The sequence below is a fragment of the Roseateles noduli genome, assembly GCF_050626985.1.
GTDB classification, from domain to species: domain Bacteria; phylum Pseudomonadota; class Gammaproteobacteria; order Burkholderiales; family Burkholderiaceae_C; genus Roseateles; species Roseateles noduli_A.
In genome coordinates this window covers 2,926,664-2,983,333 of the sequence record NZ_CP192463.1, presented here as the reverse complement: position 1 = coordinate 2,983,333, position 56,670 = coordinate 2,926,664, and the positions used below count along the sequence as shown (strand labels likewise).

Genomic DNA, 56,670 nt, shown 5'->3' with positions numbered 1-56,670 from the left:
CCTAGTTGAATTCGAGACATCAATATTTTCGCGCTCGGAAGACTGTGTGACTTGGACTCCCCCCATTTCTTCTAAGGTAATGTGCGCCGGAACCGGCGGGACTGAATATGCTTTCTCGGGGTCGCTGAAGGGATTCCAAAGCTCCGTTGAATTCCTTGTCAATGCGGCGTCGTTCGAGCTTCATGTGCTTCAGCAAGATGAGCCGGCCAAAGAGTAGTCAAGCAGCTGGTTTGCTGCGGCAGTAAAGGCGTATTGAAATGAGCATTGGATGGGCGCTGATTGCGCCGAGTTCAGTCTCTTTGACGATCGCCCGGATGCGGAGATCGTCATGGCGCTCGCCGACCTGCTTCAGGTGGCGACCGAATGGTTCCTGCCTCAGGTGAAGCAGGAGAGATTCGAAGAGATTCGCGACAACTGTGAAGGGATGGAGTTGGACGCGGTCTGGGCGCATCTGGAAGAGGAGGGCGGCTCCTACGAGGAGCGCAAACGGCTGTTCTTCCATGTCCTCAAGCGGCTTTTGGAGGAAGGGGACGTGAAGCTGGTCGTGTTGTTCACCGACACGCCACTGCCCGGCGACGTGGATCAACAAGTGATGTCCATCGTCAAGGCGCTTCCTGAAACTGAGGATGCACTGCAGCGTGGACTCTGGTTCCTTGGCACGGAGTGCCCCGGCGGCTCGGCTTGGACGCCGCGACGTGGTGATCGAGGGTGAGCGGCACTATTGCATCGGCGACAGACGCCGGCCTCTCGCGCCGCATAGACTCCCCCGATGCTCACCGTCCACCACCTCAACAACTCCCGCTCGCAGCGGGTCCTGTGGCTGCTTGAAGAACTCGGGCTCCCGTACGAGATCAAGCACTACCAGCGCGACCCGAAGACGATGCTCGCGCCGCCCGAGTTGCGCGCCGTCCACCCGCTCGGCAAGTCGCCGGTGATCAGCGACGACGGTCTGGTGATCGCCGAATCCGGCGCGATCCTGGAGTACCTCGTCGACCGCTACGGCGAGGGCCGCTTCAAGCCCGCCGTCGGCACGCCTGACGCGCTGCGCTACCGCTACTGGATGCACTACGCCGAGGGCTCGGCGATGCCGCCGCTGCTGCTCAAACTGGTCTTCGACCGCATCGAGCGCGCGCCCGTGCCGTTCTTCGTGAAGCCGATCGCCAAGGGCATCGCCGCGAAAGCCAAGGCGACCTTCGTGCAGCCGCAGATCGACAACCACATGAACTACCTGGAAGGCGAGCTCGGCAAGAGCCCGTGGTTCGCGGGGTCAGAGTTCAGCGCGGCGGACGTGCAGATGAGCTTCCCGCTCGAAGCCGCCGTGCAGCGCGGCGGCGCCGCGGCGCGCCAACCGCGTATCACCGAGTTCCTGCAGCGCATTCACGCGCGGCCCGCTTACCAGCGGGCGCTGGAACGAGGCGGTCCCTACGCGCTTGTGCCATCCAAGTGACCGGAGCTACGCGGCAGTTGCTGCGTACTCGGCGCACAGCGTGAAGCCGCCCTCGGCGTCGAACATTCCTTCTTCCCGGAGCATCTCCAGCACCTCGCGCATGTTCGCCAGCAACTCAGCGGTACTGGCGCCTTGCGTGTAGGCGCTGCGGATGGCGGGCACGCTGCCGACGAGCATCTCGCTGTGCTCGTCACCTTCGATCAAGACGGTCAGGTTCATGCAGAGCAGGATAGGACGGCGCAAAACCTTCGGCCGCGAGGGGTGACGCGCGGAACCGACACCTCGCAGTCGAGGTGTCAGCGCGCCCGCCTTCAACCCTGCTTCGCCAAGAACGCCGCCACCAACGCATTCGCATGCCCGTGGCCCATCTCGTGTTCCGTCTTCAGCAGCGCGACCAGCTCCATGTGCTTCGTCGGCCCCGCGGCCTTCAGCACGCCCATCCAGTGATCGATGGGTTGTCCGTACTTCTTCTCGATGGACGGGAAGTACGACGCGGGGCCTTTGACTTTCTCTTCGGTGCTCATGAATCGCTCCTGGTTGGCTGGTGATCGTCGGGTCAGTGCCTGACCTCATCCTCACGACGATCGATCCGCGCCGTTTTCGACACGGCCTTCCTCTTCAACTGACCAGCGACCACAGCAAGGCCGCATTCGCCCCGGTCACCAGCGCGAAGAGCCCCCAGCTCAGCACCCGCACCACCGGCCCGTTGGCGAATTCGCCCATCACCGCGCGGTCGCCCGTCAGGCGGATCAGCGGCCACATCGCGAAGGGCAGTTGCAGGCTCAGCACCACCTGGCTCGCGACCAGCAGCTGTCCGACCGCCGCCTCGCCGAACCACCACAGGCCGATGAACGCCGGCACCAGTGCCAGGAACCGCGTCGCCAGCCGGCGCTGCCAGCAGGGGATCTTCAGCCGCAGGAAGCCCTCCATCAAGACCTGACCCGCGATCGTGCCGGTGAACGTCGAGCTCTGGCCCGCCGCCAGCAGCGCCACGCCGAACAGCACCGACGCGATGGAGCCGCCCACCAGCGGATCCAGCAGGTGGTACGCGTCCTGGATCTCCGTCACCTCAGTGTGCCCGTGCGCGTGGAAGGCCGTCGCGGCCAGGATAAGGATCGCCGCGTTCACCATCAAGGCCAGCGTCAGCGACACCAGCGTGTCGATCGTCGACAGCTTGATCGCGTCGCGCTTGGCCGACGCCGTGCTCCCCACGCGCCGCGTCTGCACGATCGACGAGTGCAGGTAGAGGTTGTGCGGCATCACCGTCGCGCCCAGGATGCCGATGGCCAGCAGCAGCGCCTTCGGGTCCTGCACCGCGACGCCGTTGGGCACGAAGCCCCGCGCCACCGCCGCCCAGTCCGGCCCGATCAGGAGCAGCTGCACCGCGTAGCAGACGGCGATCGTCATCACCAGGCCGAGGATGATCGCTTCCACCTGCCGGAAGCCCCGGCCCTTCAGCCCGAGCACGATCACCGTGTCCAGCGCCGCGATGCCGACGCCCGCCAGCAGCGACATCCCGAACAGCAGGTGCAGCGCCAGCGCCGTGCCCAGCACCTCGGCCACGTCGCAGGCGACGATGGCGAGCTCGGCCATCACCCACAGCGGCAGGCGCACCGCGGGCCGGTAGCGCTCGCGGCAGGCCTGCGCCAGGTCAAGACCCGACACCAGCCCCAGCCGCAGCGACAAGGTCTGCAGCAGCATCGCCGCCAGGCTCGACGCCAGCACCACCCACAGCAGCGCATGGCCGAAGCGCGAGCCGGCCTCGATGTCCGTGGCCCAGTTGCCCGGGTCCATGTAGCCGACCGAGACCAGCAGCCCCGGCCCCGCGACGCGCAGCAACCGCTTCCACAACGCGGCGCTCTCGCGCAGATCGATCGAGCCGTGGACCTCGGAGGGGCAGAACGGGGCGGTGGCGGTGGTGGGTAGGCCGAGCATGGGGCGCATTCTCGGGCCGGAAACGACGCCGTTTCAGGTGTCAGGGCATCCTCCGAATTGCGGATGCCGCGCCGGGACGCGAAGGCCAGACTGACTGGTCATCAAGGAGTCGTCATGAGCGGAGCGGCAAGCAGTGTCTGCGCGCGATCGATGCGCCGATGGGGAGCCCCGTCGGGGCGCTGGGCGGTGGTCGGCATCGCCGCGTGTTGCTGCGGCTGCGCGCACGTCTATGTCGACGACCAGGGGCGCACGAACGTCATCGGCCTGGCGTGGGTGACGGTCACGCCACCGTCGGAATCGGCGGGGCAAGCCGTGCGGACACGGACCCTCGGCGTCGCCCTGACGCGGGCCGAGATCGAGTCCTCGCTCGCCGTCGGCTACCAGGATACGACGCTGGCCCACCTGCGCAACCACGTGCTCGTGCGGGCCGATGAACTGCGCAAGCCGGGCGAGGTCCCGCAAGGAGAGCGTCATGCTGCGTCGAAGAAGTAGTCGTCCCCACACGCGGGCGGTGCCCATCGTCTTGGCAGTGCTGCTCGCGGCCTGTGCGTCGCCGCGCGATTCGGCGATCTTCGTGACCAAGACGTCGATGTCGATCGCCGACATCGACACCACGCCCGCGTCGATCAGCATCGGTTATGACCGCGTGGAAGGCTATGCCGGCCCGCGCTTCGCGGACGGAACGGCCTATCCCGTCGCCAGCATGATCGAGACCAACGGCCAGATCGCCGATCGCAGCGTGCGACAGGTCTTCGTCGGTGGCCATGCGGCATTGATCGCCACCCGGGGCGCGGCAGGCCAGGCCGCGGCGCGCGACGCGTCGGTGGCTGCCTCGGCCCCGCTCGTCGCCGCGTCGGCGGTGCCGCCCGCCCGCGCAAGCTCCGATGCCGGCGCCGGCGCCGGCGCCGAAGACCGGCGTCGGACATTGATCTTCGCGACCGGGACCACGACGGGACTGAAGCTGGCCTTCACCGAGGGCAGCGTCGCGCCCACTTCGCTCACCATCGGTTATCGACGCAAGGAGGCCGCGATGGTGCCGGTCGACCAGGCGCATCAAAACACCTCGGTCCTCGGCAGCCTCAGCAACGCGGTCGGGGTGGCGCTGGCCGCGTCGGCTCCGGCGTCGAGCCCGACCTCCGCGGTGAAGGTCGACTTCGGCATCCAGCAGTTCTTCGCAACGGGTGAAGCGGCCGAGAACCTGGCGGCCAGGCCGAGCATCCAGGATCGGTTCAAGGACGCCGCCGAGGCCGCCGCCGGCAACGTCCAGAAATACCTCGAATCAGAGGCCGTCCAGCGGCGCCTGATCATGAAGATCGTCCTCTGCGTGGACCGGATCGACGATGCCAGGCTGGAGCGGGTCTGGACCAACGTGGAGGACCTGCCGCTCTTTCCGAAGTACGGGAATGTCGCGCAGCGCATCCGGCAGGCCGGTGGGCCCCGACAGCAGCGGCAACTCTATTACCAACACCTCGATCTGGTCGACGCCTGGGAGCCCAGGATGACCACGGCGTTGGAGTTCCACCAGGGCCTGGTCTGCCGACTGGTCCCCAACCCCTAGGAGCCGTCCGTGCCTGAGAACATCATCCCTTGTGGGCGCTGCGAGGCCGCTGCCGCCGACTTCCGAAAGGCCGGCTTCACGGTGCACGGATGCGATCCGCATCCCACCCTGGCCGGCATGTGCGTGATTCGATTCGACCCGCCGTCGAGTCAAGCGGCGACGCCATTGGTGCATGCGACCGGTCTTGCATTCGCCGCGCCGCCGACCGTGGCGAGAGCCGCCACGGCCGCCGCGGCCGCCGCACCGCCCGCCGTCTCCGGCGACATCCCGTTGACCGACACGCAGGCCCGCACCGCCAAGTCCATCGTCAACCTGTTCGAGACGGGCCATGTGCTCGGCGATTACGGCCAGGTGACCGTGTTGACGGACGATCCCGGCCGTCTGACCTACGGTCGGTCGCAGACGACGCTCATGTCCGGCAAGCTCGCGGAGCTGCTCCAGCAGTACGCAGGCAATCCCGGCGCGCGCTTCGGCGCCGCCATCAACGCCTGGCTGCCCGCCATCGCCGCGCAGGGCGAGGACCTCGACACCAACAGCCGCCTCCACAACCTGCTGCGCGCCTGCGCCGACGATCCGGTGATGCGCGAGACCCAGGATCGCTTCTTCGACATCGGGTTCTGGCAACCGGCCGTCCGCGCCGCGGCGAAGATCGGCGTGCGATCGGCGCTGGGCATCGCCGTCGTCTATGACAGCCTGGTGCACGGGTCCTGGGACAAGATCCGCAAGGACACGGACCGCGAGGTCGGCACGCTCGACCAGCTCGGCGAGCAGGCGTGGATCAGCGGCTACGTGACCACGCGCCGCAGATGGCTGGCGACGCACAGCATCACGATCCTGCGCAGCACCGTCTATCGCATGGACGCGTTCCGCCGTCTCATCGACCAGAACCAGTGGGGCCTGGCCTTGCCCCTCGTGGTGCGCGGCGCCGAGATCTCGATGACCGCGCTCAGCGGCACACCGCCCGGCTGCTACGACGGCCCGGCACCGGGCACGCGGGCGCTGTCGGTGCAGGAGCCATTGCAGCGCGGCCTCGACGCGCGCCTGCTTCAGCTGGCGCTCTCCAACCTCGGCGCCGACATCAAGGCCGACGGCGTCTTTGGCGGCGCCTCGGCGCGCTGCGTCAAGGAGACTCAGATCGCCCGCGGCCTGCCGGCCACCGGCGTGGCCGACGTCGCGCTCATCGGCGCGCTGGTGGGCTGACGACGTCGCAGGAGGGCGGGCTTCCGAGCGAGTCGGCCGAGGCGGGACCGCTATAGTCCCGCCTCCTTCGCATTCCCCGCCCTTCGTCGCGACCCATGCCCCTGGCCGACATCCGCGCGGCGATCGACGCCGAGCTGGCCGCGACGCCCGAGTTCTACGATTTCCGCGTGCTCCGCAGCACGGCCGACGGCGCGCTCTGGCGCGTGACGCTCGAGCCCGACTACGTCTACGCCGAAGGCCAGCGGCCGGGGCAGGCGTCCGCGCACACGCTGCTCGACGAGCGACTCGAAGGCGCCTCCGCCTGGTGGGGCGCGCCGACCAAGGGCGCAGCGAGCGTGCGCGCCGTCGTCGTCGAGGACGATCAACTCGTGCTGCAGAACGCGAGCGCGCCGCCGCCGGGCGAAGGCCATCTGCTGCGCATCTATCCGCCGAGATTCCTCAATGCCGTCGCCGACGCATGGCGCGACGACACCTGGGCGCGCCGCGCCGCCGACTGCTGGCCGGGGCTCTCGACGCCGCAGGTGCGCGCCGACGCGCCTTCGCTCGACGGCTCACCGTTCCGATGGCTGCGGCCGGCGCAGCGCGACGCGCTGAAGCTCGTCGGCTTCCACGACGCCTTCCTGTGGGGACCGCCCGGCACCGGCAAGACGACGACGCTCGGCGTGCTGCTCGCCGAATACCTCGACCGCCGTCCCGCGGCACGCGTGCTGCTGCTCTCGACGACCAACCATGCCGTCGACCTCGCGACGCTCGCCGTCGACAAGGCGCTGCAGAAGGGCCGTCGCGAGCCTCTGCGTCCGACAGTCCAGCGCCTCGGCTCGCGCTTCGATGCCGATGCCTACGAGGGACGTGGCCATCTGATCCCGTCGTCGGGCACACCGTCGCCACAGGTGCTGGAGCGATGCCGACTCGCCACGATGACGACGACACGCGCCGCCTTCACGCTGAAGACGCTGCGCGAGCTCTCGCCCGATGGCGAGCCGCCGTTCGACCTCGTCGTCTTCGACGAAGCCAGCCAGGTGAGCCTCGCTCACGCGCTGGCGCTGATGCCGCTGGGCCGCGCGCGGCTCTTCGCGGGCGATCCGCAGCAGCTCTCGCCGGTGCTGCGCGGCGAGGACCGCCTCGCGCGACAGTGGCTGGGACGCTCGCCGTTCGCGGCGATGCCGCGCGGCGGACAGAGCGGGCAGAGCGGACAGAGCGGGGAAAGTGGGCAAGTCGGGCAAGTCGAGCAGAGCGGCCAGGGCAGGGGACCGGTGGCGATGCTCGACGAGCAGTCCCGCATGGCCGCGCCGATCGGGGCGCTCGTCAGCGACCTCTTCTACGACGGCGCGCTGCGCGTCGCCGCAGATGCGCTGGCATCGGAGGCGTGGCACCAGGCGCGCGCCCGCGCGCTCGGCGACATCCCGGCGGACGTCCACGTGAAGGTGCATCGCATCACGCGCGAGGGCTTCTGGTCCGCGAAGGACCGCGGCCCGATCCGGCGCGAGTCCGCCGATGCCATCGCGGGCCTGATCGCGCAGGCGCTCGCCAGCGGCGACTGGGCGCCGCACGAGCTCATCGTGCTGACGCCGTTCCGCGCGCAGCGGGCGCTGATCCGGCAGCGGCTGGACGCGCTCGGCGTCGACGACGGCGTGAAGGTCAGCACCGTCCACCGCGCGCAGGGCAGCGAGGCCCCGGTCGTGTTCTTCGACCCGGCCGACGGCACGCAGCCCTTCCTGAAGACGGAGGAGGCGCGCCGGCTGCTCAACGTCGCGCTGAGCCGCGCGCAGGCGAAGGTGGTGATCTGCCTCTCGTCGGCGGACCTGACCAACGAGGTGCTCGCGCCCATCGTGCATCGGATGCGGCTGGCCGGCGATGCGCGCGAGGCCGTGCCGCTGCTAACGCTGGCGAAGGCGCCGGACTTCCCGTTCAACACGCGCGGTCTGCGCGTGGCGGCGGGCCGGCTCGTCGGCGAGGTCGACCGCATCGCGCCCGACGGGGCGCGGTTCTGGATCATCAACGAGCGCAGCGGCAACGAGGTCGTGATCGATGCCGAGTTCTGGCGCAGGAAGTAGGCGCAGGAAGTAGGCGCTGGAACGAGCCATCGCCGCTGGTCGCGAATCCTCGGCCGTCCCGACGGACGCCGGGAATGAACGCCGCAAATGCAAACGCCCCGCGGAGCGGGGCGTCGGCTCAGCGCTGCTGGAGCGCTGATGAGGACCTCGTGGTCCTGATCCAGTCTGCGATCAGACCGGCACGCGGCGCAGCATTTCCACGCCGACGTCGCCGTTGGCGACTTCGCGCAGCGCGGTCACGCCGGGCTTGTTCTTCGACTCCAGCTTGGGCGCGTGGCCTTGGCTCAGCATGCGGGCGCGGTAGGTCGCGGCAAGCACCAGCTGGAAGCGGTTCGGGATCTTGGTCAGGCAGTCTTCGACAGTGATGCGGGCCATGCTGGTTCCTGAAAGTCGGGGTTATTCGGTAACGTCGTCGATGAGGTCGAGCGCGCGGAAGACGGTCGACCGGTTACGGCGTTGGGTCGCGTATTTTAGCCGCTGCGCCTGGACAATCGACTTCAGGTCGAAAATCGCCGTCTCGAACACGGCATTGATGACCACGAAATCGAAGTGTTTCGCCTGCGCGACCTCTTCGCGCGCGGTCTTCATCCGCTTGGCGATCACCTCGTCGGCCGTGTCGCCGCGGCGGATCAGGCGCTGCTTCAGCTCCTCCCAGCTCGGCGGCAGGATGAAGATCAGCACCGCGTGCGGGAACAGCTGCTTGATCTGCAGCGCGCCCTGGTAATCGATCTCCAGCACGACGTCGTCGCCATGCGCGAGCCGCGCCTCGATCGCCGCGCGCGAGGTGCCGTACAGGTTGTCGTGGACATGCGCCCATTCGAAGAACTCGCCGCGGTCGATCATCCCGCGGAACTCGTCCACCGTGACGAACAGGTATTCGCGGCCGTGCTGCTCCTGTCCTCGAGGATCGCGCGAGGTGTGGGAGACGGAGACGCTCAGCTTGGCGTCCAGCTCCAGCAGCGCCTTCACGAGGCTGGATTTGCCCGCGCCGCTCGGCGCGGCGACGACGAAGAGATTGCCCGGATATTCCATGCCCCGATTTTAGGGGGCTTCCGCAGCGTTCCACGCGCGCTCGCGGTCTTCCTCGGCTTGCGCAGCCTCAGCGGCTTCAGCGGGCGCCGGCCACCAGCCAGGCCTGCCAGCGACGCGCCACCTCAGGCTCGACGCCGTCGGCGCGCTGGGGATCCAGATCGCCCAGCCGGTCGGTCAAGACCTGCCACGCGGGCTTGCCGCGCGACTGCTGCAGCACGTCGCGCACGACCAGTGCCGCCCTCGTCCGGGTCGGCGCGTCGGCGGCGCCCAGCAGCGGCGTCACCAGGGGCAGAGCGGCTTCCCCGCGTTGGATCAGCATGAACACGGCGACCGTGTAGGGACCGTGCAGCTCGTCCGGCAGGTCGTTGATCGTGTGAGCCAGCGCCTGCGCCGCGCGCGGATCGTTCAGGCGGGCCAGGCCTTGCGCGCCGCGCCCCCGCACCAGCGGGTCGGCATCGGCGAGCAGTCCCGCCAGCGCCTCGGCCGATCCGGGATCGGCGATCTCGGCCAGCGCCTGGGCGATCTGCGCACGCGTCGTTGCGCAGGCCTGCGGCAAGGCGGCCACGAGCGCGGCCGTGGCCGCCGTCCCTTGACCCACCAGCCCAGCGAGCGCCAGTGCCCGTGCGTTCGGATCAGCCGCGTCCAGCTGGGTCACCAGGTCGTGCGGCGGGGTGCGGTGCGAGGGCTGGGTCATGTCAGGGTCCCGCAGGGGCCGGCACGGGCACCGGGGCGGCGCCCGGCGGTGCGGTGTCGGTGAAGGTGAGCAGCACCCGCCGGTTCATCTGCCGGTTGGCGTCGCGCGACTGGTCGGCGCCGACGGCCGGATTGCCGCCCTGGTCGCCGGTGCCGGCATCGGCGGTCGCCGCCGTGGAGGCGCCGTGGGTGATGACGATGCCGTCGATGCGCGCCGCATCGATGCCGCGCGCGAGCAGGCCGGCCTCGACCGACGCCGCGCGTCGCCCGGACAGGTCCACGTTGTACTGGCTGGCCCCGCCGACCTGGTCGGCGAAACCCTCCAGCGACACATGCACCGTGGGATTGCGGGTCATGTACGCGAGGAACGCGTCGATCTTGCCGGCCTCGGCGGGCGTGAGCACGTCGCTGTCGAAGTCGAAGTAGAAGGTCACCGGCTCGTGCACGTAGAAATCACGGTGGCGCTCGAGCGCTTCGTCGAAGGTCGCGGACGTCCCCCCGACGGCGACCGCCCGTTCGTTCTGGACGACGCCGGCGCGGACCTGGAAGCCCCAGTTCAGCGAGCCGTAGACGACGCCGGTGTCCTCGCTGCGGGCCACGGTCTCGAAGGAGAAGTCCCGGTTGTTGGGACCGGTCGTGCCCGGCGCATCGAACATCTGGGCCGAGCGGATGTCGGCCGGATCGCTCGAACGCTTGAAGCCGGTCTGCTGCGCGCCGCCGCCCGGTCCGAAGGGATAGTTCGGCGACAGCGCGCTGCCCGGGGCCGCGGCCGCGCCGCCGCCGAAGGGCTGGTGGAGCGCGTCGATGAAGAAGCCGCCCTCGACGCCGCGTGTCGTGTCCTCCTGCGTGCGCAGTCCGGGATCGCCGAGCGCGCCGCGCGGCGCCTGCAGCGCGCCCATCGTGGCGATGGCGACGTCGGCGCCGGCATCGGTGTCGCTGACGACCTGGACCAGGGAGATGACGTTGGAGTTCGGCGCGTCCACGTCCGGGATGAAGCGGATGGTGCCGCTCATGCCGCTGGGCGTGGGCGGGGTGTTGGTGACGCCTTGCTGGGTCGCCATGCCGATCTCGAAGCCGCCCAGCGGCACGGGCATGCTCTGCATCAGGTCGCGCTGGATCAGCGGCGGACCGCCGCGCGCGCTGATGCCTCCGGTGACGCCCGCGCCGGTCGCGCCGCCGCCCTGCTGCACGGTGTGCGTCAGCTCGTGCGCCATCAGGTCGCGGTCCTGCGGGCCGTGGCCGGCACCGAAGTAGATGTCGCCGCCCAGCGTGAAGGCGCGCGAGCCGAGGTCGCGGTTCAGCGAGGCGGCCTGGCTGCCGCTGTGCAGGCGCACGTGGCCGAGGTCCATGCCGAAGTGGGGTTCCATTGCGGCGCGCGTGGCCGTGTCCAGCGGCCGGCCGTCCGAGGGGAGGGCGGACAGGGCGGGCGCGGAGGTGCCGCGAGGGGCCGCGGCGGGAGCAGGAGCAAGAGAAGCAGCGGAAGAAGCCGCGGGAGCAGCGGACTGGCGCACGCGATCGGCCATGCGATCGGCCTCGCGCTCGAAGCTGTCGCGTGGCCGGCCCAGGGCGACGGTGCCGCCCGGCACGGGGCGGACGGCCGCCTGCTGCAGGAAGCGCGGCGTGCCGGCCTTCGGGGATCGGCGGCCGCCGGCCGGTTCGCCGCCGCGGCGCGCGGCGGCGCCGGCGGCATGGGTCTTGTAGGTCATGGCTCCTCCTGTTGCGAGCTCGCGCGCCGGCGCCGCCACCACGACACGAGCGCCACCGCGACCAGCGCGAGGTAGGCCCAGCCGAGCCACGGCACCAGCCCTTGCGAGATCCACGCCGGCACCGGCCGGTCGCGCCCGGTCCACCAGCCGGCGAGCGCGATCGCCACGATCACGGCGATCGCGAACACCCAGCGCGCCACCGGCGTCAGCAGGCGGAACAGGTCGACGCGGCGGCGGGGCGGGTGTTCAGGCATGAAGGTCCTCGGTCCGTGGGCAGGGGCAGGTCAGAAGGCATGCGAAAGGCGGAAGAACTCCGACGTAGGCTCGACGGCGCCGAGGTTGACGTCCGGAACGCCGGGGCGAGGCCGGATGTTGAAGCGCGGTTGCAGGCGGTAGGTGCTCGTGGGTGGCAGTGTCGTGCCGTGCGGGATGGCGGCGCGGCTGGCTTCCACGATCCCGCCGTTGCGCGCCAGCAGCGGATACCCTGCGAGCTGGTTCTCGGTGAATGGTGCGCTTGCGCTGAGCTTGGAGTCAAACGCGATCAGGCGACCGTCGATACGGCTGTTACCGAGGTTGTCGGCGATGAAGAAGAAGTCCGCCGGTTGCTTGTTGTCCAGCAGGGGGCGGATGCGCACCTGGCGCGAGACCCGGTCGAAGTTCTCGGCAAGGAACTCGTTGCCCAAGTGCTCCGCCGTTCGGCCATAGGAGCCGCTGCCTTCGACCGCGCTCGCGCGCGCGCTCCAGCCCGGATCGTCCCGGCGCAGGCGCGAGGCCCCCATTTCCTCGCGCCCGGCGATCTCGGGCGAGGCGGTCGCTTCGCGGTGCATGGAGAGCACGTCGTCCGCCGCGCCGCCGCCGGACAGGTCCGGACCGGCGCGCAGGCGGGCGACCACGTCGCGCTCGTTGGCCGCGCCCTTGAACAGCGCCTGGCGCTGTTCCGGCGTGTGGAATCCGAATTCGTCGAGCACCTCGTCCATCGTCTTGCCCTCCGCGGAGACGCGGGCGGCGAAGGCATCCCGCACGCCCTGCTCCGCCGGGGTGAAGCAGTCCGGGCACGGGATCGGCAAGGCGCCATTCGAGCGTCGCACGCAGCCGCCGCCCGGCAGCTCGACGATCTCGTGCTCGCCCAGCGTGGCACGCTGGTTCGGCGGCTGGCCTTCGACGAGATTCGGGTGATCGTCCACGAAGGCCACTTCGTTGGCCGCCTCGCGCGGCGTGATCTGGTCGCTCTCCATCCGCGAGCTGCGCGACACCGATGCGTCCCGCTCCGCGCCGGTCGCGGGCGGCGTGTCCTCGACGCGCGCGCGGCTCTCGGACGCGGAGGGCATGGCCTCGTCGGAGGCGGCGGGAACAGCGTCGTCCGCGGCCGAGGGAACCGCGTCGTCCGCGGCGGCCGGAACCGGCTCGTCGACGGCGCCCGGCGCATGGACGTCGTCCGCGGCACCGGCCACGCGCGCCTCGCCCGCCAGCGCGCCGCCGGGTGCGCGCGCCTCGGCCCACACCGCGGCGCGAGCCTCGGCCGACGCGTTGCGGGCCATGCCGAGGTTGGCGATGTCGTCGCCGACGATGAAGCTGCGCGAGAAGCGGCTGCCGAAGTACTCGCGCGTGCCGGACCAAGCGCCGCGCACACCGCGCCCGACGCTGCCCGGCAGACCGCGCACGCCGCGCGCCACGGCGCCCGGCAGGGCCCGCGCACCGCGCGCCACCGCGCCGGGCAGGGCCCGTGCGCCGCGCGCCACGGCCCCGGGCAGCGCGCGCGCGCCCCGCGCGACGGCTCCCGGCAGGGCGCGCACGCCGCGGCCAGCCGCGCCGAGGCCACGCCCGACCGCACGTCCCGCCGCCACGGTGCCGCGCGCGATGCCGCGCCCCGCGGCCACGGTGCCGCGACCGATGGCCCGGCCGGTCGCGACAGCGCCGCGACCGATGGCCCGCCCCGTCGCCAGCGCCCCGCGCCCGATCGCGCCCGGCGCCGCCTGCGCGCCGCGCGCCAGGGCGCGTGGCAAGGCGCGCACGCCGCGGGCCGCCGCGGCCGGCAGCGCGCGCAGGCCGCGTCCCGCCGCGCCGAGTGCCGCCCGTCCGCCAACACCGGCCCGCGCGCCCATCTGCGCGGCGTAGCGCACGCCGCCGCCTGCGGCGCGGATCTCCGACGCCGCCGCCCGGCCGCCGAGCTGTCCCGCCTTGGCCATGCCCATCTGCATCAGCACGTTGCCGGCGTCGCTGACGTTCTCCGTCATCTGGTCGGCCTCGGACTGCAGCTCCGCCGCGGTCTGCGCGCAGGCCGCGTCGATGAGGTTCTTGATGAACACCAGCGCCTGCAGCACCAGCGCCACCTTGCCCACGGCGATGGTCCAGCCGCCGACCGTCGTGAGCACCGTGGTGCAGAACGCGATCACCGGGCCGGTCACCGGCGCCGCCGTCCCGAAGGACAGGATGGTGATCGCCGTCATGATCGCGATGATCACGCCCGCCAGTGCCGTGATCGAGCCCAGCACGATCGTCAGGCCGGTGGCGATGTCGGCCGCCGACTTCAGCAGGTTGCCCAGCGGATCGCGCCGCCACTGCTCCGCGCTGAGGAGGTTGGCGCCGCCGGACAGCATCATCCCCAGCCCGCTGACCACGCCCATCATTGGCCCGCGCGGGTCGATCAGGCCCAGCGCGAGGTGGCCGAAACCGGGCCACTGGATGTTGCCCACCGAGCCGAACAGGTTGCGGCCGGTCTGCCGCAGCGCCCAGCCCATGCGGTCGGTCGCGGTCATGGCGGCAAAGCCGCCCTCGGTCTGGCTCTCGATGTCCGCGATCTGCGCGGCGCGGCGCTCGGCGGCGGCCTGCTGCGCCTGCTGGCGCGCCTCCTCGTTGGGCGGCTCCACGCCGGTCAGCCAGGCGGGCAGGGCGCCCGACACCGCGCCGGCCGCGTCGACGCGCTCGCGTTCCGGCGCCGCAGGCGCGGCCGGTGCCGCAGCGGCGATGGGACCGACGTCCGCTGCGCCGCCGGAGGCATCGGCACCACCGTCGCTACTCCCCTCGGCCGCCATCGCGCCGGCATCGCCGGCGTCGCTCGCATCAGCTCCCGCGCCGGCATTGCCTTGCGGCGACAGCGCGTCCGGTCCGGCGCTCGCGTCGGCCTCCGGGGCCGCGCCCGTGCCTGTGCCTGTGGAATCGGAAGCGCCGCTTGCGCCGCCGTCCGGCGAGCCGTCCGCGGCGCTGCCGCCGCCCGCTGCCGCCTGCGGCGGCGGGGCGGGGGGCGGTGGCGGCGTCTCCACGTCACCGCTGTCCGCGGGCGTGCGTTGCACCAGTTGGTCACCGCCGTCGACCGACCCCGCATCCGCCGGCTCGACTTCCGCTCCCGTTCCAGCGCCCGCTTCCGTTGCCGCTTCGGTTTGCGCTGCCATCGCCGCCGGTGGCTCGGCCCCGGTGGCCTGCGCCGCATCGTCGGCGGCAACGGTCTCGTCCGCGGTCGCCGCGGGCGCGTCGCCGGCCGCCTCTTCGCCAAGGGCTTCCTCGCCATAGAGTTCGACGACCTTCTCGCGGGTCCACGGTTCCGGCGCCGGGACCGCCGCCATGTTGGCGGCGTAGTCGCCCTGCACCGTCTGCAGGCGCGATTCGAGCTCGTTCGAGGTCTCCGCCAGCGCCGCGCCGCGGTCGTCGATCGCGGCGGCCTGGCCGGTGTGCTCGTCGGGCGCGCTCGCCAGCGACTCCATCTCGCCGCGCGCCGCGCCCGTCTGCTCGCCCATCGTGCCGAGCTTGTCGCTGGTGGCCGCCAGCGTCTGGTCCATGCCCTCCAGCCGGCTCTGCGTGACCGCGTTCTGCTGCTGCGCCTGCGCGGCGTCCTGACCCAGCGTGCCGGCCTTGGCACGCGTCTGCGTGACGGCGTCGTCGGTCGTGCCGATGTCGCTGCCGGCCTGGTTCATCGCGCCGCCCTGTTCGCGCGCGTTGGCCGCGGCCTCGGCGTCGTCGGGCGTGTTGGCGGCGTTCTCGGCCGCGAGACCGGAGGCCTCGCTGGCCATCGGTCCGGATTCGGCCTTGCCTTCGTCCGCCTTGGACTCGAAGTTCGGCGCCTCGGCCGCGACCGTCGCGGCCTTCTCCTGCGACACGCCCAGTCCCTGCCGCGCCTGACCGAGCAGCTCCTGCCGGAAGGCCAGGTGCTCGCGCGACTTCGAGACGCCCATCTCGGCCTGCATGACGCCGCCGCGCACCAGCGCCAGATTGCCGCGCAGGGTGGTGGCGTTGCGCCGTTCCTCGGTGGCGAAGGAGCGGATGCGGCCGCTCTGCTCGCGCAGGCTCTGCGCCTGTGCCGCGAGGCCGGCGACCTGCTCGTCGGCGGCGGGATCGGCGGGCAACGGCCCACCGCCCGCATCGGTGGGCGCGCTGACCGCGGCCGGCACGGTCACCGGCATCTCCGGTGCCGGCATCGCGGTCCCCGCCGCGGTCCCGAAGGCGGCCTGCGCCTGTCCCGCACCGCCGTCCGCGAGACCGCCCGCGGCGCCCTTGCCGCCGCCTTTCCCGCCGGCCGCGGGCGGTCCGTCCGCCTCCACCAGCGGATCGGCGGGGGCGTCCGCTGCCTGCTCCGTCTGGGCGGCGGCCTCCTCGACCTTCGGTGTTTCCTGCGCCGGCCGGTCCACCGACGGCTTGGCCTGAGGCTCCAGCTTGCCGCGTTCCTGCGCCAGTTCGCCGCGGTCCACGCCGCCGGCAGCGCTGCGCGCCGTGTGCGCACGCGCCGCCGCGTCACCGGTCGGCTGCTCGTCCTCGTGGCCCTCGCTGGCCGCGCTGATCTTCCCCTGCATCCGCGACAGCACGCCGCCGCCGTCCTCCGGATGGCGGTAGTCGGCGGGCGCGCGCTGCACCGCCTCCGGACGGGCGCGGCCGCTGCCCTGCTGCATCACGTGCGCGACCTCGTGCGCCATCAGCGGCAGGTCGTCCGCGCGCTGCTGCGGACCGAGCCAGATGTGCTCGCCGTGGGTGAAGGCCTTCGCGTTCAGCGCTTTCGCCATGCCGTCGGCGGCGGGGCCGGCGTGCACTCGCACGTCGCCGAGGTCCGCGCCGAGCGAGGACTCCAGCCGCGTGCGCACGCCCGCCTGCAGCGGGCTGCCGGCGTCGGGCGCGTGCGGCAGTGCCGCGGCGCCTGGCGCTTCGCCCGCCGTGTCTGCCCCGCTGTCCGTGCCGCTGCGTTGCACGAGCGCGTCGTCGAGCGACGTGTCTGCTTCGGCGGCGCATTCCGCGCAGAGCCTCTGGACGACGGGCGTCTCACCTGAGACGGTGAATGCGCCGGGTGCACCCGATGCACCCGATGCACCTGATGCACCTGATGCACCTGATGCACCTGATGCGCCGGCAGCCCCGGACGCAGCGGGAAGTCCGGGCACGTTCACCGCTTGGTTGCGCACCACCGCGTCGGCGACGGCATCGGCCTCGCGCTCGAACGGATCGTCCTGCCGGCCGATCGTGAGCTTGGGCTGGACGCCGCAGCCCGGACCGGACGCGCCGTGGCGGGCGAGGAAGCGCGGCAGGCCGGCGGCCGCCGACTCGCCCTCCGCGCAATCGCAGTGCGAGGTGCCGCGATGACCGGCCGACGTCGGCGCGACGGCCTTGGCCCGGGCCTGAGGCGCCGCCGTGTTCATGGACCCTCCGGCGCGGCCCCGTCGGACGCGAGCGCCCGCAGCGCGGCGGGCAGCGGCTTGCCGAGCTTGCCGTACTCCGCGACGAGCGCCGGCAGCAGATCCGCCGCGCCGACCGGCCCGCCGTGCGTGCGCGCCGCGGCGGCCAGCACCACGTTGCGGACATGGCCGCCGGCCAGCTCGCACCCGGCGGCCAGCTGGTTCACCGTGCCGCCGTCGAGCCGGTGCCCGTCGCCGAGATGCGCCAGCCACAACGCGCGGCGCTCCGTGGGCCCGGGCGGCGGGAACTCGACGATCACGTCCAGCCGCCGCGTGAAGGCCGATTCGAAACGCGCGCGGCTGTTGCTCGTGAGCACGGCGATGCCCGCATAGGACTCGATCCGCGAGAGCAGGTAGTTGGTCTGCGCGTTGGCGAAGCGGTCGTTGGAATCCTTCACGTCGGTGCGTTTGCCGAAGAGCGAATCGGCCTCGTCGAACATCAGCACTACCTCGGCGTGTTCGGCGCGGGCGAACAGCTGGGCGAGGTTCTTCTCGGTCTCGCCGATGTACTTGCTGGTCACCGAGGCCAGGTCGACGCGGTACAGCGGCAGGCCCAGCCGCGTCGCGAGCCAGCCGACGGCCAGCGACTTGCCGGTGCCCGACGGCCCGACGAATAGCCCCCGCACCCCGGTGCGGAAGCGCGCGCGCATCGCCGGACCGAGGCCCCGGGCGGCGGTGTCGCGCGCCAGGCATCGGTCGGCGAAGGCGTCGAGCTCGGCGCGCAGCGGCGCGGGCAGGACCAGCGCCTCGTCCGGCACGGGGTCGTCGAGCAGTTCGGCCAGTGCGCCGAGATCGCCCGCGCTGCCGCCTCGCGCGGCCTGCACGACGTGGGCGGGGGTGACGGTCTCGGCGCCGGCGGACTGCGCCTCGAAGCGCGCCGCGCGGCCGAGCTCCGCGATGCGGCCCGCCGCGTGGCAGTGCCGGTGTCCCAGCGCCTGGGCGAAGCCGGCATCGCCCAGCGCGTCGAGCCAGAGCGCGGTGCGTTCTTCCGCCGGCGGAATCGGGACGGACCAGCCGGGGGCGGTGTCGCCGTTGAACTCGATGCTGCCGTCCGGACCGGCGGCGACGAGCAGCGGCCCGTGCCAGCCGGGGATCGCGGCCACGCGGCGGCGTTCGCCGGGGGCGAGTTCGAGGCTCACGACCGGGACCGCCGCGGCGAGCCAGAGCCACGGGCCGAGGCCTTCGGGCACGTCGCCCTCGATGAACACGGCGCGGGCGCGCAACTGGCGGGCGACCTCGGCGGCGGCGGCCTGCGCTTCCTTCGGATGACCGCTGCGCACGACGAGCACCGCGCTCGCGCCGCGGCCCAGCGCCTGCGCCCGCGAGCGGGCGGCGTCCTGCAGGCTGGGCGGCAGCGGCGTGTCGTCCACGCGGCCGATGCGCAGGCCCGGCCATTGCAAGGCCGGCGGATCGGACAGCGCGAACACGATCGGCTGCGGCACGGTGAGCGTGGCCTCGGGCAGGGCGCGGTGATCGTCGTCGATGTGCAGCAGGCCGCTGCGCCGCGCCACGCCGGTGGCGAGTGCCGGGAAGGGGTAGGGCTCGCCGAGCGCGGCGGCCACCTGTGCGGCCAGGCCCACCGTCGGCCGGGCGCCGCCGACGGGCGCCTGTAGCCAGGCGAGGACACGCGCGGCCATCGCGTCTGTCTCGGCCGCGCGGGCGATGGCGACGGCCACCTCTTCGGCGAGCGTCAGCTGCAGCGTGGCGGACAGCGCGACCAGCCGGCGGTCGGCCGGCGGGGGCGCGGCGCGCCAGCGCGACAGCCAGGCGGCGACGTCCAGCGCGCCGATGTCGACACGCGCGGCGCACTCGGCCAGCCAGGCGGCTTCGGCGCCCGCACCGCTCGCGGCGTTCCCGGCAGGAGCCGCGGCCCCCGCCGCCGGGCTGTACTCGTGCGTCGGCGCCAGCAGCGCGAAGGCCAGGTCGGCGAGCGTGGCCGCAGCGGCGTTGGCAGTGGGAGCGGACAGCGAGGCGGCGTCGGCCGTCGGCGGACGCAGATCGGGACGCAGCGGTGCGTTCATGCCGAGTGCTCCCCGCCGAAGTGGAACGCCACCACGCGCCCGAACCACGGCAGCCAGCCGGGATCGATGTCGAGCCCGAGCCTTCGCAATCGGAGCTCGCAGTCGCCGAGCGGGAAATGCAGGTCCACGTGCGTGGCCGTGGCGCACACGTGTCCGCGGCGCCGGACGAGTCGCACCAGTCCGATCCGCCCGGCGCGGTGCAGCCAGCGGCGCGCGTCGGCCAGAAGGATCGCCGCCTCGCCTTGCCCTTCTGCTTCGGTCGCTGTCGCGGCCACCGCCGACACTGCCGCCGCAGTCGCAGTCGCAGTTGTCGCCTGCGCCTGCGCCTGCGCCTGCGCCTGCGCCGGTAGGCGGGCCCTCGTCGTTGCATCGACGTCGCGGGGCATTGCGAGCTGCCACATCGGATCATCCCGCGGCGCGTGCGAGCGCTGGAGCGCCAGGTGGAGCACCGCCGCCACGAGGCGGCAAGCCGACTCGTCGTCCGGCGCGCGTCTCGGCACGCCGAGGTGCGCCAGCACGGGGAGCAGGAACAGCAGCCCGCCGCATCTCGTCGGCTGCAGCCACGGCCACGCGCCCGATCGCAGCGGGTCGATGGTGGCGCGCGTACTGCCCGGGCCGTCGGCGTCGTCCTCGGCAAGCGCGTGCGAACGGGACCGTGTCTGGCGATGCGCATCGTTCGACGTCGATGGCGACGCGCGGGGAGTCTCCGACTGCAGCGCCGGATCGGCACGATCGACGGCACCGTTCAGGGAGGTGGCGTCGTCATCGTGGTGGTCGAGTGCCCGGAGGCGCTGATTCCAGAGCGAGCCCGCGCTGGTCGGGCTGGGTCGGAGCTCGGCACTCGACGGCCGGGACGCTCCTTCGCGACTGCTGGTCGCCGCAGCAGTGGCGCCGGCGGCCTCCAGAAGCCGGTGCAGCCAGCGCGGCACGAGCGCCGCATCGTCCGCACCCGTCGTGGGGGAACGAGTCGCCGACGCCGTCGACGAGGACGAGGGATTCGCGCGCGATCCCATCGCGCCTGCGGCCTCGTTCAACGTATCGCTCGACGTTTCGTTCGAGGCCATCCGCGCGGAGCGGGACGACGCGCCGGCGGACGCAAGACCTGGCACCCGCGCCAGACCGGCGAGGTCCAGCAGGCGATGGCCCTCTGCCTCGTCGAAGCACGCGGCCACGCGCGCGGCACCGACACCCCGCACGAGCGCCGCCGCCCACTGCGGCAGGGCCACGCGGCCCTCGGGCGTGCGAGCGATCGCAAGCGCGATCCGCGCGAGGTTGTGCCGCACCGTCAGCTTCGCATCGAACTCCGGCACCGCAAGCGGCCAGTACCACGCGTCGGCACGTCGGCCCCGCAGCAACCGCGACGCCAACTGCGTCCGCGCCTCCAGCACACCGGCGAAGACGACGCAGTCCGCCTGGTCCGCGGCGCTGTTGTCGACGTCCGTCGTCGCGCCCATGGCATCGCCCGACGCCGTCACCCACTGTCGCGAGACGGCGGCCGTCTTCTGCTCGATCAACCGCGACAGCACCTGCGACGTCGCGCGTGCCGTCACGGACCCCAGCGCCAGCTTCCTCACGACGATCAGCCGCCCACCGTCGTCGCCCAGACTGGCGCAGCGCAGCGCGTCCTCCAGCGTCGGCATGATCCGGCGCACCGCCGCCTCGCCGGGCGCACGCAGCCGCAGGTGACGGACGATGCGTTCAGGCGCGGCCATGCGATCACCTCGCCTTGAACAGCGTCCGTTTCGCCGCCCCCGCCGACAGGCTGACCATCGCCGTCGTGTCGAAGTGCACCCGCACGTCGTCGCCCAGGTCGACCTTGGCGGACACCGTGTGGATCACGCGCGCCGCGACTTCCTGCTGCCCGAGGTCCTCCACCGTCGCCCGTGCCACCAGCGTGTCGCCGCGGTACATCAGCGCCTGCATGCCCACGCGCAGCTTGGTCGTGTCCAGCACCGTCAGCGGGATGCGCGTGCCCGGGATCACGCCCGGCGTGGGCCGCGCCATCCGGCCTTGCACGATGCGGTCCACCGGCGCGTGGCTGGCCAGCAGCAGCGCCATGCGCACCACGTCGTCGACCAGCGCCACCGCCTGCGGCTGGCCGGGCTCGATCTGCGCGAACAGCCAGTCCACGTAGGACTGCATCCGCCGCCGGTCGAGGTAGGCGATCTCGCCCCAGCGCGGCAGGCTGGCGAGGTTGCGCAGGTTGGGCGCGGCGTCGAACTCCGACAGCATCTCCGCCCATTGCAGCCGGATCACCGGCAGCACGCCACTGAACTCCGCATGCAGGCAGGCGGTGACGGCGCGGATGCGGTCCAGCTCCGCCGCCGCCTCGCGCGCCACGTCGGCGCGGCCGTGGCCGCCTTCGGCGAGGTCACCGAAACTCACGACCTGCTCGGCCTGCTGCCGCACGCCCTGCCAGGTCGCGACCTTCAGCAGGCCGAGGTCCAGCGTGCGCAGCGTCGCAATGCGCGGCGCCAGTGCATCGGCCTGGCGCGTCGCGACCTGCACGATGCCGGCCGCGACCTTGGTGCTGGCCGCGATCGTCCGCACCGCCAGCATCGGCGCCGCGAGCCCGGCCACCGCGCGGGCCTGCGCGCTGCCGACCAGCCGCACCAGGTGATCGACCTTGTCCAGCCGGTGCAGCAGCGTCGGCGCGCGCACGAACCAGCTGGCCGGCGCCTCGCGCACCACGCGCAGCATGTCCAGCAGCTCGTCGGGCGCGTCGGGATGCTCGCGCAGGCAGGCCGGCACGGCCGGATCGACCAGCCCCGGATCGACCGCGCGCGTCGGCGCGGACAGCAGGTTGTCGGCCTCGCGCGGCCGGATGAAGGCGATGAACGTCACCTCCTCCGCCAGCACCTTGGCGCGGCGCGTGTTGATGCCCGCGACACGCTCCGTCTCCTCGGCGAGCAGCGCGCGAGCGACGCTGACATCGTGCCGCGCTTCGGCCAGCGCATCGCCGACCTGGGACAGCCGCGCCGTCATCGTGTCGATCTCGCCGCGCAGCGATTCCAGCGCGCTGTCGCAGCGGTTGAGCGCATCGCGGTACACCGTCAGCCGCGCCTCCAGCTGGCGCAGGACCGCGATGGTGATGTCGGACAGGCTCACCGCCTGCGTGAACAGCGTGGCCTCGTCCAGCGCGGCGTCGGATCCCGTCGGCGGCTTGGCCAGCGCGGCCTGCAGCGTCGGGTTGTTGCGGAAGTCCGTCAGCGGCCGCTGCTGCGCGTTCGTGTTGGCCAGGAAGGGATCGTTCGCGAGGCCCGGGATCTGGAAGTCCTGGAACAGCGCGGGCAACTCGCCGCTGTCCTCGGCGGCGAAGGACTCCAGCAGCCCGAGCAACGACATCACCGTGCGCTGCCGGTTGGCCAGCGCGTAGTTGCGCGCCTCGGGCGAGGGCGGGTTCTTCAGCCGCTCGGCGATCGCCGTGGTGCGGATCTCCGACAGCCCCACCACCGGATTGGCATAGATGATCGGCGGCGGCGCCTTGGGCGGCTTGATCAGCACGGCCTCGACCTGCGCGCGCGCATCGATGCGGGCGTTGAGCTGGGCGTTGGCCTGCGACTTCAGTGACGCGTTGGCCTGGGCATTGATCTGAGCGTTGGCCTGCGCATTGAAGTTGGCGTTGGCATTGAGGTCGGCTCGGAGGCCGGCATTGAGCCCGGCGCTCGACTGCGCCATCGTGGCCACGCGATCGTTGGCCGCCGCGTTGATCGCGGCCGCGGTCGCCGCCGCGGTGGCGCTGAAGCCCGCCGCCGCCGCGATGCCCGCTGTGCCCTTGGGCACGCCGGCGGGCGCCGGCGCGGTCGCCGTGGCCTTGACCTTGCCGATGTACTCCTGGATCTGCTGCTGCACGACCAGCGCGCTTTCGCTGGTGGCCAGCGCCGCCAGCGTCGGCGAGACGGCCAGCCGGCCCGCGTCGCTGGCGCTCATCGTCAGCTGGCGGATGCGGTGCATGTCGACCTGCATGTGCGCGAAGCCGAAGTCGGTGATGTCGTCCGCGCGGTCGATGCGCCGGCGCAGGTAGTCGGCGAAACCCTCCAGCCCGCGCAGCAGCAGCTGCGACTGCTCGTGGCCGGACAGCCGCTGGATCAGCGGATCGGCGACCAGCTCCGTGTAGACGCGCACGGTGCCGATGCGCGAGGACGGCGTCGGCGTCAGCACGCCGAGGTTGTGCTGCGGCTGCAGCGCCGCGTTGAGCAGGGGGTTGTAGAGCGGCACGGTGGTCGGCCGCGGATCGTCGCTGACCTGCTTGGGCCACATCAGCTCCGGTGCCGCGCCGGCCGCGGCCGGCCTGCGCCGCAGGTCGCTGAAGGCCAGCGTGCCGTCGAAGGCCATGACGACGATGCCGAACACCGACATCCGCGCGCCGCCTTCGCCGACGACGTTGCTGTCGGGGATCGCCAGCGGCAGTTCCACCCAGCTGCCCGAGCGCGGCAGGGCGCCGCCGCGCACCGTCATCGCCTGCAGCGTCTCGAGGCCGGGCAGCGCCTTGCGCAGCTCGGCGAAGCGGTTCTCGCCCCAGTAGGCGAACTTGATCTGGATGCTGGACGTCGGCGTGTTGTCCGCCCGCAGGCCGCGGCCGTAGACGCCGATCCACAGCGAGCGCGGCGGATTCAGCTCGTCCAGGTAGAGCCAGGTCGTGACCGTGTCGGCGGCGCCCTTCTCGATGACCGTGATCGGCGAGCCGTCCTTGTTCATCAGCGTGTGGCCGCGCCAGCCCGACGCCGGCGGATAGGCGAGGTTGAAACCGCTGGTCGGCACCGCCAGCGCCGACGCCGATCCCGCGCCGGGATTGAAGATGTCGCCGCCGTCCTGCGACTGCAGCTGCGGCAGGCTGGGCACGACGCCGTCGTGCGGCTCGAACGGCGTCCACAGGTCGTTGGCGGTGAGCAGGTCCCAGGGCTCCTCGCCCTGGACGCGGGCGCCCGGCGGCAGGAAGTTGCAGAACCACTTGCGCCACACCTGCGGCGTGCGCGCGCCGGTCAGACCGTAGGCCGCGCGGCCGTCGAAGAGCGCGAAGGCCATGCCGTCGAGGTTCTTCGCCGCCAGGCCCAGCGCGGACGCAGGCACGGTTAGCATCACCCACTGGCCGGGCGTCGGCAGGTCGCCGGCGCGGAAGTGCGCGGCCGATCCGACCGGTGAGCCCCAGCCGATCAGGTCCTCGCCCCAGTAGGCGCGGTGCTCCCAGTTGCCGTCGGTGTGCCACTGCAGCATCAGCGTGCGCGGCGGGTGGTCGGGATCCAGGCAGACCCAGCAGAACAGCGACTCGCCGGTCTGGACCGCGAAGGGCGGATTGGCCCCGTCGAAGAAGTGCTGATGCAGACCGGCGCGCAGGTCGCTGCGATGGCCGCCGCCGGGTGGGGGCTCGCCCCAGGGGCTAAGCGACTCGGTCTCGACCGCGTCGGGATCGCTCTTGAACGGCGGCACGACCGGCGACTTGCCGTCGAGCGCGTGCGACAGCATCGCCGCCTTGTTGCGCAGCCCCTGGCGCAGGCCCAGCGTGCGGGCGCGACGCAGCAGGTTCTCGTCGAGCGTCTGCTGGAACAGCGGATCGACGATCTCCTTGTGCAGCAGGCGCGGCTCCCATGAGCCCAGCGGCACCGGCACGAGCAGTCGCACCGCCTCGGGCGCCGCGATCGAGAGCGGCGCCAGCGACGCGCTCGCGCGCACGGCCAGGTCGAGCTGCTCCACCGGCACCGGCACGGCGTCAAGGTCGAAGCCGACGGGGAAGAAGCCGCTCTTGAGCGTCGCCGGATCGAAGGCGTTGCGCGGCAGCAGGCCCACCGGCGGCAGGAAGCGGCCGAAGGCGTCGTTGAGCGTCTCGGGCAGCGGTGCGGGCTCGCCGGCGGCGGCGACCTGCTCGGCCAGCTGCTCGATGCGCGCCTGCCACAGCGCCGGCTTGCGGGCGCCGGCGATCAGCGCGCCGTCCGTGTACGCGAGGCGCGAATCGCGGCCATTGCCGCCGCGCCGCACGACGCTTGCCCGGTCCAGCCACAGCGGTTCGCGCGTCACGCTGTCGAGCGCGACGAGCGCGATCGGCAGGCCGAATTCCTCCCAGGGCAAGACCTGGCCCTCCGGCAAGGCGTCCTCGGCCTGGAACACCGTCCACGCGAGCGCGTTGCGCAGCTGCACGGCTGGCACCGCGGGCAGTCCGCGCCATTCGCCGGGCCACACGTACCAGAGCAGCCGCGCGCCGTCGCCCAGCCGCCAGTCCTCGAAGGCGGCGGCATCGCCGTAGGTGCCTTCGTCGCAGGCGCTGCGCTCGCAGGGATCCATCGGGTCGGCGCTGGAGCGGTCGCCCGTCACCGGCTGCAGCACCAGCACGCCGATCGGCGGCAAGGTCGCCAGCGAGGCGGCTTCCAGCGCGCCCAGCGCGGCGCCGATCTTGCGCGCGCGCAGCGTCGAGGGTGCGCCTTCCGTGCCCGGCTCGACGCCGCTGCCGTCGACGAAGAAGCCCGGCGGCGCGACCACCGGCACATCGGCCAGCACGCAGCGCAGCGGCTGGTTCAGCACCAGATCCTCGCCGCTGCAGGCCAGGCCGAGGCCGCGGGTGATCTGCAGTTCCACCGCGTGGAAGCCGGTCGGCGCCGGCGGCACGGGCGCGGGGGCGGGCGGCGGCGGCGGCGGGATCACCGGACCGGCCTGGACCTCGAGCCCGCTGACGATGCCGGCGGTCCAGTCCTGGCCGCGCGTGGCCAGATGGCCGGCCTGCCAGGCCTGCCATTGCGTCAGCGCGCCCGCGGTGAGGGCGCGACCGGGGAAGACGTGGGGACGTCGGCGCCAGTCGCCGGCGGCCTCGATCGCACTGCCGGGCGACAGCCCGACGACGCGCTCACCGGCCAGCGGATCGCGGATGGGAGTGGTGCTCACGATGGGTCTCCTCGGAGCCTGGGATCAGGATTGCGGCGGGCGCCTGGTCGCGGCGGTCTTCTTTGCCGCGACCTTCTTGGCGGGTGTCTTCTTCGCTGCTGCTGCTGCCGAGGCCGTCGCCGCCGTCGCCGTCTTCGCAGCGGTGGTCTTCGCCGCCGACGGCTTTGTGGCGGTCGAAGCACTGGAAGCTGGCACGGATGCTGTCGACGCGGTGGCCGACCGCTTGGCTGCTGGCCTTCCCGTCGACGTCGTCGGTGCCCTCGCTGCGGGGCCGGCCTTCGAGGCGGGATCGACCACGACCGGCTCCGGTCCCGGCGTTGGCGCTGGCGCTGGCGTTGCCGGCGCGCCTGGAACGCGCGTGAGACGGGCGCTCAGCTGATCGAGCTTCGTGCCCTCGGCGCTGCTGGCGGCGGTGTCGAGCTTGCGCCAGTTGTCGTTGCTCGCCAGGCTGACCAGCGCGGTGCGGGTGACGGCGTCGCCGGCATGGCGTTCGAGCTTCTCGAGGCCGTTCCCGACGGCACCGTCGGAGAGCTCCGCGCCGACCTGCAGCACGCGGGCATGGTCCAGCCCGGGGTCGCGGCCCGCCTCGCGTTCCCCGGCGGGCTTCGCGTTGAGCGCGCCGAGCGCCGCGGCGGTGAGCGCAGGCGAAGCGGCGATGCGCGGCGAGGCCAGCAGCGACATCACGCTCGACGCGGCCCGTGCGCTCGACGCGGCCAGCACCTTGTCGAGCGCGGGCGTCAGACCGAGTTCCGCGATGCGCGCGGTGATCGCGCGTTCGACGACGACGTCCGAGCCGCCCGCGACCGCGATCGGCTTGCCGACCAGGTCGTCGCGGTAGGCGAGGTTGCGCCGCCGCACGAACCACAGCGAGTCGAGCTTCGCAAGCCGCGCCCATTCGGCATCGGACGGGTTGGAGACATCGACCGGACGCAGCGGCAGCGGAATGCGCAGGCGGGTCAGGATCTCCAGCGGCTTGCGTTGCGCGACGAGGTTGGGCGCGGCCGGCTTGAGGGGCCGCGACACGGTCGTGAGCTTCGCGCGCACGGCGGCGAAGTCGGCGCGCGGCACCGGCGCGAGCACCAGCACCGCCGTCAGGTCCAGCGCCGCCTGCGGCGCGAGGAAGTCGATCGGCGGCAGCGCGAGCGCCTCCTCGACCAGCGCCGGCAGCTCGTCCTCGGGAATGATGGAGAAGTCGACGTCGACTTCCGACGGGAAGTAGCGCTGCGTGAAGTCGGCCGTGTCGATGATGCCAGCCGGCAGCGGGCCGGCCGGCGGCAGCGCGGGGAACTGCGTGGCCGCCGGGAAGCTGCGGCCGTGGAACTGCGCGACGACGTCGGCGAGATGGTTCTGGTGCTGCATCAGGTGCGCGAGCCGCAGCCCACGTGGCGCGAAGCCCAGGCCGGGCAGGTCGCCGCGGTCGGCGCCGAGCTCGCGCCGCACCATGGCCTCGTCGATCCAGACCAGCGAGTTGGACTGCAGCGCGAGCATCGCGACCGGCAGCACGTTGGCCGACCAGCCGGGCGCGCCCGGCTGCGTGAAGATGGTCCGCGCCGCCGTGCCGCGGCGCGCGTCGAGCGCATCGGCCGCACCGTCGTCCTGCCAGGGGACGAGCACGACGGCCGTGGCCTCGATCACGTCGCCGTCCTCGACGGTGCGCGCGCCGGTGAGCGTCGTCGGATAGGCGCCGATCGGATTGGCGGTGAACTCCACCGGCCGCAGGCCCAGCACGAACAGCCCGGTGCGGCTGCGCAGCGGCGCCACCGGCAGCCGCGACAGGCCGAAGCGCGCCGACAGCTGCTCCGTCTGCGGGATGTCGGCCAGGTCGATCGTCAATTCGCGCGGCAGCAGCACCAGCTCGCCGGCGCCGGTCAGGCCCTCGCCGGCGGCGATGCGCACCGTCTGCGGCGTCGCGCCTTCGGACACCGACAGCCCGTGCGCGACGCCGCTGCCGGCGGCGCGGCCCAGGTCGGACTCGCGCGTCAGGAAGTACTGCTGGTCGCGGATCAGGTCGCGCGCGGCCAGGAAGCGCCCGTCGAAGTAGCGCGGGCGCTGGCGCCGCGGATCCTCGACCAGCACGCCGCGGTTGCGCAGCGTCGGTGCCTCGACGGGATCGATGCGCTCGCGGGCGGCGCCGAGGGTGAGGTTGATCGCCATGTCGGTCTCCTGAAAAGCTCGGTGCGGCTCGTGCTGCTGTCGGTGGCTCGTTGCGGCGGAGTCGGATGCGGGGCTGGGGCGGCTGGTGGCTGGTGGCTGCGGGGGTCAGGCGTTGCTACAGCCCCGCCCACTGCGCGAAGAGCGCGGAGGGCGGGAGGAAGCGCCGTCCCCAGTTGTCCACCAGCGGCGCCGCCGCGAGGCGCGCGGGCGGCGTCGCGTTGTCGACAGGGATGAAGACGCGGGCGAGGAACACCGCGCTCGGGTCCAGGTTGCGCGGCTGCTCGGGTGACGGCTCCAGCCCGCCGTCGCCGCCCGCATGACCGCTGCCGGCCCAGCCGTGCAGCACCGCGTCCTGCAGCGCGTCGCGACGCGCCTCGGGGGCCGCGTCCGGATCGCCCGCGACCGGATCGGCCGGCGGCAGCGGCAGACCGCTGTAGGCATCGTCGAGCCCGATGCGCGGGATCATCAACAGCTCGTAGGCATCACGCAGCCGCGAGATCGACACCGCATTGAGCGCATCGAACGGACCCTGCGCGAAGCTCGGCGTCAGCCCGCGCGCGCAGGCCGCGAAGCGCAGGAACACGTCGGCGACGACCGCCAGCGCCGGCAGCGCGACGCCCGACGCGATCATGCGCGGCGAGGCAAAGCGCGCGAGATCCGTGTACGCCGCCTGCGTCAGCGCGCTGCCGGGCACGTTGCCGGTGGGCGTGCCGTCGCCGATGACGGCCAGGCGCTGCGCGTCGTACCAGCGCGGCAGGCGCAGGCAGGCATCGCGTGGCAGCTCGACCAGGCGGCCGAGCCGGTCCACGGCGACGCCGGGCAACACGCTGATCTCCTCGACCTGCGTGGGCGACTCCGGCAGGTGCCGCACCTCCAGGCCCGCCAGCGTGCCCGGCCCGGCCACGAAGGCCAGCGCGCGCGCGAGGCGGCCGCGGTGATAGGTCTGCTCGTCGCTGAAGTCCTGCGCGTCCAGCAGCATGCCGGTGGCGTAGGCGAGGCGGTCCGCGCGCGGCTGCGCCACCAGCGGATCGGCGTTGGTCGCCTGGATGCTCATGAGGGTCTCCTCGACGTGCGTGGGGACGGAGGTCGTTTCGGTTGCGCCGGCTTCTTCGCTTCCGCGGGCTTCGGCGGCTCGGCGGGCTCCGCCGACGCTTCTGGCGTCATCGGCCCGGTCGGATGCTTCGGCCCTGCCGGCGTCGTCGGCGCCGCAGGGATCACCGGCGGCGCGGGCCTGACCGGCTGCGCGGGTCGGGCGGGCAGCGAGGGCCGCATCGGTTCAAGCGGCGGCACCGGGGACGCCGGTTCAAGCGGCAGCCTCGGATCGGCGGGCCGCAGCGGCGGCGCGATCGGAGGCGCGATGGGGGGCGAGATCGGCGGCAACACCACGCGCGACTGCGTCACCTGCACGACGACCTCGTCGGCCGCGCGGCTGGGCAGCCCGGCCGCGTTGACGACGGACAGGCGGAAGCGGTGCGCGCCGACGGCCAGGCCCGCGTCGACCTCGACCGTCGCGGTCTCCGTCGTCACGGGCTTGCCGGGTGCGAACGTCGCCATCGCGCCGCTCCGGTCAGGTCACCGGACCCAGGTAGGTCCAGACGTACTTGACGACCTTGCCGCCGCCGACGTCGAAGGACGCGGAGCCGTCCAGCTCGAAGCTCTTGCCGAAGGACGCGATGCGCGGCCCCCGGATCACCGCGGTCGGCGCGTCCTGGTCGGCGACGATGATGGTCACCTCGTCGGGCTTGGACGCATTGCCGGCGTCGTCGACGACGACGAGCCGGAAGGTCTGCCGGCCGATCGCCAGCGGCTTGTCGGGGTTGACGGTGACCTCGATGGTCGGGACGTCGGTGCTGATGTCGGTGCCGGGAATGAATTCGGCCATGGCCACTCTCCTGCGGGGTCAAACATCCGTCGGCGGCAACAGGCGCCAGCGGTACTCGGTGATCTGTCGGCCCGAGGCCGCGCGCGAACCGCGGGCGTCGAGCATGAAACTGGCGCCGGGCGCGGCCACGGCGTCGAGGCCCGCATCGGCCTCCGGCGGCGGCGCGCTGACCGGCGGCGCGCCGGACAGCCGGGGATCGAGCACGGCGGCGCCGATCAGGTAGTCGCCCAGGCCCAGGCCGCTGCGCTCGACCTGCACCGGCCGTGGCAGCCGCGGCGGACCGAGGTAGGTGTCCACGCCGACCAGCGCGGCGATGCCCACCATCAGCGGCCAGGTCGCGGACACGACGCGCATCTCCACATGCGCCGGCGCCTCGAGTTGCGCGATGCGCCGGATCAGCGCGAGGTCCTGCGGCGCCACCGACTGGTGCACCAGCACCGTCGCGCGGAAGGCGAGGCGGGCGTCGAAGTCGATCGCGGCCTGGTTCTCGGCGGCGGCGGTGGCGCTGGTGACGTCGGCGTCGGCGTTGAACAGCGCCATCAGCTCTACGCGCTCGCGATCGCCGATGACCAGCGTGTCGCCGACGACCGAGTTGCCGCTGACCTGCAGGCCGGGCAGCAGCGGATCGTGTTCGTCGCTCAGGTCCACGCCGAGCAGCGTGGCCAGGATGCGCCGCAGCCGGAAGTCCTCGATGACCAGCACCTCGCCGCCGCGTACCGCGCCGTCGGTGGCGATGTCGAGCGCCAGCCGCAGGCCCAGACGCGTGCCATGCCAGCGCGCGAGGTCGGGCGCCGCGCGCAGCCAGTCGCGCCGGCGCGCGGCCGGCAGCGCGGGATCGAAGGCGACGCCGATCCAACTGCCCAGCCAGTCGAGCTGCGCATCGGCGACGACGTTCGGATCGGTGAGCAGATGGGCGGCGGCGACCTGGTCCTCGAGGCGCGTGAGCACGCCCTCGAAGCTGGCCAGCATCCGCGCGTTGAAGTCGGCCGGCGTGGCGCGCGGGCGGTAGACCGCGATGGCATCGGGCTCCCGCCGGAGCCGCCAGGCGCGGCTGGCGTCGCTCAGCAGCCAGGCGTCGCCGGCGTGTTCGACCTCGACCGCCGCGCGGTCGCCGAGCGTCACCTGCTCCAGCCGCAGCCGGGCGCGCAACGCGTCGTCGGGCGCGCCGCCGGCATCGAGGGCCGCGGCGAAGCTCGTGTCGATCTGGCCGACGCGCTCGCCCGGCGCCTGCGCGGCGGCGCCGAACAGCGATTCGCGGTAGAGCCGCGGCAGGTAGCGGTCGGCGTAGGAGAAGCGGCTGCCCCACACGCGCAGCGCGGCGATCTCCGGCGTGGCGCGCGTGTCGCCGTGCAGCACCAGCCGCAGCCACAGGTAGCGGCCGGACAGCGTGCGCACGCGTTGGCGCGCGTTCTGCACCAGCACCGAGAACAGGCCGCGCACGCCGGCCTCTCGCTCGCCGCCGAGCAGGCCGGGGTGATGCGGCAGCTCGCTGGGCGTGGGTTCCCACACCGCGAGCGGCACCTGCGGCGCGCGCATCGCGTCGTCGAGCTGGGGGATGTCCGCCCCGAAGCCGTGCGGATGCCAGGCGAGCCGGTCGTCGTCGGCCGGCGGCACGGGACCCTCGGTGGCGGCGAGCCAGGCGACGAAACCGGTGTGGGCGGGCAGGGCGGCTTCGGCGAAGAGACGGTGCCAGACCGTGCCGCCGTCGCCGCTGTCGATCATGCGGGCGACGAGGCCCGAGGGTCCGTCGGCGTAGTGGCGCGCCTCGCCGCGTCGCGCGAGCTGCCGCAGCGACAGCGCATGCAGCGGCTCCGCGCTGGCCGCGCCGGCCGGATAGTGCGGCGGCTGCGCCGCGCCGTTGGCGAAGGGGCCTTCGACGGCGTCGGTGGCCAGCGGGTAGACATCGCCCAGCGGCATCAGCTCGCGGAATGGCGCCACGGCAGCGCCGCCCGAGCCCCCGCCCGATCCGCCTGATCCGCCGGCCCCACCAGCTGCGGCGGCTGCACTGGCGCCTGCGGGACCCAGGTCGAAGGCCGGCGCGTCGCGACGGCCGGGCACGCGCACCGCGACGCGGTCCGGCGCGAGCCACGCGACCGCATACGCATAGGTCGCGCCCAGCAGCGTCTGCGGCGGAGCGAATCGGCGTTCGTCGGACCACCAGCGGCGGACGCGCGCGGTGCCGATGCCGCCGGTCCAGCTCAGCAATGCGAGCGCGCCGTCCGGCCCTCCGGCGATGGCGACGGGCGTCTCGGCGACGTCGAGCGGTGTCGAGCCGATCAACGCGAGCCGCGGCGCGCAGGCGTTCTCGGGGGCGGGCCTGAACACGCGCGGGTCGTAGTCGTCGGGCTGCGGCGTCTCCGTGCGCATCGGCCGGCCGGTGAGCCGGGCGATGCGACCGGTCGAGCGCTCCAGCGCCCACACGCCGCCGTCGGCCGCGGGCGCGAGCCGCCAGGGAGCAAAGCCCGCGAGCGACACGTTCACGTCGTTCCAGCGACCGCGCAGGTCGTGCATGCGAACCGCCGGCGTCGCGGCATTCGGCAAGGCGAGGTAGAGCACGCCGTCCGGCGCGGCGCAGAGGTCGGTGGGCGTGTCGTCCAGCACCAGCAGCGTGGCCTCATCGGGCAGCACGCTCTTGACGAGCACGCTGGTCGTCGCCGCGTCCCAGCGGGCGACGCACTCGAGCGCGTCGATCGCGCGCGGCACGCGCTCCAGCGCCGATTGCGCGGCGGCGAAGGCATCGGCGGGCGACATCGCCGGCACCAGCGTGCGTTCGGACGCGAGCCGCAGCCGCCGGCAGCCGCCGTCCCACACCGCATGCTGCACGGCGGGGAAATGCGCGGCGTCGCCGAGCAGCCAGAAGCGCAGGCCGTTGGCGTCCATCAGCACAGCTCCGGCACGACCGGCACCGCGACGGCGTCGGCCTCGGCGAAGGGGTTGGGCAACGCGCGCAGGTCGGTCGGCGCGGCGCTGCCTTCGATGGCGACCACCGACAGCAGCTCGGGCAATTGCCATGGCTGCAGCGCAAGGATCTGCGCGCCGTCGGCGGCAATGGCGGGCAGCGGCTGCCACTCGGTGCCCGCCTGCCGGAACAGGCGCAGGCCGCGCAGCTCGTCGACGCCCGGCACGCGCGAGACCTCGACTTCCAGTTCGCGGCTGCGCACCGCGCGGCCGAGCGTCCAGCCCTGGCCGTCGAGGCCGCCCGGCGCCAGCGGCCACAGCAGGCGGCGCAGCGACTCGCGCACTTCCAGCAGCACCTGGTCCCGCGCATAGCCGTCGCGGATCGCGACCGCGACGGACACGCCCACGGCCACGTAGTCGCAGCCGATCACGTAGAGCTCGGTCGCCAGCGGCGTGCGCACCGAGAGGTAGGCATGCAGGCGCTCGATGAAGGGACGATCGGGCCGCGGGTTCGGCGCGGGCGCGAGCGGCGCGGCCGGCAGCGCCAGCACGCTGACGACGCCCGGCACGTGGAAGCGCCGGCCGCGCGGCTTGAAGCGCGGCAGCACCTCGACCCGGCCGACGTCGACCGCGGGCGCTTCCAGCGCGAGGCGGCGATAGTCCTCCTCCGTGACCGCGCGGTCGCGGTGGCGCAGGCGCGCGGGGATGCGGCGCTCGGCAACGGCCAGCGTCTCCGCGTCTTCGCCGCCGGTCAGCGCGAGCGGCTGCAGCACCTTGATCGGCGGCGCGGGCTGGCCGTCGATGCGGCGCGCGTTCAGCTCGGCCAGCGACTCGGGCGGCAGGTTGCCCGCGCGTCCGCCGCCGAAGCGACCCAGCGCCAGCCGCACGCGCATGCCGGACTCCGGCACCTTGCCGCGCATCCCGTCGCCCAGGCGCAGCGTGCCGGCCTCGGCGTCGAGCTCGTAGGCCGTCGCGTCGCGCGCGACGTCGGGGTCGGCGCTGAGCGCGCCCAGATCATCGACCCGCGTCCACGGCTGGTAGCCGCGGCCGGGCGCTTCCACTTCGATCTGCAAGCTCGTCGGATCGACGGCGCTCATCGGCAGCGGGAACTGCTGATCGGCCGCGCCGGTCGACACGCCGAGCACGCGGCCGGTCACCGTGGCGCGCTGGTCGATCTCGATCGCATTCACCCCGATCCACGCGAGCGGCAGATGCTGGACCGAGGAGGCCGCCTGGAAGGACGCGCCCGCCGCCGTGGCCGCAGCCCCCGCCGCCGCCGATGCGGTCGACATCGCGAAAGCCGCGGACGCCGCGACGCCGACCGAGGTCGCGGAGGCCGCGGACCTTGCAAACGCCGAAGGCGCCGCGGCATTCGCGGAAGGCCCCGGCTGCGGGCGCAACCTCAGCCACGCCACGAGCCGGTCGGCGCGCTCCGGATCGTCGAGCCGCGGCGGCGCGTCGCCGACGCCGGCCTGCGGATTCAATCCGACGTCGTTCTTCGGCGCCCAGATCTGGCGCTCGTCGGGCATCTGCAGGCGCAGCGTGCCGGCGCGCGACAGGCCTTTGCTGGTGTCGGTGCCGGGCTGCACCGGCAGCGTCAGGTAGTCGGTGTCGAAGTCGGTCCGGCCGCGGGTCGTGATTTCCCACAGCACCGGGACCGGCGTCGGCGCGGTGACGTCCTCGAACAGCGCCGGGGCTTTCAGGGCCGGCACTACGCCCATCGACAGCAGCGGCGGCAGCGCCGCGTCGCCGCCGCCGAGCGCGGACTTCACCGCCTCGTTGACGGCCTCCTGCTGGTCGGCCTGCGGCGCCTTGGGCGCGAGCAGCGCGATCCACAGCGCGCGGTCGGCGCTCTGCGCGAAGACGTCGACGCCGTCCGGCACCGCGCGGCCCTGCGCGAACACGGGCGTCGTCTCATAGGCCTTCAACGTTCCGCTGAGCCGATGGATGCGAGCCAATCCCTGCAGCACGTCGCTGCGCCGCGCGGTCTCCGTGCTGCTGAGACGGCGCTTGATGTAGGCCTCGCCAGTGATGGGCAGGACGGTCGTCTCGGACAGCGTCTCGAAGGGCATCGGCGCCTTCAGCGTGCCGCCCGGCGCCAGCGTGTGGGCGCCGCGTTCGGTGTCCTTCGCGAAGGACAGGCTCACGATGCCGCGCGCCGGCAATGCGGGCTTCAGGCCCAGGCCCAGCAGCTTGAGGAAGACCAGCCGCTGGCGCTCGGGGATCAGGTTGGCGCGGTACAGCAGCGCGTCGCCCAGCCACGCGAACAGCTCGATCAGCGTGCGGCCGGGGTCGCCCAGGCGCGGATTGGTCCACTCCGGCGTGTGGGCCGGGATGCGCGCGAGCAGCTCCTCCACCAGATCGTCGAAGCGGCGGTCGTCGAGCGAGGGGGGCAGGATAGCCATGGCGTCAGCCCTCCAGGTCCACGGTGACGTTCATCGCGCCGGGCTCGCCGGTGCGCGCGAGGCGGTAGGCGATCTCGACGCGCACCTGGCCGGGCGCGCCCGGCACCTCCCACACCTCGACCGCGTCGAGCAGGATGCGGCGCTCCCAGCGCGCGAGCGAATCCCGCACCAGGTCGCGCATCTCGCGCCGCGTCGCGATCGTGTTGGGCTGGTGCAGCAGACGGTCCAGGCCGCCGCCGAACTCGGGCCGCATCAGCTGTTCGCCGGGGCGGGTGCTGAGGATCAGGCGCAGCCCGTCGCGCACGCTGCGCGCCAGGTCGGGCCAGGCCAGGCCGCCGTCGTCGCCCGGGAGCGGCAGCAGCGGCCAGCCGATGAGTGCGGAGGTCATCGCGTCACTCCTGCGGCGGGATCTTGGGGAACGGCAGGCAGATCTTCATCGCGAAGAGCCAGCCGAAGAACAGGTTGAACAGCGAGAGGAAGATGTTCAACACGAGGAAGGCGCAGATCGTGATGATCGGGATGTTGAAGCCGCAGATCCACGTCAGCGCCGGGTTCATGGGCGGCGGCTTCTTGCCGTCGATGAGGTCCTTGGCCGAGCCCATCAGCAGGCTCTGCAGCGACGGCGGCACCACGAAGGCCACGTTGGGCTTGAGCGCGGCCAGCAGCTGCTTGTCGGCCGGATCGGGCAGGGCGATCTGCACCGGCGGCGCGCCCGCGCCCTCGTACCAGGCGGCGATCACGAAGGGTTCGCTCGGCGCGCTCCAGACGACGCGGGCCGGGCAGGGACCGTCGGCCTTCAGCCGCACGAAGGCGCGCAGCTGATAACGCGCGTCGGGTTCGTCGAAGCGGCCGGTCTTGGCCTTCATCGCGGCGAAGCGCGCGCGCATCGCGGCGTGCATGGCGCCCAGCAGTTGCTGCGTCTGGCCGGCGCTCATCGCGGGCCAGGTCTCGGGCATCTCCACCGTGCCGGAGACATTGCCCTGCGCCAGGATCAGCGTGTGGGCCTTCGTCAGGAACTCATCGGCGCGCACGGTGCGCTGCGGCCATTCGCCGTTGCGGCGCACCAGCGGCAGCTGCAGCGGATGCAGCGCCTGCAGGATCGCCGTGCCCGCGGGACCGAACGCGTCGAACTCGCCCGCGAGTTGCCTCAGCATCAGCACGAAGCGGACGAGGTTGCTGTTGGCGCCGGGTTGCTCGCTTTCTTCCAGCCAGCCGCGGCTGACCGATTGGCCGACCTTGGGCAGCGTCATCGACTCGCCGCGCAGCGCCTGCACCAGATGCCCCCGGAAGGCCGATGACGACGGACCGAAGTCGAAGCCCGTGGCCGCGCCGAAGCTGGCGTCCGTCTCGCTGATCTCGCCACTGACGGTCGGCACCAGGCCGTAGTACAGCGTCTGGCCGGCCTCGGCGCAGACGTCCGGCGGAGCGAGGTACAGCGGGATCGTCTGTTCCTCCAGCGCGGTGTCGGGCCGCTCGCGCGAGAACGCGACGAGCTGGCGATCGATGTCGGCCACGCCGGTGAGGTCGCGCTGCGCGCGTTGCGCCGGCGCGGGGTCGGCATCCGCGCCGCCGACGCGCGACATCGGCACCCAGCCGCGGATGCGGCCGTTGGACTTCATCCAGCCCTCCGGCTGTCCGCCGGCACCGAGCCGCCGCAGCACCAGGCCCGCGGATTCGATCCTGGCGGGGTCGACGCGCGGCTCGCCGGGCATGTCGCACCAGGCTTCGACGAGCGCGAGGTGGAACTGCCGCTGGATCGGCTGGAAGAGCTTGAGCGTGCCGTTCTTGTTGGTGGCCCGTGCGCGCAGGTCGCGCAGCCGCGTGAGTCCGTTCGCGCCGTTCGCTCCGTTCGAGCTGTTCAAGCCGCCCGCACTGCGCAGATCGTCCAGCGTGGCCGGGATGAAGTCGTCGTCGCTGCGTTGCAGCAGCCACGGCTGCAGGCTGCGGGCCAGGCCGCGCGGCGCGCTGACGACGACAGGATGGTGCGGGTGGTTCATGGTCCGTTCCCTCACCAGACGTTGCCGGCGCCCGGCGTGTAGCTGGCACTGATGACGGCGTTGGTCTGCAGCACGGCGCACTTCACGATGCCGGAGAAGTCCGACATCGCCGCGTCCACCTTCACCATGCCGGCCGTGACGTTGACCTGGCTGGCCTGCACCGTGACCTTGGCGGCGGCCTGGACCGTGATGCCGGAGGTCTCCAGCTTGATGCTGTTGCCGTTGCTGTCTTCGAGCGTCACCGTGCCCGGCCCGTCCTTGAGCGTGAGGCTGCAGCCGCCGGGCGTCTCCAGCGTCAGCGTCTCCTGGCCGCTCTGGTCGTCGAGCGTGACGACGATGCCGTTCTTCGACTTGATGCGCTTGTAGCGGTTGAGGCCGCCGCTCTCGATGTCGGCCGGCGCGGCGGCGCTGCCGTTCCACAGGCCGCCGAGCACCAGCGGGTGGCGCGGGTCGCCTTGCGCGAAGACCACCAGCACCTCGTCGTCCACGTCGGGCACGAAGAAGGTGCCGCGGTCGTCGCCCGCGAAGGGCGCGACCACGCGCGCCCACATCGCGGCGTCCTGGCCGGTGGTGTCGTCGAACGCGAGCAGCCGCACCTGCACGCGGTTCAGCCGCTCGGGATCGTCGATCGAGCTGACCTTGGCCAGTTGGGCGCCCGCGGCCCAGGGCAGCGGGACGCCGAAGGGCAGGGGGGAGGGCAGGTCGCGTTGCATGACGGGGTCTCGTGTGGCCGTGGGTGGTGTCTGGTGTATGGCTGCTGGCTGCTGGCTGCTGGCTGCTGGCGTGTTGCGTGTTGCGTGCGGCTTCAGGTCCCGAGGAAGGCGCACTCGGCGCTGAACTCGGTGCGGTAGCCCTGCTTCATGTCGAAGAGGTGGCAGGCGCGCACCACGTAGTAGGTGTTGTCGAACTGCGGCGAGACGCCGGCCAGCCGCACGCAGGCGCCGACGCGCAGTTGCGCGTTGCCCTCGGCCACGCCCTCGGCGCGGACGAAGCGGCGCGCGCGCTGGTCGAGCGCCGCCTCGGCGACCGCGCGCGCCTCGTCGGTGCTGTAGACCGCGGGGGCGGCAAGATGTTCGTTGCGGTCGCCGAAGACCTCGCTCGCCCAGGCGACGCCGGTGCGGCCCTGTCCGGGGCCGGCGTTGGCCACCGCGCTCGCTTCGCCTTTCACCGCGGAGCCGTCCTTCGCGTTCCATCCGGCCACGCTCACGGCGGTGGGCTGGTCGGCAAGGTCGGCGGTGAGGCGCACGCGGGCGAGCTGGCTGTAGAGCGTCAGGTCGATCGTGCCGCGCTGCACGTCCTTGCGCGGCGAGACCTGCAGCGCTGTACCGACGACCTGCAGGTCCGCGTCGAAGCGCGCGAGCAGCCGGCGCAGGAAGCCGAGGTCGGTCTCGTCCAGCTGCGCCCAGGTGCCCTGCGGCGCGGTGAGGCCGGTCACGGACGGCGTCAGGCCGAGATCGCCCGCGATCGCGTTCACCACGTCCGCCGGCGTCATGTCGGTGAAGACCTTGCTGCGGCGCGCGCGGCGCGCGGCGGTCAGGCCGTCCTCGGCAAGCACGACCAGCTCCGGCGGCGCGCCGTAGTTGCAGACCATCTCCAGCGCGCTGACCTTGCCCTTGAAGATCTCGCGCGGCGTGGCTTCGTCGCCGGCATAGACGCCGAGCTCGGCGCCGAGCTTCAGCGATGAGCCGCTGTTGAACGCGAGCTCGGCACGACCGTCGCCCGTCGCGACCCAGTTGGTGACGTGCAGCTCCAGCGCGCTCATGCCGCCTTCGCGTTCCTCCATCTTCATCGCCGTCATCAGCGTCGACAGGCGTTCGTCCGCCTGCCCGGCGATGCGCAGCGTGGGGCGGGCGCTGAAGATGGCGGAACGGCTGACGCTGGTTTCGGGCATGACGGACGTTCGGTGGAGGAGGACGCGTTGTCGGCGGTCGTGGTGAGAGGCGTGGTCGGGGCGCGGTCGGGGCGTGGTCGGAGAGCGCGGTCAGAGGTCGCAGAGGCGCGCGGCGCGCTCGGCCTTCAGCCGCAGCGCCTGCTCGATCTGCTCGCCGATGTCGGGCGCGGCGTCCGCGGCGGGGGCTTGCGCGCCGGTGCCGCGTTCCTGCGGGTCGCGCTCGATGTCGGCGGTGACTTCCTCGAAGGTGATGGGCATGGCGGATCAACTCCCGAAACGGATGCGGCCGTGCAGGTCCGCGTGCGCGCCGACATCGGCGCTGAGGCTGCCGCCGGCCTGCGCCACGGCGCGACCGCCGGGGCTGAAGCTGGCGGATCCGGCCACCCGCGGCGCGGGCAGCAGGGCGGCGCGGGCGTCGAGGACATCGACGTTGATGCTGGGCGGCGAGAGGCGCAGGTCGGCGAAGGCGGGGCCCGCGGTGGCCGTCAGCGCGGCGCCGACGTTGAAGCCGCCGTGGGCGGACACGCCACCGCCGATGGACGCGCCACCGCCGATGGACGCGCCGGCGCCCGCCGAGGCGCCGACGCCGATGCCGACACCGGCCCCGGCGCTGACGCCGCCACTGATACCGATCCCGCCGCTGACGCCGGCGCCGATGCCTCCGCTGATGCCGGCACCGATGCCACCACCGATCCCGCCACTGATGCCGGCGCCGATGCCCCCACCGATGCCGGCGCCGCCGCCGATACCGATGCCGGCACCGGCGCTCGCGCCGACCGAGAAGTCCGCCGCCGCCGACAGCGAGATGCTGCCGCCCACCGACAGCCCGGCCTCCGCGCCGAAGCGCAGGCTGGCCGCGCCGTTGGCTCCGGCGATGGCCCGGGCCGCGCGCGGATCGCCGAGCGCGTTGGCGACGTCGGCCGCGCCGGCGCCCGGTGCCGCGCTGACGGGCTCGGGCTGCGCGTTGCGGTCGACCGCCGGGGCGGGGTTCCTGCTGCTCTGGAACTCGACCTCCTGGCTCCCCAGCGTCAGGTTGATGCTGGAGCGCAGCGGCACGCCTTCGGGCGAGAAGAAGTCCAGCGTCTCCTTGAACTGCTCGACCACGCCCTTGAAGGCGTAGGTGCCCCATCCGAATTCGACCTTGGGCGCGAACTTCTTCGAGCCATCCTTGGCCGGCTCCAGCAGCCCGGCGATGTTGGCCGTGACGTCGCGCACCGACGCGCCGGTCTCGGTGGTGTCGAAGATCAGCGTCATCGTCAGCTTGGCGCTGCTCTTCTTGACGAACTGGCGCGCGCCGTTGTTGCCGTTGCGGTCGTCGAACTCATTGCTGATCGTGTATTCGAGCGACGCCGGGTTGAACTGCACGTCGAACGCGGGCCCGCCGGCGCCGGTTCCTTCCAGCACCTTGAACGTGGCCGAGGCCACCGTCGGAGCGTCGGGCAGCCAGGGCATCACGCGCCTCCCGCATCGAGCAGGCGCAGGCCTTCGTGCGCCAGGTGCAGTTCCTCGATGCCGATGTCGCTGCCCTTGGCGTTGAGGTCGGCGGCCTTGAACTTCACCGGCAGGCAGCGGTCCAGTCCCCAGGTCAGCACGGTCTGGCCTTGCGTGTCCTGCACGGCGATCTCGGCGGCCAGGCGGTAGGCGTAGCCGCCGCCGCCCACGGTCTGGAACCAGCGGAACAGGTCGCGGCTGCGCGTGAAGCCGCGCTTGAGCACGACCGTCGCGAAGCTCACGGTGCCCGCGCGCTGCGTGGCGCCGTAGTTGGCGCCGCCGGCCTTGATGAGCTTGGGCTCCATCGTGGCTTCCAGGCCCGTGCAGTCCGAGAACGCGCCGCCGCAGACCTCGACGGGGCCGCTGCCGGTGCCGACCCGCTTGAAGGTGACCTCGAAGCGGAAGACGTGCAGGCCAATGAAGAGGTCGTCGGCGCTCATGCGGCCTCCCGTTGAGTGACGGTGGCGGCGACCGAGCCGGCCGCCTGGCCGAGCTGGAGCACGACGGTGATGCGCTCGATCGACATCGCCGGGCGCACGCGCACGTAGGCGACAAGCCGGCCGGCGTCGAGGTCGCTCTGTGTCATCGTCGTGCGGTCGCACAGCACTTCGAAGGCCTCTGACATCGCGCCGCCGTTGAACGCGCCTTCGCGCCAGAAGCCGGCGAGCAGGTCCTCCAGCGTGCCGCGCAGATGGGCCCAGAGCTTCGGGCCGTTGGGCTCGAACACGGCGCCGTCGCCGGCGCGCCGCGCGGCGCGCAGGAGGGTGCCGATCAGCCGGCTTGCGCCGCCGAAGCGCCAGGGGTCCATCGCGGACGTCGTCACGTCGGATTGCAGCGCCCAGCCGTCCGCGCCCGGCGCGAAGAGGCACACGCGCTGCGCGAGCCGGCCGGCCGGGCTGTCGTCGCCCAGGCCCCAGGCGGGCATCGGCTCCGCGCCGCCGAGGTCGCGCAGCAGCGGCACCGAGGCGTCGCCGGCCACGGATCGGAAGGTGCCGTTCGCGATCGCACCCTGTGCGATCAGGCCGGCGAGCACGCCGTCCGCCGGCTCCAGACCTTGCGGCAGGTCGGTGCGCGCGGCGCGCGTGCGCAGCCAAGGCCAGGCGAGCTGGGAGAGCGCTTCGGCAGGGCGGCCTTGCGGCGTGTCTTCGTCGAAGGCGCTGCGCAGGATCTGCGTCTGTTCCAGCCAGGTGCGCGGATCGGCCTGCGCATGCAGGCCCTTGGCGGCGAGGCTGCCCGCGAGCGGCAAGGGCAGCGCGGCCAGCAGCATCGCCGCGCGCTGGCGGCGGTCGAGAAAGTCCCGCGTGTCGCGGATCGCCTGGCGCCAGCGCGTGTAGCCGGCATCGTCGAGCCGCGGCGCGGGGATGCGGAGCAGCGAGGTGTCCCGCGGCTCCGGCGCTTCCACGTCGCACGGCGCGAAGCCCTCCGGCTGCGGCGCGGACGGCCGGTCCGGATCGGGCGGCGGCGGCACGGTGGCGACGGCGTCGGGCAGGTCGGGCAGCAGCAGCAGGCTGTCGTCCGGCAGGCCGTAGAGGTGCTGCACGCCTTGCCAGGTGGCGGGGTCGTGCGGCGCGAAGGGCGCGGATGTCGAGACCATGCCGGGCAGCAGCAGCGCCAGGCGGGCGGCGCGCTGCGTGGCGCGCTGGGCGGCGTCCTCGAGGTAGGGCCAGGGATCTCCGACGCGGATGACGATCGCGCGCTTGCCGCCGCGTGCGAAGAAGCTGCGCACCGCGGCGCCCAGGTAGGTGGCGCAGCGGCGCGGCGTTGCCTCGGCCAGCGTGATCGGGTCGAGCGGATCGAGGGGGTCAGGTGTTGCCGGCACGTCGACCGGTCGTTCGTCCCACGCGTAGAAGCGGTCGAACAGATGCCAGCTGTCCAGCACGAGCGGGAGGTTGAGCAGGGCCTCGACCTGCGCCGCCGGACGTGCCCACGGACCCGTCACCCAGCCGCCCGCATCCAGCTGCGTGCGCAGCGCGTCGGGCAGCGGGCGCCCCGCGCGGCGGCCGACGAAACCCACGAAGCAGGCAACGTCGGCGCGCTGCGCATCAGGCGGCGCGGCCGGGGCGGCGGGTTCGAAGACGAGGCTCATGAGCGCGCTCTTGCTCCCTCTCCCGCTTGCGGGAGAGGGCAGGGGTGAGGGCCAGCGGCCGTGGCAGTACGGCAGATCACACCGTCAACTCCAGCGCTTCGGCCGACAGCACGACTTCCTCGATCGCCACGTCCCCGCCGCCCTTGCCGGCCAGCGTCGGTCCCGTGTACTTCATCGGGATCACGCCGCGCAGCACCCAGGACTGGACGGGCTTCTGCGCCTCGTCGAGCAGCGTGACGGTGACGCTCTTCTGCGCGGCGGGGCCCTTGACACGGGCCTCGCCGATCCAGTCGAACAGGGCCTTGGAGTTGAGGATGCCGCGCTTGAGCGTGACGTCCGAGACCTTGTGCACGCCGGCGACCTTGCGGACGTGGTTCTCCTTGTCGTTGCCGAAGCGGTACTCGGCCACGGTGAGCTCGGTGCCCAGCCCGGAGACGTCCGAGAAGCCGCCGAAGACCTCGCCGCCGTCGAAGTTGACGAGGAAGTTGAAGGCGCCGTAGGGCGTGGTGCGGTTGGCCATGGTGGGGTGCTCCTAAGCGACAGGGCCTTTGAGAGGGGTCGTGCTTGTCGTGCGCGTTGTGCGTGTTGTGCGTGTCGGGCGGGGCATGCGGCCCGGGCCGGACATCGTCGTCATGCCGCGTCGGCCGTCTTCTGGCCGATGCGGAAGATGACGAACTCGGCCGGCTTGATGAGGGCCACGCCGATCAGGCAGACCAGGCGGCCGTTGTCGAGGTCGTTCTGGGTCATCGTGCTGCGGTCGCAGCGCACGAAGAAGGCCTGCTCCACCGTGCTGCCCAGCAGCGCGCCGTTGCGCCATTCGTTGTAGAGGAAGTCCGAGATGGTCTGGCGCACGTTGGCCCAGAGCCGTTCGCCGTTGGGCTCGAAGACGGCCCACTGCGTGCCGCGGTCGATGCTGGACTCGAGGTAGTTGAAGTAGCGCCGGTCGGAGACGTACTTCCACTCCGGATCGCTGGAGACCAGCCGCGCGCCCCAGACGCGGTAGCCGCGCCCGCTGAGGTAGCGCAGGCAGTTCACGCCCAGCGGATTGAGCAGCTCCTGCTGCGCGAAGTTGACGTCGGACTCGAAGCGCAGCGCGCCGGTGACGACCTCGTTGGCCGGCGCCTTGTAGACGCCGCGCTGGATGTCGTTGCGCGCGTAGATGCCGGTGACGAAACCCGACGGCGGCAGTGCGATCTCCTTGGGGATGTCGTCGCGGCCCGGACGGGAGAGCGGGTTGGCGACGACGACCCAGGGGTAGTAGAGCGCGGCGTACTTGGAGTCGACGCGACCGCGCGCGACGCGCATGTCGCCGGGTGTCTGCGCGGGCGCGCTGTCCAGCACCGCGATGCGGTAGGCGCGGCGGCGCTCGGCATGCGCGATCAGCGCGTTCTGCACGGCCTGCGCCTCGGCGTAGGCGCTGCTGCCGGGCGCGGCGACGATGGAGACGTCCTCGACGCCGGACAGGATCGCGAGCGCCGCGGCGTAGCTGCCGGGCGTGGTCTCGGCGCCGAGCGTCGGCGCGACGCCGTCGCTGCCCGCTTCGCTGCCGACGCCCGATCCCAGCGCGAGCACGCGGCGGCCGTCGGCGTCGCCGGGCACGAGCGGCAGGGCGCGGATCGCGGCGATCAGCTCGAAGCCGTCGACCGCGTCGCCGATGTCGGCCCAGACCGTGTTGATGAGCGCCTCCGCGCGGCTGGCCGGCGTCCTCGCCAGCACCGCGCCGAGCCAGCGCGGATGCGCGCGCGCCACGCCGATGTCTTCCCAGGTCTGCGCGCCGCCGTCGGCGTCGATCACGTCCAGCGCCAACGTCACGAGGGTGGCCGTGGCGCCCGCGCCGCCGGGCACGTCATCCGGCCCGAGGCCCGCCAGCGACAGCGCGGCGGCTGCGGAGTCGACCCAGGTGGCGCCGCTGCCGGTGTAGAGCGTCTCGGTGCCGCCGTTCGGGGTCACCGCAAGGATGCTGCCCGCCGGCGCCGTGCCCATGGTGCGCAGCGTCGCGGGGCGGCGCGACTCGCGGAACAGCACCCGGCCGTTGTAGGCCGCGCCGGGGAAGCGCGCGCGGATGAAGGCGCCTTCGGCCGGCGTGCCGCCGGGGTCGCGCAGCCGTCCCGCTGCGGTGCCGGCGGCGTTGAAGGTGCGCACGACGTAGAGCCGCGAGCCGCCGTTGTCGAAGTAGGCCCGCACCGCGTGCGCCACGAAGTTCAGGCGCCGCCGCGCGTCGGTGACGTCGCTCAGCCCGAGGTTCTCGAGGCTGCCGTAGACGTGCTCGAAATCGGTGAGGCTGGTCACCATCTCCGGCACGCCGTCGACGGGGCCGCGTCGCGTCGGACCGACGAAGGCGGTGGTGCTGGTGCCCACGCCCTCGATGGACTTGGCGCGGAAGCTGGTCTCTTCGACGTAGACGCCGGGTGCCAGGTATTCGGGCATGGCCTATCTCCTTTGCCTGAAGGCGCATCCGCGGACCGTGCCGCGGTGGGAATCGCCGTGACGAACAACTCGCGGGGCCTTCAGGAAGTCCTTCATGGCAGTGCGAGGGGAAGGGAAAACGACTGAGAACGCCCCGCCGCCAGCGCCACGTCCAGCGTGGCGTTGGGCAGCGCGGCGGCGCGGGATTCGAGGTCGTCCGGATCGACGAGCGGCAGGACCGCCGGCGCACGGCCGGCACGCACCTGGGCCGCCGGCGTGCGGGTGCCGGCCGCGCCGGGGGCGGGGTCGAAGCACCATTCGACGCGGGCGGCCAGCTCGGTGACCACGACCTCGTCCGGATCGTCGGACCAGGTCGTCACCGGCACGCCGGGCACCGGCAGCAGCGCTTCGCCGCGCCAGTCGGTGAGGGCACGCGCCAGCACGTTGCCGCCGGCGCGCACGAGCAGCAGGGCGCCGCCGAGCGCGTCGAGGCTGCCGGTCTCGTGCACGCTCAGGCGCAGCACCGACCAGTTCATGCCCGTGGGCGCGATGGCGGACGGGTACAGGGGCAACTCGACCGGGCGGAACAGGGACTCGGGCGACGCGGCATTCGCGGGCTGCGGATCTCGCGGCAGCGCGAGCGCGGCGCGGCGCGGCAGATAGCGGCCGGCGGGGTCGGTGACGGTCACGGACAGCGTGACGTCGCCGACGGTCGGCGTGCCGGGCGCGTTGTCGAAGGCGGCCTCGTGCGCCGCGAGCGTGAGGGGCGCCTCGGCGCGCACGATCACGTACAGCCCGCTGCGATTGCGCCGCACCGTCGCGCCGGCGATGCGCACGTCCAGGGGCGTGGCGACCTGCACGCGCGTGGCCGCGTCGATGCAGCGCAGCGCGCCCAGCACGCGCGTGTCGATGCGTTCCAGCTCACGGATCAGCAGCGTCATGGCGCGGCTCCAGGCGCGCCCGGCGACGCATTCCCCGCGGGCACGGCGGTGCCGTAGCCGAAGCGCGTGGCGACGACCGGTCCGGCGTCGAGGATCCTGTCCGGATCGAGGCGCACGCGGCGCGCGATGTAGGAGACCGACAGCCGGTACGCCGGCTCCAGCGCGTCCCAGATGCGCATCATGTCCTCGGTGGACAGTTCGGACGGGATGATCTGGATCACCTCGTCGGGCCCCCAGCCGGCTTCCGGCGACAACGCGGAGGCGTCGAGGATCGGGTGCTCGTAGAGCTGCCGCATCGCCCAGGCGAAGGGCAGCAGCTCGTCCTGCGGGTTGCTGGCCCAGGCGCTGAGGAGGAAGTGCAGGTCCAGTCCGAGCGGCGCCTGCTGCTCGCCGGACATGCGGTCGGGGCGGTGCTGGCGCAGATGCTCGTTGACCGTCACGCGGTACAGGTACAGGGAGAGCCGCGTCGTGTCCTCCTGCGGACCCGCGAGTTCCCCGGACGACAGCAGGACGACGTCGCACTCCGGCATCGCCGACCCGCCGGCGTCGGCCGGGTAGGTGTTGCGCAGGTAGGTCACGATCGAGTGGCCGACCGAGTGGATCGCCTGGATGTTGGCCATGCGCCTGAAGTCCTCTGGGTGCCTCGGGATTGACTGGGAATGCGTGTCGGCGGACGTCGCCAGGTCAGGGGCCGGCCGACCGCGGCGCGCGGAAGATCGCGCGCCCGTCGGGCAGCGTGGCGCGTTCGATGCGGCCGTCGCGCAGCAGCGCCTCCAGCGCCTGCCGCACGTCGGCCAGCGGAACGTCCACGCCCATCGGGCCCAACCACCATTGCGCGATGCCCTGCTCGGTGTCGGCGGCGAGCGGATGGCGGGCGAGGTGGGCCAGGATGGCCGACTCCGCTCGCCGTCTTCTCGTGCCTGCGTCTTCGCACAACGGCGTCTCCAGCAACGTTGTGATCCCTCAATGCGAGGAACGTGCCAGGTGTTGCGGGGAGGTGCCGACGACAGTTGTCAGAGGAGAGGCGGGCGGAAGAGGCCGCCGAGTGGGTGATCGCGGACCCGCCTGTCGCGACCCGCTGGGTCCGCCGCGCCCCAGGGGATCAGGTGCCGCCGGTCGGACCCGCTGCGGAAGAAGAACAGCATCGCGGCGTAGGTCATCGCCTGCGTGATGATCGCGGCGAAGCCGCCGCGAGGTGCGCGGCGGCGTGGACGTCCGGGGGCGGGATCAGTTCGGGGAGTCGAACGCGCCGCGTTCGAGCCCGTGCTTCTTCAGCAGCTTGCCCAGCGCGCGGCGTTCCTTGCCGGCGAGGCGGGCGGCGTGTGTCACGTTGCCGTGAGCCGAATGCATCAGCTGTTCGAGGTAGCTGCGCTCGAAGTGCAGCATGGCCTCGTCGCGCGCATCGTTGAAGGCGCGGAGGTCGCCGGCGGACGCGCGGCCGTCCCCTGAAGCGCCGGTGCGTGAGGCGCCGGCGGGGACGATGGCACCGCCCGCGGCGACCGTGCCCGTTGCGCTCGCTGCGCTCGTGGCACACGGGCGCAGATCGAGCTCCTCGCCGTCCGAGAGCAGCAGCGCGCGCTGCACGCGGTTGTCGAGCTCGCGCACGTTGCCGGGCCACGCGTAACGCGCGATCCAGTCGACGCAGCCGGGCGCGAGCGCGCGCGGCGGCAGCGCGTGCTGCCGCGCATGTCTCGCGATGAAGTGCTCCGCCAGCACGCGCGCATCGCCGGGCCGGTCGCGCAGCGGCGGCATCTCCAGCAGCAGCACGTTGAGGCGGAAGGCCAGGTCGTCGCGGAAGGCGCCGGTTTCCAGCAGCTCGTGCAGGCGCGGACTGGCCGCGGCGACAACGCGCACGTCGCCGCTGCATTCGCGCGTGCCGCCGACCGGGCGGTAGCGGTAGTCCTGCAGGAAGCGCAGCAGCGACACCTGCGCGCGCAGCGGCAGCGAGTCGAGTTCGTCCAGGAACAGCGTGCCGCCCTCGGCCGCCGCGATGAGGCCGCTGCGCGCCTGGCGGGCGTCGGTGAAGGCGCCGCGCTCGCAGCCGAAGAGCTCGCTCTCGATCAGCGTTTCCGGCACGGCGCCGCAGTTCAGCGGCACGAAGGGCGCGTCGCGCCGCTCCGACTGGTAATGGATCGCGCGCGCGGCCAGTTCCTTGCCGGTGCCGGTCTCGCCGACGATCAGCACGGGCGCGTCGTAACGCGCCATGCGCTCGATCAGCGTCAGCGCCTGCAGGAAGGCCGGCGCGCGGCCGACGAGCTGGGGCGAGCGCTCGCTCAGCATGGGGGCGCTCCCGTCATTCGACCTGCCTGCGATCGTCGCTTGGCCATGTTCCTCCCCTTGGTCCTCATCGCTGGGCGCTGGTGCCGCAGTTCTAGTCGCCAAGCTAGGCCACCGCTCCGGAGAGGTCAATTGCGGAACTGGGGGGATCGCCAGGTAACAGCCGGTCCTGACGAGGAGGAAGATCGCGGCATGGTCCCCTTCACCCGCGACCCCGTCTGCATGCCCCGGTCCGGCGAATCGCCGACGGAGCGCTTCGCGCGGGCGCTGCCGCTGGCCGGGACGCCGGGGAAGGCGTACGTCGAACGACGCGGCATTCCGCTGGCCGTCGCGGATGCGGCGGGTCTGCGCTTCGATCCGGACTGGGCGGGACGACCCGCGGTGCTCGTGGCCCTGCATGACCACGCGGGCCTGATGGTGTCGGTCCACGGTCGTTATCTCGACACGCAACGCGGGCAGGACAAGATGCTGACGATCGGTCCGGGCGGCGGTGTCGTGGCGATCGGGGACGGCTGGCGCGGCGAGCCGTTGATCCTCGTCGAGGGCGTCTTCGACGCGCTGTCGCTGGCGGTCTGCGGTTGCAGTGGCGTGGCCACGATCGGACGCTGGGCGCCATGGCTGCCGGAGGTCTGCGCTGATCGGCTGGCCTGGCTGGGATTCGACGGCAACCGGCCGGGGGAACGCGAGGCGGCCGCGTATGCGCGGCGTCTGCCGCGCGTGAGGCGTCTGCCGCCGCCCGCGCGCTGCAAGGACTGGAACACGGCCTTGTGCAAGCGGGGTCGCGCCGACGTGGCGCGCTGGCTTCGCGAACACCTGCGCAGCGTCGATACTGCGGCCTCATGATCGACAAGAACCGCACCGAGATCTACGTCAGCACCGATGTCGAGGTCGACGGCCCGATCCCCGGCCCGCATTCGATGCTGAGCTTCGGCTCGGCCGCGTACCTCGCGGACAAGACGCTGGTGGCGACCTTCTCGGCGAACCTGGAGACGCTGCCCGACGCCGCCGGTCATCCCGACACGATGGCGTGGTGGGCGCAGCATCCGGATGCCTGGGAGGCCTCGCGCGTCGACCCGCGTGCGCCGCAGGCCGCGATGGTCGACTACGTCGACTGGTTGGAGGCGCTGCCCGGACAGCCCGTGTTCGTCGGCTATCCGGCGTCCTTCGACTTCATGTTCGTCTACTGGTACCTGATCCGCTTCGCCGGGCGCAGCCCGTTCAGCTTCTCGGCGCTCGACGTCAAGACGATGGCCATGGTGATGCTGCGCCGCGACTACCGCCGCAGCACCAAGAGCGCGATGCCCAAGCGCTGGTTCGACGATCTGCCGCATTCCCACGTCGCGCTTGACGACGCGATCGAGCAGGGCGCACTCTTCTGCAACATGCTCGCGGAGAGTCGGCAGCGCTGAAACGCGCAAGCGCGAAGGTGCATCAATGCATCAACGCGCCAGCGCTTCCATGCACCGGCGCATCGGCGCCGACCTCGCGGGCCAGGGAGACATCACCATGGAACCGCGGCTGCCGGCGACGATGTGCTTTCGCGTGACGCGCTACTGCAATGCGCGCTGCGGCTTCTGCCTGGCGCCGCCGGACGGTGTGCATCCCGACGTCGGATTGCTGAAGCAGCGGGTGGACTGGCTCGTCGCCCACGGCATGCGGACCGTCCACTTCTGCGGCGGGGAGCCGACGATCCATCCTGGACTCGCGGAATTGCTCGTCCACGCGCGGGCCGGCGGCTGCGCGACACGACTCACGACCAACGGCATCGCGCTGCCGGACAGGCTGCTGGCCGCGCTGCGCGCGACGGGCACCACGGTGAAGCTGAGCCTGCATGGCGATCAGGCGCATCACGATGCGATCGTCGGGCGGCCGGCCTTCGATCTGGCGACGGCGCATCTGCGCGAGATGCTCGTCGCGCGCGTGCCGACCACCGTCCAGACAACCATCGTCGCCGGTGGCGAATGGGTGCTCGACTGGATGGCGGAGCATTGCCTCCAGCTCGGCGTGCGACGACTGAGCATCCTGCCGTTCATCCCGCGCGGCAGCGGCGCGCAGACCGAGGATCGCTACGGCCTGACCACGGCGCAGCGCACGCAGTTGCGCGAGCGCGTGCGGCGCAAGCGGCTGGCGCTGCTGGGGCGGCTCGATGTGCGCTGGCTCGACTTCGCGTCGCAGGCGCTGCCGGTCGTGGAAGCCGACGGCCGCGTGGTGCTGGAGCGGGCGAGCGAGGCGCTGGATACGGTGATCGCCGTGATGCCAGGGCCTGTGGTGCTGAGGAAGAGGGTGGCCGTCGCATGACGGCCACGCCGCTCACTCGATGTTCTGCACCTGTTCCTTCATCTGCTCGATCGCGACCTTCATCTCGACCGAGATGTTGGTCAGCTCGATGGCCGCGGCCTTCGAGCCCAGCGTGTTGGCCTCGCGGTGCAGTTCCTGCATCAGGAAGTCCAGCCGCTTGCCGACCTCGCCGCCCTTCTTGAGCAGGCGCTCGATCTCGTCCAGGTGCGAGCGCAGCCGCGTGAGCTCCTCGGCCACGTCGATGCGCAGCGCGTAGGCGGCCGCCTCGTTGACGGCGCGCTCCTGCAGGGTCTGCTCGGAGATCGTCTGCGTGGCGCTGGTGGCGCTCAGCGCCTCCTGCCAGCGTTCCAGGAAACGCTCGCGCTGACGTTGCACCGCGGCCGGGATCAGCGGCTCGGCTTGTGTGGCGAGGTCCCGCAAAGTGGCGACGCGCTGCTTGAGCATCGTGACCAGTTTGGCGCCTTCGCGCTCACGCGCCTCGAGGAATCCCTGGATGCAGTGACGCGCGGCGTCGAGCACCGTCTCGTCGTTCGCCGAGACGCCCGTCGCGCCGGTCTTGCACCAGTTCAAGGCTTCCTGGACGCTCAGTCCCTGCGCTTTCGGCAGCCAGGATTGCACCTGCGATTCCAGCCGCGAAAGCCGGTTGAGCTGCTCTGGCTGCGGGTTCGGCCAGGAATTGTCGGTGTCTCGATGGGTGTTGATCCTCAGTTCGATCTTGCCTCGCTTGACGCTGCCCGAGACAAGCTCGCGCAGGGCCGGCTCGAGCGAGCGCAGCTCGTCGGGCATGCGAAAGCTCAGGTCGAGGAAGCGTCCGTTCACCGAGCGCGCCTCCACCGTGACCGCAGGTTGGGTGGCCGGGCTAGGGGTTTCGCCGGAGTTCGCGGGTTGTGCCGTGGCGCTGGCATAACCGGTCATGCTGTAAACTGGCATCAGCTATCGGTAGAACAATCGAACCGCGATTATGTCAAAGCCGAAACCGGCGCCCTTGCCCGCAGGCACGGTGGTGGGGGGCTATCAGATCATCAAGAAATTGGCTGCGGGTGGATTCGGCGTGGTTTATCTCGCCGAAGACCCCGACCATCACTTGGTCGCTCTGAAGGAATACCTCCCCTCGTCCCTTGCAGAACGATCTCCCGGAGAACTCACGCCTCGCGTGAAACCGGAGAAGCAGCCCCTATACCGCCTGGGGTTGCGCAGCTTTTTCGAGGAAGGTCGTTCCCTCGCGCAGATTTCGCATCCGAGCGTCGTCTCGGTGCTGAATTTCCTGCGCGAGAACGAGACCGTCTATATGGTCATGAATTACCTGCAAGGCGATACCTTGCAGGATTTCATCGTGACCGCGCGCGATTTGAAGCGTGACAAGGTGTTCCGGGAATCGACCATCCGGTCGCTTTTCGACGAAATCCTCAAGGGCCTGCGCATCGTGCACCAGCACAAGATGCTGCACCTGGACATCAAGCCGGCCAATATCTTCATCACCAACGACAACAAGGCGGTGCTGCTCGATTTCGGCGCGGCGCGCGAGGTGCTGTCCAAGGAAGGCAACTTCATCCGGCCGATGTACACGCCCGGCTTCGCCGCGCCCGAGATGTACAGACGCGACGGCTCGCTGGGCCCGTGGACCGACATCTACGCGATCGGCGCCTGCATCTACGCCTGCATGCAGGGCTATCCGCCCAACGACGCGCCGCAGCGGCTGGAGAAGGACCGCCTGGGGCTGTCGCTCTCGCGCCTGCGCAACGTGTATTCCGACAACCTGCTCGAAGTGACCGAGTGGTGCATGTCGCTCGATCCGCTGACCCGTCCGCAGAGCGTCTTCGCGCTGCAGAAGGAGCTCTCGCGTGAGACCGAGCGCCGCTACACCAAGCTCAGCTTCAGTGAGCGCCTCAAGCTGCAGCTGGAGAACCTGAAGACCGGGGCGAAGGCGTGAAGTTCTCCGTCTACCAGGTGAGCCGCCGTGGCGGCCGGGAGAAGAACGAGGATCGCATGGGGTATTGCTATACCCGTGAGGCCGGTCTCTTCGCGCTGGCCGACGGCATGGGCGGCCATCCGGACGGCGAGGTCGCCGCCCATCTGGCGCTCCAGAACGTCGCGGCGCTGTTCCAGCGCGACGCGCAGCCGGTGATCAAGGAGCCGTCGCAGTTCCTGGAGACGGCCGTGCTGCTCGCGCACCAGCAGCTGCTGACCTACGCGCAGCAGCGCGGCATGAACGACACGCCGCGCACGACCATCGTCGTCGGGCTGATGCAACAGGGTCAGATCTGGTGGGCGCACTGCGGTGACTCCCGCATGTACCTGCTGCGCGAGACCGAGCTGATCGCCCGCACGCGGGACCACTCCTACAGCGAGCTGCAGGAGGCGCTGGGCCGCCACGCGACCGGCGCCGAGCGCTTCAACCGCCACGTGCTGTTCACGTGTCTCGGCAGCCCCGGCAAGCCGATGATCGACGTCAACGGCCCGGTGCTGCTGCAGAACGGCGACCGCATGCTGCTGTGCTCGGACGGGCTGTGGAGCTCGGTCAGCGACGTGGACATCCTGCGCCACATGTCCGACAGCCGCTCGGTCGGCGACGCGGTGCCGGAGCTCGTCGAGCAGGCGCTGCGCCAGGCCGGCGCGCGCAGCGACAATGTGACGGCCCTGGCCGTGGAGTGGGAAGGCGAGGGCGACGCCCCGGACTCGATCTCCACGCAGGACCTGGACCAGGAAGGCTTCGCCTCCACGATCCATGGGGCGACCCAGGACGTGCAGCTCGACGAAGCCGAGATCGACTCCGCCGTGCGCGAGATCCAGGACGCGATCCGCAAGGCCGGCAAGAAGCCCCACTGAAGGCACCAAAGGATTTCCTCATGAGCAGCAACGCCAGCCGCCCGCAAGGGCGAGCGGCGGACGCCTTGCGTCCGGTCCGCATCACCCGCCACTACACCCGCCACGCCGAAGGCGCGGTGCTGATCGAGTTCGGCGACACCAAGGTGCTGTGCACCGCCTCCGTCGAAGAGAAGGTGCCGCCGCACAAGCGCGGCAGCGGCGAGGGCTGGGTCACCGCCGAATACGGCATGCTGCCCCGCGCCACGCACACCCGCAGCGACCGCGAGGCCGCGCGCGGCAAGCAGACCGGACGTACGCAGGAGATCCAGCGCCTGATCGGTCGCGCGCTGCGCGCGGTGTTCGACCTGTCCAAGCTCGGCGAGCGCACGATCCAGATCGACTGCGACGTGCTGCAGGCCGACGGCGGCACGCGCACCGCGGCGATCACCGGCGCCTACGTGGCCGCGCATGACGCGGTGAGCTGGCTGATCGCGCAGGGCAAGATCACCGCGTCGCCGCTGAAGGATGCGGTCGCCGCGATCTCGGTCGGCATCCTGGACGGCCAGGCGCTGCTGGACCTCGAGTACGTCGAGGACTCCGCCTGCGACACCGACATGAACGTGGTCATGACCGGTGCGGGACACTTCGTCGAGCTGCAGGGCACGGCCGAAGGCGTCGCGTTCACGCGCGCCGAGGTCGACGTGCTGCTGAACCTCGCCGAGAAGGGCATCCGCGAGCTGCTCGTCGCGCAGCGCGAGGCGCTCGGCCTGAAGTGATTTTCCAGGGAGCTCCGCCGGCGACCCTCGCGGGCGGAGGCCCGATGAATCCCCAGTAATCTCCGTCGATTGGAGCAAGCGATGAAGTTGGTCCTGGCCTCCAACAATGCGAAGAAGCTGAAGGAACTGCAGGCGCTGTTCGAGCCGCTGGGCATCGAACTCGTGACGCAAGGCAGTCTCGGCATTCCGGAGGCGGAAGAGCCTTTCCACACCTTCGTCGAGAACGGCCTGACCAAGGCCCGTCATGCGGCGAAGGCCAGCGGCCTGCCGGCGCTGGCGGACGACTCGGGTCTGGCGGTCGACGCGCTCGGCGGCATGCCGGGCGTGCTGTCGGCGCGTTATGCGACGCTGTTCGGCCGCGAGAAGAGCGACGCCGAAAACAACCGTGTGCTGCTCGAGAAGCTCGATGGCATCGAGGATCGGCGCGCCCGCTTCGTCTGCGCGCTGGTCGCGGTGCGTTCGGCCGACGACCCGGAACCGCTGATCGCGATGGGCCGCTGGCACGGCGAGATCCTGCATGCGCTGGAAGGCGAGGGCGGCTTCGGCTATGACCCGCTGCTGTTCATTCCCGAACTCGGGAAGAGCGTCGCGGCGCTGGGCGCCGAGGTGAAGAACCGATTGAGCCATCGCGCGCTCGCGTCGCAAGACCTGCTGCGCCAGATGCGCGAGAGCTGGCACCTTGGCTGACATCATCCGCATGATGCGGCCCGGCACGCTGACGCTGTCGGCGCTGCCGCCGCTGTCGCTATACGTGCATCTGCCGTGGTGCATCCGCAAGTGCCCGTACTGCGACTTCAACTCGCATGAATACCGCGACGGGCGCGAGCTCGACGTGGAGACCGCGCGCCAGTACCTCGCCGCGCTGCGTTCGGACCTGGAAGCGGCGCTGCCGCTGATCTGGGGCCGCTCCGTCGTGTCGATCTTCATCGGCGGCGGCACGCCCAGCCTGTTCGCTCCGGAGCAGATCGCCGAGCTGATCTCCGACCTGCGCGCGCGACTGCCGCTGGAGCCGGGCTGCGAGATCACGATGGAAGCCAATCCCGGCACCTTCGAGAAGGACCGCTTCGCCGGCTTCGCGCAGGCGGGCGTGACGCGGCTGTCGATCGGCGTGCAGAGCTTCGACGACGCGAAGCTGCACGCGCTCGGGCGCATCCACAGCGGCACGCAGGCGCGCGCGGCGATCGAGGAGGCGGCCCGTGCCTTCGGCACCTTCAACATCGATTTGATGTACGCGCTGCCGGGGCAGACGCTGGCGGAACTCGACCAGGACCTGGACATCGCGCTGGCGTTCGATCCGCCGCACCTGTCGGTCTATCACCTGACGATCGAGCCCAACACGCGCTTTGCGAACTCGCCGCCGGAACACCTGCCGGATCCCGACCTGGCCAGCGACATGCTGGACCTGATCACCGCGCGCACCGGCGCGAAGGGCATGTCGCGCTACGAGGTCTCGGCCTATGCGCGCGATGGCCATCGCTGCACGCACAACACCAACTACTGGCAGTTCGGCGACTACCTCGGCATCGGTGCCGGCGCGCACACGAAGCTCAGCTTCGCGCATCGGCTGCTGCGGCAGGTCCGCTGGCGCGATCCCGCCACCTTCATGCAGAAGGCGGCCGAGGGGCAGGCCGTGTCCAACGAGAACGAGGTCGCCCGCAACGAGCTGCCCTTCGAGTTCATGCTGAACGCGCTGCGCCTGCGCGAGGGCGTGACGCTGCAGAGCTTCCTCGAGCGCACCGGCCTGCCGCCGTCGGCGATCGCCAAGGCGATGGCGCAGGGGCGCGCGAAGGGCTTGCTCGATCCCGATCCGGCCGTGATCCGCGCGACACCGCGCGGTTTCGACTTCCTCAGCGATCTGCAGGAACTGTTTCTGGCATCGTGACCTTGCCGGTGGCCGGGCCCGTGACACGGCCGGTCGCCAGGCAGGTCATCGACCCGTCCAGCGCCGCGCGCGACTGCGCGGTCTCCTCGTGCAGCCAGTCGATGAAGGCGCGCACGGCAGGTTCCTCGCGCGACTGCGGCGCGTAGACGATGTGATACCGCTGCGGCTCCTTGAGCATCGCCTGCCGCGGCGCGACGCGGACGAGACGGCCGTCGAGCAGTGCATCCGCCGCCAGCAATTCGCGCGTCAGGCCGACGCCCATGCCTTGCTCGGCCGCCTGCAGCAGGATGCCGAAGTCGTTGAAGATGGCGACG

At 72.1% G+C, this 56,670-nt stretch carries 48 protein-coding genes (1 of these 48 running past the window's edge); 14 read left to right on the top strand and 34 right to left on the bottom strand.

The window, feature by feature from the left end; genetic code table 11:
* Nucleotides 1-268 precede the first annotated feature (268 nt).
* Entirely contained in the window at nt 269-712 is a 444-nt protein-coding gene (locus ACQ4L4_RS13160; RefSeq protein WP_431104645.1) for a hypothetical protein, read from the top strand.
* 57 nt (nt 713-769) lie between these two features.
* Nucleotides 770-1,447 carry a glutathione S-transferase family protein gene (locus ACQ4L4_RS13155; protein WP_067275203.1) on the top strand — a complete coding sequence of 226 codons (678 nt, stop codon included), beginning with the start codon at nt 770-772 and terminating at the stop codon, nt 1,445-1,447.
* A gap of 6 nt (nt 1,448-1,453) precedes the next feature.
* On the opposite strand, the gene ACQ4L4_RS13150 is transcribed toward ACQ4L4_RS13155, so the two are convergent.
* The 3 genes from ACQ4L4_RS13150 to ACQ4L4_RS13140 all read right to left on the bottom strand — a co-directional run bounded on the left by ACQ4L4_RS13150 (nt 1,454) and on the right by ACQ4L4_RS13140 (nt 3,382).
* Nucleotides 1,454-1,666, bottom strand: coding sequence for a type II toxin-antitoxin system HicB family antitoxin (locus ACQ4L4_RS13150; protein WP_431104644.1), 213 nt, complete (start codon nt 1,664-1,666; stop codon nt 1,454-1,456).
* A 92-nt stretch (nt 1,667-1,758) separates the two neighbouring features.
* Nucleotides 1,759-1,971, bottom strand: coding sequence for a DUF4287 domain-containing protein (locus ACQ4L4_RS13145; RefSeq protein ID WP_431104643.1), 213 nt, complete (start codon nt 1,969-1,971; stop codon nt 1,759-1,761).
* Nucleotides 1,972-2,065: 94 nt separating this feature from the next.
* Nucleotides 2,066-3,382 carry an Nramp family divalent metal transporter gene (locus tag ACQ4L4_RS13140; protein ID WP_431104642.1) on the bottom strand — a complete coding sequence of 439 codons (1,317 nt, stop codon included), beginning with the start codon at nt 3,380-3,382 and terminating at the stop codon, nt 2,066-2,068.
* Nucleotides 3,383-3,496: 114 nt separating this feature from the next.
* Here ACQ4L4_RS13140 and ACQ4L4_RS13135 point away from each other — a divergent pair, with 114 nt between their 5' ends.
* The 4 genes from ACQ4L4_RS13135 (at nt 3,497) to ACQ4L4_RS13120 (ending at nt 8,194) form a co-directional block, all read left to right on the top strand.
* A complete protein-coding gene (locus ACQ4L4_RS13135; RefSeq protein ID WP_431104641.1) occupies nt 3,497-3,874 on the top strand; it encodes a hypothetical protein in 378 nt (125 codons plus the stop codon).
* 37 nt (nt 3,875-3,911) lie between these two features.
* Nucleotides 3,912-4,940 (top strand): hypothetical protein, encoded by a 1,029-nt coding sequence (locus tag ACQ4L4_RS13130; protein ID WP_431104640.1) that lies wholly within the window; start codon nt 3,912-3,914, stop codon nt 4,938-4,940.
* A 9-nt stretch (nt 4,941-4,949) separates the two neighbouring features.
* Nucleotides 4,950-6,140: a chitosanase gene (locus ACQ4L4_RS13125; RefSeq protein WP_431104639.1), complete on the top strand. Its 1,191-nt coding sequence runs from the start codon at nt 4,950-4,952 to the stop codon at nt 6,138-6,140.
* A gap of 95 nt (nt 6,141-6,235) precedes the next feature.
* Nucleotides 6,236-8,194, top strand: a complete 1,959-nt coding sequence (locus ACQ4L4_RS13120; RefSeq protein ID WP_431104638.1) for a DEAD/DEAH box helicase — start codon at nt 6,236-6,238, stop codon at nt 8,192-8,194.
* A gap of 171 nt (nt 8,195-8,365) precedes the next feature.
* Here ACQ4L4_RS13120 and rpoZ read toward each other — a convergent pair whose 3' ends face one another.
* The 29 genes from rpoZ to ACQ4L4_RS12975 all read right to left on the bottom strand — a co-directional run bounded on the left by rpoZ (nt 8,366) and on the right by ACQ4L4_RS12975 (nt 48,598).
* On the bottom strand, nt 8,366-8,569 hold the full coding sequence (gene rpoZ, locus ACQ4L4_RS13115; protein ID WP_058936171.1) for a DNA-directed RNA polymerase subunit omega: 204 nt from the start codon (nt 8,567-8,569) through the stop codon (nt 8,366-8,368).
* 21 nt (nt 8,570-8,590) lie between these two features.
* A complete protein-coding gene (gene gmk, locus ACQ4L4_RS13110) occupies nt 8,591-9,226 on the bottom strand; it encodes a guanylate kinase (RefSeq protein ID WP_431104637.1) in 636 nt (211 codons plus the stop codon).
* 76 nt (nt 9,227-9,302) lie between these two features.
* Nucleotides 9,303-9,920, bottom strand: a complete 618-nt coding sequence (locus ACQ4L4_RS13105) for a HEAT repeat domain-containing protein (RefSeq protein ID WP_431104636.1) — start codon at nt 9,918-9,920, stop codon at nt 9,303-9,305.
* 1 nt (nt 9,921) lies between these two features.
* Entirely contained in the window at nt 9,922-11,625 is a 1,704-nt protein-coding gene (locus ACQ4L4_RS13100; RefSeq protein ID WP_431104635.1) for an eCIS core domain-containing protein, read from the bottom strand.
* The gene (locus ACQ4L4_RS13095; protein ID WP_431104634.1) at nt 11,622-11,879 is read right to left on the bottom strand and encodes a hypothetical protein; all 258 of its coding nucleotides are present in this window, start codon (nt 11,877-11,879) and stop codon (nt 11,622-11,624) included. The genes ACQ4L4_RS13100 and ACQ4L4_RS13095 overlap by 4 nt, the downstream gene beginning before the upstream one ends.
* Before the next feature lie 30 nt (nt 11,880-11,909).
* Complete coding sequence (locus ACQ4L4_RS13090; RefSeq protein WP_431104633.1) at nt 11,910-17,240, bottom strand: eCIS core domain-containing protein; 5,331 nt, start codon at nt 17,238-17,240, stop codon at nt 11,910-11,912.
* Nucleotides 17,237-19,297 (bottom strand): ATP-binding protein, encoded by a 2,061-nt coding sequence (locus ACQ4L4_RS13085; RefSeq protein ID WP_431104632.1) that lies wholly within the window; start codon nt 19,295-19,297, stop codon nt 17,237-17,239. Before ACQ4L4_RS13085 ends, ACQ4L4_RS13090 begins: the two co-directional genes overlap by 4 nt.
* The gene (locus ACQ4L4_RS13080) at nt 19,294-21,009 is read right to left on the bottom strand and encodes a hypothetical protein (protein WP_431104631.1); all 1,716 of its coding nucleotides are present in this window, start codon (nt 21,007-21,009) and stop codon (nt 19,294-19,296) included. The genes ACQ4L4_RS13085 and ACQ4L4_RS13080 overlap by 4 nt, the downstream gene beginning before the upstream one ends.
* 4 nt (nt 21,010-21,013) lie before the next feature.
* Nucleotides 21,014-26,167, bottom strand: coding sequence for a hypothetical protein (locus ACQ4L4_RS13075; protein WP_431104630.1), 5,154 nt, complete (start codon nt 26,165-26,167; stop codon nt 21,014-21,016).
* A gap of 24 nt (nt 26,168-26,191) precedes the next feature.
* Nucleotides 26,192-28,321, bottom strand: coding sequence for a hypothetical protein (locus tag ACQ4L4_RS13070; RefSeq protein WP_431104629.1), 2,130 nt, complete (start codon nt 28,319-28,321; stop codon nt 26,192-26,194).
* Between the two features lie 115 nt (nt 28,322-28,436).
* A complete protein-coding gene (locus ACQ4L4_RS13065; RefSeq protein WP_431104628.1) occupies nt 28,437-29,375 on the bottom strand; it encodes a hypothetical protein in 939 nt (312 codons plus the stop codon).
* Entirely contained in the window at nt 29,372-29,875 is a 504-nt protein-coding gene (locus ACQ4L4_RS13060) for a hypothetical protein (protein WP_431104627.1), read from the bottom strand. The genes ACQ4L4_RS13065 and ACQ4L4_RS13060 overlap by 4 nt, the downstream gene beginning before the upstream one ends.
* Before the next feature lie 13 nt (nt 29,876-29,888).
* Nucleotides 29,889-30,203, bottom strand: a complete 315-nt coding sequence (locus tag ACQ4L4_RS13055) for a hypothetical protein (RefSeq protein ID WP_431104626.1) — start codon at nt 30,201-30,203, stop codon at nt 29,889-29,891.
* Between the two features lie 18 nt (nt 30,204-30,221).
* Nucleotides 30,222-33,083 (bottom strand): phage tail protein, encoded by a 2,862-nt coding sequence (locus ACQ4L4_RS13050; protein ID WP_431104625.1) that lies wholly within the window; start codon nt 33,081-33,083, stop codon nt 30,222-30,224.
* Nucleotides 33,083-35,506, bottom strand: a complete 2,424-nt coding sequence (locus ACQ4L4_RS13045; protein ID WP_431104624.1) for a baseplate J/gp47 family protein — start codon at nt 35,504-35,506, stop codon at nt 33,083-33,085. The genes ACQ4L4_RS13050 and ACQ4L4_RS13045 overlap by 1 nt, the downstream gene beginning before the upstream one ends.
* A 4-nt stretch (nt 35,507-35,510) precedes the next feature.
* Complete coding sequence (locus tag ACQ4L4_RS13040; RefSeq protein ID WP_331616352.1) at nt 35,511-35,894, bottom strand: GPW/gp25 family protein; 384 nt, start codon at nt 35,892-35,894, stop codon at nt 35,511-35,513.
* A 4-nt stretch (nt 35,895-35,898) separates the two neighbouring features.
* Complete coding sequence (locus ACQ4L4_RS13035; protein WP_431104623.1) at nt 35,899-37,503, bottom strand: hypothetical protein; 1,605 nt, start codon at nt 37,501-37,503, stop codon at nt 35,899-35,901.
* A gap of 11 nt (nt 37,504-37,514) precedes the next feature.
* Nucleotides 37,515-38,216: a phage baseplate assembly protein V gene (locus tag ACQ4L4_RS13030; protein WP_431104622.1), complete on the bottom strand. Its 702-nt coding sequence runs from the start codon at nt 38,214-38,216 to the stop codon at nt 37,515-37,517.
* A 92-nt stretch (nt 38,217-38,308) separates the two neighbouring features.
* Complete coding sequence (locus ACQ4L4_RS13025) at nt 38,309-39,394, bottom strand: phage late control D family protein (RefSeq protein WP_431104621.1); 1,086 nt, start codon at nt 39,392-39,394, stop codon at nt 38,309-38,311.
* Between the two features lie 90 nt (nt 39,395-39,484).
* Nucleotides 39,485-39,652: a hypothetical protein gene (locus tag ACQ4L4_RS13020; RefSeq protein ID WP_431104620.1), complete on the bottom strand. Its 168-nt coding sequence runs from the start codon at nt 39,650-39,652 to the stop codon at nt 39,485-39,487.
* A 6-nt stretch (nt 39,653-39,658) separates the two neighbouring features.
* Nucleotides 39,659-40,846 (bottom strand): hypothetical protein, encoded by a 1,188-nt coding sequence (locus ACQ4L4_RS13015; protein WP_431104619.1) that lies wholly within the window; start codon nt 40,844-40,846, stop codon nt 39,659-39,661.
* Nucleotides 40,846-41,325, bottom strand: a complete 480-nt coding sequence (locus ACQ4L4_RS13010) for a phage tail protein (RefSeq protein WP_431104618.1) — start codon at nt 41,323-41,325, stop codon at nt 40,846-40,848. The genes ACQ4L4_RS13015 and ACQ4L4_RS13010 overlap by 1 nt, the downstream gene beginning before the upstream one ends.
* Nucleotides 41,322-42,971: a phage tail protein gene (locus ACQ4L4_RS13005; RefSeq protein ID WP_431104617.1), complete on the bottom strand. Its 1,650-nt coding sequence runs from the start codon at nt 42,969-42,971 to the stop codon at nt 41,322-41,324. Before ACQ4L4_RS13005 ends, ACQ4L4_RS13010 begins: the two co-directional genes overlap by 4 nt.
* Before the next feature lie 76 nt (nt 42,972-43,047).
* Nucleotides 43,048-43,491, bottom strand: coding sequence for a phage tail protein (locus tag ACQ4L4_RS13000; RefSeq protein WP_431104616.1), 444 nt, complete (start codon nt 43,489-43,491; stop codon nt 43,048-43,050).
* A gap of 110 nt (nt 43,492-43,601) precedes the next feature.
* Complete coding sequence (locus ACQ4L4_RS12995; RefSeq protein ID WP_431104615.1) at nt 43,602-45,398, bottom strand: phage tail sheath family protein; 1,797 nt, start codon at nt 45,396-45,398, stop codon at nt 43,602-43,604.
* A gap of 92 nt (nt 45,399-45,490) precedes the next feature.
* Complete coding sequence (locus ACQ4L4_RS12990) at nt 45,491-46,318, bottom strand: hypothetical protein (protein ID WP_431104614.1); 828 nt, start codon at nt 46,316-46,318, stop codon at nt 45,491-45,493.
* The gene (locus tag ACQ4L4_RS12985; RefSeq protein WP_431104613.1) at nt 46,315-46,938 is read right to left on the bottom strand and encodes a DUF4255 domain-containing protein; all 624 of its coding nucleotides are present in this window, start codon (nt 46,936-46,938) and stop codon (nt 46,315-46,317) included. Before ACQ4L4_RS12985 ends, ACQ4L4_RS12990 begins: the two co-directional genes overlap by 4 nt.
* A 64-nt stretch (nt 46,939-47,002) precedes the next feature.
* Complete coding sequence (locus ACQ4L4_RS12980) at nt 47,003-47,254, bottom strand: hypothetical protein (RefSeq protein ID WP_431104612.1); 252 nt, start codon at nt 47,252-47,254, stop codon at nt 47,003-47,005.
* 291 nt (nt 47,255-47,545) lie between these two features.
* Entirely contained in the window at nt 47,546-48,598 is a 1,053-nt protein-coding gene (locus ACQ4L4_RS12975; protein WP_431104611.1) for a sigma 54-interacting transcriptional regulator, read from the bottom strand.
* A gap of 189 nt (nt 48,599-48,787) precedes the next feature.
* Here ACQ4L4_RS12975 and ACQ4L4_RS12970 point away from each other — a divergent pair, with 189 nt between their 5' ends.
* From ACQ4L4_RS12970 to ACQ4L4_RS12960, 3 genes are read left to right on the top strand one after another with little or no spacing between them, the layout of a single operon-like run.
* Entirely contained in the window at nt 48,788-49,438 is a 651-nt protein-coding gene (locus ACQ4L4_RS12970; RefSeq protein ID WP_431104610.1) for a DUF7146 domain-containing protein, read from the top strand.
* A complete protein-coding gene (locus tag ACQ4L4_RS12965; RefSeq protein WP_431104609.1) occupies nt 49,435-50,004 on the top strand; it encodes a 3'-5' exoribonuclease domain-containing protein in 570 nt (189 codons plus the stop codon). Before ACQ4L4_RS12970 ends, ACQ4L4_RS12965 begins: the two co-directional genes overlap by 4 nt.
* A 25-nt stretch (nt 50,005-50,029) precedes the next feature.
* Nucleotides 50,030-50,893 (top strand): radical SAM protein, encoded by an 864-nt coding sequence (locus tag ACQ4L4_RS12960; RefSeq protein ID WP_431104608.1) that lies wholly within the window; start codon nt 50,030-50,032, stop codon nt 50,891-50,893.
* Between the two features lie 12 nt (nt 50,894-50,905).
* On the opposite strand, the gene ACQ4L4_RS12955 is transcribed toward ACQ4L4_RS12960, so the two are convergent.
* Nucleotides 50,906-51,823 carry a YicC/YloC family endoribonuclease gene (locus ACQ4L4_RS12955; protein WP_431104607.1) on the bottom strand — a complete coding sequence of 306 codons (918 nt, stop codon included), beginning with the start codon at nt 51,821-51,823 and terminating at the stop codon, nt 50,906-50,908.
* 31 nt (nt 51,824-51,854) lie between these two features.
* On the opposite strand from ACQ4L4_RS12955, the gene ACQ4L4_RS12950 reads away from it, so the two are divergent.
* The 5 genes from ACQ4L4_RS12950 (at nt 51,855) to hemW (ending at nt 56,356) form a co-directional block, all read left to right on the top strand.
* The gene (locus ACQ4L4_RS12950) at nt 51,855-52,823 is read left to right on the top strand and encodes a serine/threonine protein kinase (RefSeq protein ID WP_058936168.1); all 969 of its coding nucleotides are present in this window, start codon (nt 51,855-51,857) and stop codon (nt 52,821-52,823) included.
* Nucleotides 52,820-53,719, top strand: a complete 900-nt coding sequence (locus ACQ4L4_RS12945) for a PP2C family protein-serine/threonine phosphatase (RefSeq protein WP_067275106.1) — start codon at nt 52,820-52,822, stop codon at nt 53,717-53,719. The genes ACQ4L4_RS12950 and ACQ4L4_RS12945 overlap by 4 nt, the downstream gene beginning before the upstream one ends.
* Nucleotides 53,720-53,739: 20 nt before the next feature.
* A complete protein-coding gene (gene rph, locus ACQ4L4_RS12940) occupies nt 53,740-54,474 on the top strand; it encodes a ribonuclease PH (RefSeq protein ID WP_431104606.1) in 735 nt (244 codons plus the stop codon).
* A gap of 81 nt (nt 54,475-54,555) precedes the next feature.
* Nucleotides 54,556-55,161 (top strand): RdgB/HAM1 family non-canonical purine NTP pyrophosphatase, encoded by a 606-nt coding sequence (gene rdgB / locus ACQ4L4_RS12935; protein WP_431104605.1) that lies wholly within the window; start codon nt 54,556-54,558, stop codon nt 55,159-55,161.
* Nucleotides 55,162-55,171: 10 nt separating this feature from the next.
* Nucleotides 55,172-56,356 (top strand): radical SAM family heme chaperone HemW, encoded by a 1,185-nt coding sequence (gene hemW / locus ACQ4L4_RS12930; protein WP_431104933.1) that lies wholly within the window; start codon nt 55,172-55,174, stop codon nt 56,354-56,356.
* Here hemW and ACQ4L4_RS12925 read toward each other — a convergent pair.
* Nucleotides 56,322-56,670, bottom strand: the 3' portion of a protein-coding gene (locus tag ACQ4L4_RS12925) for a LysR substrate-binding domain-containing protein (protein WP_431104604.1). 641 nt of this gene lie beyond the right edge of the window; the window shows 349 of its 990 coding nt (coding positions 642-990); its start codon lies beyond the right edge, outside the window; it ends in the stop codon at nt 56,322-56,324. The two genes, hemW and ACQ4L4_RS12925, sit on opposite strands and share 35 nt — an antisense overlap.

Coding starts and splice junctions, on each gene's coding strand:
- ACQ4L4_RS13145 (WP_431104643.1), bottom strand. CDS start 1,971: ATGAGCACCGAAGAGAAAGTCAAAGGCCCCGCGTCGTACTTCCCGTCC.
- ACQ4L4_RS12955 (WP_431104607.1), bottom strand. CDS start 51,823: ATGCCAGTTTACAGCATGACCGGTTATGCCAGCGCCACGGCACAACCC.
- ACQ4L4_RS13095 (WP_431104634.1), bottom strand. CDS start 11,879: ATGCCTGAACACCCGCCCCGCCGCCGCGTCGACCTGTTCCGCCTGCTG.
- ACQ4L4_RS12950 (WP_058936168.1), top strand. CDS start 51,855: ATGTCAAAGCCGAAACCGGCGCCCTTGCCCGCAGGCACGGTGGTGGGG.
- ACQ4L4_RS13080 (WP_431104631.1), bottom strand. CDS start 21,009: ATGGCCGCGCCTGAACGCATCGTCCGTCACCTGCGGCTGCGTGCGCCC.
- ACQ4L4_RS13135 (WP_431104641.1), top strand. CDS start 3,497: ATGAGCGGAGCGGCAAGCAGTGTCTGCGCGCGATCGATGCGCCGATGG.
- gmk (WP_431104637.1), bottom strand. CDS start 9,226: ATGGAATATCCGGGCAATCTCTTCGTCGTCGCCGCGCCGAGCGGCGCG.
- ACQ4L4_RS13150 (WP_431104644.1), bottom strand. CDS start 1,666: ATGAACCTGACCGTCTTGATCGAAGGTGACGAGCACAGCGAGATGCTC.
- ACQ4L4_RS12990 (WP_431104614.1), bottom strand. CDS start 46,318: ATGACGCTGCTGATCCGTGAGCTGGAACGCATCGACACGCGCGTGCTG.
- ACQ4L4_RS13155 (WP_067275203.1), top strand. CDS start 770: ATGCTCACCGTCCACCACCTCAACAACTCCCGCTCGCAGCGGGTCCTG.
- rpoZ (WP_058936171.1), bottom strand. CDS start 8,569: ATGGCCCGCATCACTGTCGAAGACTGCCTGACCAAGATCCCGAACCGC.
- ACQ4L4_RS13030 (WP_431104622.1), bottom strand. CDS start 38,216: ATGCAACGCGACCTGCCCTCCCCCCTGCCCTTCGGCGTCCCGCTGCCC.
- ACQ4L4_RS13000 (WP_431104616.1), bottom strand. CDS start 43,491: ATGGCCAACCGCACCACGCCCTACGGCGCCTTCAACTTCCTCGTCAAC.
- ACQ4L4_RS12985 (WP_431104613.1), bottom strand. CDS start 46,938: ATGGCCAACATCCAGGCGATCCACTCGGTCGGCCACTCGATCGTGACC.
- ACQ4L4_RS13055 (WP_431104626.1), bottom strand. CDS start 30,203: ATGGCCGAATTCATTCCCGGCACCGACATCAGCACCGACGTCCCGACC.
- rdgB (WP_431104605.1), top strand. CDS start 54,556: ATGAAGTTGGTCCTGGCCTCCAACAATGCGAAGAAGCTGAAGGAACTG.
- ACQ4L4_RS13045 (WP_431104624.1), bottom strand. CDS start 35,506: ATGGCTATCCTGCCCCCCTCGCTCGACGACCGCCGCTTCGACGATCTG.
- hemW (WP_431104933.1), top strand. CDS start 55,172: ATGATGCGGCCCGGCACGCTGACGCTGTCGGCGCTGCCGCCGCTGTCG.
- ACQ4L4_RS13120 (WP_431104638.1), top strand. CDS start 6,236: ATGCCCCTGGCCGACATCCGCGCGGCGATCGACGCCGAGCTGGCCGCG.
- ACQ4L4_RS13040 (WP_331616352.1), bottom strand. CDS start 35,894: ATGACCTCCGCACTCATCGGCTGGCCGCTGCTGCCGCTCCCGGGCGAC.
- ACQ4L4_RS13070 (WP_431104629.1), bottom strand. CDS start 28,321: ATGGCGATCAACCTCACCCTCGGCGCCGCCCGCGAGCGCATCGATCCC.
- ACQ4L4_RS13085 (WP_431104632.1), bottom strand. CDS start 19,297: ATGAACGCACCGCTGCGTCCCGATCTGCGTCCGCCGACGGCCGACGCC.
- ACQ4L4_RS12965 (WP_431104609.1), top strand. CDS start 49,435: ATGATCGACAAGAACCGCACCGAGATCTACGTCAGCACCGATGTCGAG.
- ACQ4L4_RS13005 (WP_431104617.1), bottom strand. CDS start 42,971: ATGAGCCTCGTCTTCGAACCCGCCGCCCCGGCCGCGCCGCCTGATGCG.
- ACQ4L4_RS13100 (WP_431104635.1), bottom strand. CDS start 11,625: ATGACCTACAAGACCCATGCCGCCGGCGCCGCCGCGCGCCGCGGCGGC.
- ACQ4L4_RS13015 (WP_431104619.1), bottom strand. CDS start 40,846: ATGCCCTGGCTGCCCGACGCTCCGACGGTGGCCTCGGCCACGTTCAAG.
- ACQ4L4_RS13060 (WP_431104627.1), bottom strand. CDS start 29,875: ATGGCGACGTTCGCACCCGGCAAGCCCGTGACGACGGAGACCGCGACG.
- ACQ4L4_RS12995 (WP_431104615.1), bottom strand. CDS start 45,398: ATGCCCGAATACCTGGCACCCGGCGTCTACGTCGAAGAGACCAGCTTC.
- ACQ4L4_RS13065 (WP_431104628.1), bottom strand. CDS start 29,375: ATGAGCATCCAGGCGACCAACGCCGATCCGCTGGTGGCGCAGCCGCGC.
- ACQ4L4_RS12975 (WP_431104611.1), bottom strand. CDS start 48,598: ATGCTGAGCGAGCGCTCGCCCCAGCTCGTCGGCCGCGCGCCGGCCTTC.
- rph (WP_431104606.1), top strand. CDS start 53,740: ATGAGCAGCAACGCCAGCCGCCCGCAAGGGCGAGCGGCGGACGCCTTG.
- ACQ4L4_RS13025 (WP_431104621.1), bottom strand. CDS start 39,394: ATGCCCGAAACCAGCGTCAGCCGTTCCGCCATCTTCAGCGCCCGCCCC.
- ACQ4L4_RS13010 (WP_431104618.1), bottom strand. CDS start 41,325: ATGAGCGCCGACGACCTCTTCATTGGCCTGCACGTCTTCCGCTTCGAG.
- ACQ4L4_RS13035 (WP_431104623.1), bottom strand. CDS start 37,503: ATGAACCACCCGCACCATCCTGTCGTCGTCAGCGCGCCGCGCGGCCTG.
- ACQ4L4_RS13140 (WP_431104642.1), bottom strand. CDS start 3,382: ATGCTCGGCCTACCCACCACCGCCACCGCCCCGTTCTGCCCCTCCGAG.
- ACQ4L4_RS13090 (WP_431104633.1), bottom strand. CDS start 17,240: ATGAACACGGCGGCGCCTCAGGCCCGGGCCAAGGCCGTCGCGCCGACG.
- ACQ4L4_RS13160 (WP_431104645.1), top strand. CDS start 269: ATGGGCGCTGATTGCGCCGAGTTCAGTCTCTTTGACGATCGCCCGGAT.
- ACQ4L4_RS13050 (WP_431104625.1), bottom strand. CDS start 33,083: ATGGACGCCAACGGCCTGCGCTTCTGGCTGCTCGGCGACGCCGCGCAT.
- ACQ4L4_RS12970 (WP_431104610.1), top strand. CDS start 48,788: ATGGTCCCCTTCACCCGCGACCCCGTCTGCATGCCCCGGTCCGGCGAA.
- ACQ4L4_RS12960 (WP_431104608.1), top strand. CDS start 50,030: ATGCATCAACGCGCCAGCGCTTCCATGCACCGGCGCATCGGCGCCGAC.
- ACQ4L4_RS13105 (WP_431104636.1), bottom strand. CDS start 9,920: ATGACCCAGCCCTCGCACCGCACCCCGCCGCACGACCTGGTGACCCAG.
- ACQ4L4_RS13020 (WP_431104620.1), bottom strand. CDS start 39,652: ATGCCCATCACCTTCGAGGAAGTCACCGCCGACATCGAGCGCGACCCG.